We start from the raw sequence: 54,816 nt of genomic DNA, 5'->3' as shown, positions 1-54,816 counted from the left end.
GTGGATGGCGAACCGGTTCCTTACTGCCTGGCACGTATTCCGCAGGGTGGCGAAACCCGAGGTAATCTGGCAGCCGGTGGCCGCGGCGAGCCGCGCCCGCTGACCGAAAGCGATTGGGAAATTGCCCGCCGCGTTGGCCCAACGCTGAAAGCCAAAGGCCTGATCTTCGTTGGCCTGGATATCATCGGCGATCGTCTGACCGAAGTGAACGTCACCAGCCCGACCTGCATTCGTGAAATTGAAGCGGAATTCCCGATTTCGATCACCGGAATGCTGATGGACGCTATCGAAAAACGTTTACAGAAATAACCTAACAATACTATTAGTGACAGCGCCTGTGTTTGTCCCCATACTGGGCGCTGTCGCTTTTTAAACCAGGAAACAGTACCTCTGACAATGAATTTACAGCATCACTTTCTTATTGCCATGCCTGCTCTCCAGGACCCGATTTTTCGCCGTGCCGTGGTTTATATTTGTGAATACAATGAAGACGGCGCGATGGGTATTATCATCAATAAACCACTGGAAAATCTTCAGGTTGAAGGAATTCTGGACAAGCTGAAAATACCGGCTGAAGCGCGACTGCCGGAAATCCGGCTTGATAAACCGGTGATGCTGGGTGGACCTCTTGCAGAAGATCGCGGCTTTATCCTGCATACGCCGCCGGTATTCTCTTCCAGTATTCGAATTTCGGATAACACCGTCATCACGACCTCGCGCGACGTGCTTGAAACGCTGGGCACCGCAGAGCAGCCTTCTGAAGTGCTGGTGGCGCTGGGCTATTCGTCGTGGGAGAAAGGCCAGCTTGAGCAAGAGATCCTCGATAACGCCTGGCTTACGGCGCCTGCGGACATGAATATCCTGTTTAAAACCCCTATCGCCGATCGCTGGCGTGACGCGGCGAAGCTGATTGGCATTGATATCCTGACCATGCCTGGCGTAGCGGGGCACGCCTGATGAGCGGAACGCTTCTGGCCTTCGATTTTGGTACCAAAAGCATTGGCGTCGCCGTGGGTCAGCGCATCACCGGTACCGCGCGTCCGCTCACGGCCCTGAAGGCTAATGACGGCACACCAGACTGGAATCTTATCGAGCGTCTGCTCAAAGAGTGGCAGCCGGATGACGTGATTGTTGGGCTGCCGCTGAACATGGATGGTACAGAACAGCCGCTTACCGCCCGGGCGCGTAAGTTCGCTAATAAAATCCATGGCCGCTTTGGCGTCTCCGTGAAGCTTCACGACGAGCGTCTCAGCACCGTCGAAGCGCGTGCGGGCCTGTTTGAGCACGGCGGCTTCCGTGCGCTCAACAAAGGCAGCGTGGACTCCGCTTCTGCCGTGATTATCCTCGAAAGCTATTTCGACCAGGGCTTTTAACCACAGGGGCCTACAGCCGCCCCTGCGCCCGTCTCTCCGCCAGGCTCTGATCAAAGTTCTGCATTCCTGCCTGCTGACCGGTTTGAATGATCCCGGGCAGTTGCCACGTTTTCCCTTCGCGAATCAAATTCGCCGCCGCCGCAGTGTTCACCAGCAGTTCATACAACGCGACGCGCCCGCCCTGTAGATCGGGAAGCAGCCTCTGCGCCAGCACCGCCCGCAGGCTGCCGGCCAGCTGGTTACGCACCGGATCTTTCTCCTGCGCCGGGAACGTATCGACCAGCCGTTCAATCGCCTGCGATGCCCCGCGCGTATGCAGCGTCGCCAGCACCAGATGTCCGGTTTCCGCCGCCGTCAGCGCCAGGCGGATCGTTTCGCTGTCGCGCAGCTCCCCCAGCAGAATAACGTCCGGATCCTGGCGTAAGGCGCTGCGCAGCGCTTCAGCAAATGACGGGCTGTGCTGGCCTATCTCCCGCTGCTGGATCAGGCAACGTTCGCTCTGGTAGATAAACTCCACCGGATCTTCAAGCGTGAGGATATGGCCGTCAGCATGGTGGTTGAGAAAATCGACCATCGCCGCCAGCGTAGTGGATTTGCCGCTGCCGGTCGCCCCAGTCACCAGAATCAGCCCGGCGTCATTGCACAACAGTTCCGGAATCGCCCGCGGCGCGCCCAGCGAAGGGAGCTGCGGGCAGCTACGCGGCAACAGCCGCAGCGTCACAGAGATACCGCTCATCTGCTTAAAGGCACTGCCGCGCAGACGCTGGCCTCCCGTTACCGTCGCGGCAAAATCCACCTGCCCCTTTGCCCACCATGTTCCCTGCTGCTCATCGTTAAGCCATGCTTTTAATAACGCCCCAACGTCGGGAGGCGGAAAGGGAGCGGGTTCAAGCCGGCCTAATCTGCGCCAGCGCGGCGGCGAATCACTGCACAGGTGTAGATCGGAGACGTTATGCTTTACACTAAGGGCCACAATTTCTTCCACATCCATAGACTACTCCTCGGAAAATGAACGACATTGCGCATAACCTGGCACAGGTCCGGGACAAAATCTCAGCCGCCGCAGCGCGCTGCGGCCGTGCTTCAGAAGAAATTACGCTGCTTGCAGTCAGCAAAACCAAGCCTGCGAGCGCCATCGCAGAAGCTATTGATGCAGGCCAGCGGGCGTTTGGTGAAAACTACGTGCAGGAAGGCGTGGATAAAATTCGCTACTTCCTGGAACAGGGGAAGACGGATCTGCAGTGGCACTTTATTGGCCCGCTGCAGTCGAACAAAAGCCGTCTGGTGGCAGAGCACTTCGACTGGTGCCACACCATCGACCGCCTGCGTATTGCTACCCGCCTGAACGACCAGCGTCCGGCAGAGATGCCCGCGCTTAACGTGCTGATTCAGGTCAACATCAGCGACGAAAACAGCAAGTCCGGCATTGCGCTGAGCGAACTGGATGCGCTCGCCGCAGAGGTGGCTGCCCTTCCGCGCATAACCCTGCGCGGGCTGATGGCAATTCCGGCGCCTGAGTCAAGTTATGAAAGGCAGTTTGCCGTGGCACAGCAAATGGCTGTAGCATTTGAGGCGCTTAAAGCGCGCTATAACACGGTAGACACGCTTTCACTGGGCATGTCGGATGATATGGAAGCCGCCATCGCGGCAGGCAGCACTATGGTGCGCATCGGTACGGCAATTTTCGGTGCGCGCGACTACTCAAAATAATAAGGAAACCTGAGGAACGCCATGAAGACGTTGACTTTCCTGCTCTCAACAGTGCTTGAGCTGTATACGATGGCGCTTTTGCTGCGCGTCTGGATGCAGTGGGCCCGCTGTGATTTTTACAATCCGTTCTCGCAGTTTGTCGTGAAAATCACGCAACCTGTTGTTGGACCGCTGCGCCGCATTATCCCGGCGATGGGTCCCATCGACAGTTCGTCGCTGCTGGTGGCGTTTATTCTGAGCGTTATCAAAGCGATCGTGCTGTTTATGGTCATCACCTTCCAGCCGATTATCTGGATTGCCGCGGTCCTGATTCTGGTCAAAACCGTCGGCCTGCTGATTTTCTGGGTGCTGCTGGTCATGGCCATCATGAGCTGGGTAAGCCAGGGCCGTAGTCCGGTAGAATATGCGCTGATCCAACTGGCCGAGCCGCTGCTGCGCCCGATTCGCAACCTGCTGCCTTCGATGGGCGGTATTGATTTCTCGCCGATGATCCTGGTTCTGCTGCTCTATGTGGTCAACATGGGGATCGCTGAGCTGTTACAGTCCACGGGCAATATGCTGCTGCCGGGGCTGTGGATGGCGCTATGAGTGCCGTAAGCACCTGCGCTGACGGGCTGGTTTTGCGGCTGTATATTCAGCCAAAAGCCAGCCGTGACAGTATTGTTGGGCTGCATGGCGACGAGTTAAAAGTCGCCATCACCGCCCCGCCGGTTGACGGCCAGGCGAACGCGCATCTGACCAAATATCTGGCTAAACAGTTTCGCGTCGCCAAAAGCCAGGTCATCATTGAAAAAGGTGAACTTGGGCGACATAAACAGGTAAAAATCCTTAATCCGCAATCTATCCCGACGGAAGTCGCGGCTCTGAAAGAACAGGACTAAACCATGCAGAAAGTTGTTCTCGCGACCGGCAACGCCGGTAAAGTGCGCGAGCTGGCCTCGCTATTAAATGATTTTGGGCTGGACGTGGTCGCCCAGACCGATCTTGGCGTGGAGTCCGCCGAAGAGACGGGGCTGACGTTTATCGAAAACGCGATCCTGAAAGCGCGTCACGCTGCACAGATTACCGGCCTGCCCGCGATTGCCGACGACTCCGGCCTGGCCGTGGACTTCCTGGGCGGTGCACCGGGGATTTACTCTGCACGCTATTCCGGCGTGGACGCCACCGACCAGCAGAATCTGGAAAAGCTGCTTGTCGCCCTGAAAGACGTCCCGGACGAGCAGCGCACCGCGCAGTTCCACTGCGTGCTGGTCTATATGCGTCACGCGGAAGACCCTACGCCGATCGTCTGTCACGGCAGCTGGCCGGGCGTGATAACCCGTGAAGCAGCTGGCAACGGCGGCTTTGGCTACGACCCGATTTTCTTTGTCCCGACCGAGGGCAAAACCGCTGCGGAACTGACCCGCGAAGAGAAAAGCGCGATATCCCACCGTGGACGCGCGCTGAAACTGTTACTGGAAGCACTGCGTAATGGCTAATTTGCCGCCTCTGAGTCTTTATATTCACATCCCGTGGTGCGTGCAGAAATGCCCATACTGCGATTTCAACTCTCACGCGCTGAAGGGCGAAGTGCCGCACGATGACTACGTTGCGCATCTGCTGGCCGACCTGGACGCCGATGTCGCTTACGCACAGGGACGTGAAGTTAAGACCATTTTCATTGGTGGCGGTACGCCGAGCCTGCTGTCCGGCCCGGCAATGCAGACGCTGCTGGACGGCGTGCGCGCGCGCCTGAACCTGGCGGCGGATGCGGAAATTACGATGGAAGCCAACCCCGGCACCGTTGAGGCCGACCGTTTCGTCGAGTATCAGCGCGCGGGCGTGAACCGCATCTCCATCGGCGTGCAGAGCTTTAGCGAACCGAAGCTAAAACGTCTGGGGCGCATTCACGGCCCGGAAGAGGCGAAGCGCGCGGCAAACCTGGCGACCGGGCTGAGCCTTCGCAGCTTTAACCTGGATTTGATGCACGGCCTGCCGGATCAGTCGCTGGAAGAGGCGCTGGACGACCTGCGCCAGGCGATCGAACTGAACCCGCCGCACCTGTCGTGGTATCAGCTCACCATCGAGCCAAACACGCTGTTCGGTTCCCGCCCGCCGGTGCTGCCGGACGACGACGCGCTGTGGGATATCTTCGAGCAGGGTCACAGGCTTCTAACCGCTGCGGGCTATCAGCAGTATGAAACGTCCGCGTACGCGAAGCCGGGCTATCAGTGCCAGCACAACCTGAACTACTGGCGCTTTGGCGACTACCTGGGAATTGGCTGCGGCGCGCACGGCAAGGTGACCTTCCCGGACGGGCGCATTCTGCGCACCGCCAAAACCCGCCACCCGCGTGGATACATGGAAGGCCGCTACCTGGAGCGTCAGCACGACGTTGAGGCGGCGGATAAGCCGTTTGAGTTCTTTATGAACCGCTTCCGTCTGCTGGAAGCCGCGCCGCGCGCGGAATTTGCGCGTTACACCGGGCTGCCGGAGTCGGTGATTCGTCCACAGATTGACGAGGCGCTGGCGCAGGGGTATCTCACCGAGAGTGAGGAATACTGGCAGATCACCGAGCACGGCAAGCTGTTCTTAAATTCCCTTCTTGAGCTGTTCCTCGCCGAAGAATCCTGAAGGCTGATTCAGGATTTTGCATCCCGTTCTGCCTGCTGATGGAAAGGCTTGCAGAGTGTGGGGATGGAAAAATCAAAACAACTCCGCAAAGAAATGACGCCCGAAGAATTACGCCTCTGGTATTTGCTCAGAGGTCGTCGTTTCTTTGGGTATAAGTTTCGCCGTCAGATACCGATTGGGACCTATATCGTCGATTTTGCCTGCTTTAAGGCGAAACTGATCGTTGAGCTGGATGGGGGACAACATCAGGGTGAAGAGGACTATGATTCACGTCGTACCGCGTTTTTGAATACGAACGGATGGGAAGTCGTAAGGTTCTGGAATAATGAATTCAGGGCTAATGAGGAGGTGGTATTGATGGCTATTCTGCAGCGACTGCAATGCCTGATGCCCTCACCCTAACCCTCTCCCACAGGGAGAGGGAACGATTACACCCTCTCCCATGGGGAGAGGGCCGGGGTGAGGGGCCCAGCGCGCAGAGATCTTACTTAAGCGTCCCCACCAGCGCCTTCCGGCTATCTTCCAGCGACACCACGCGTTTACACACGTCCTTGCCGAACTGCTGGAAATCATCTTCCTGGTTCTTCCACTCGTTCTGAATGGATGTCTGCAAGCCGCCCAGACTGCCCAGCACGCCCTGCAGTGGGTTACCGCCGCCTTTCAGTACGGCTTTCGCCCCCATTTCGTTGATGCTGTCCTGCAGGATGCCGCCCATCGCCTGATTCACCAGCTGCTGCCCGTCAGCGCGGACCTGATCGATCGCCTTGTAGTGGAACGTCAGGCCGTCGGTGCGCGTCTCGATAATGCGGTTCATCTGCTCTTTAAGCTGCTTATCGAGCTTCGTCAGGCGGGTGCGCATGTTGCTGCTCTCACCCACTTCTTTAGTAATGATCTTATCCAGCGCGACGCGGCTTTTCTCAACGCGGGTCAGCGCGCCGTCGTTAATCCACGGCAGTGCGGTACGCAGCTCAGCCTGGTAATCCTTCGCCTGCTCGCGCTGCGCGGCAGTCAGGTTTTGCGGCTTGCCGTTAAACGTCACGTTACCATCCGGCGTAATCACCAGATTGCCGTTCTCGCCTTTGACCTGCACGGTTTGCGGGCTTAACACCACGTCATCACGCGGGGTGACGCTACATTGATAATCCGCATGGGCGGTGAATCCGGTTGCCATCAAAGCAACAGCCAGCAACGTTTTGCGCATCTTAAACACTCCCTCAGACAAAATGGGCCAGCTAATGCTGGCCCCTTACTGCTTTATTAGTCCCACCAAACGTCGAAAAGTTCGCTGACGCGGACATCTTCGAGCTTGTGGTCCTCAAGCCATTTACGTACCAGCGCCTGATGTTCTTCGGTGCATTTACCCACTTCCTGGGTGCAGATCAGACCTTCCCATGCCAGGTAGCCGCTACCGTCGAAGGCCAGCTTGTTTGGCTCAATCACGTCATTGATGAACGCATCCACGTCCCGATCGATCTGTTCTACACTGGTGCCTTCCGGGAAACGCCACGCAACGGAGAAGCCCACTTCCTGGAATTCTTCGATGTGCATCTTTTTACGCAGACGACGGCTACGATTCTTTGCCATTATTTCACCCTCTCGAACATTAAGTCCCATACACCGTGACCAAGACGATGGCCACGCTGTTCAAATTTCGTTACCGGACGCGATTCCGGACGCGGTACATAGTCGTTGCTCTCAGACTGGTTTTTATACCCGTCCAGCGACGACATCACTTCCAGCATATGTTCCGCATACGGTTCCCAGTCGGTCGCCATATGGAAGACACCGCCCAGCTTCAGCTTACTTTTCACCAGCTCGGCAAACGGTGCCTGAACGATACGGCGTTTATTATGACGTGCTTTGTGCCACGGGTCAGGGAAAAAGAGCTGAACCATGGTTAAAGAATTGTCAGGAATCATTTTATGCAGCACTTCCACCGCGTCGTGACACATCACGCGCAGGTTCTCAACGCCCTCTTCATGGGCCGTTGCCAGGCATGCCCCCACGCCCGGAGAGTGAACTTCGATACCGAGGAAGTTCTGCTCCGGTCGCGCTTTCGCCATGGTCACCAGCGAGGTGCCCATACCAAAACCGATTTCCAGCGTGACGGGTGCTTCGCGGCCAAACAGCTCGGTAAAGTCCAGAGGCTGCTCGCTGAACTCAACGCCCATCACCGGCCAGTAGTTGTCCAGCGCATGTTGCTGCCCTTTTGTCAGGCGGCCCTGACGGCGGACAAAGCTGCGAATACGGCGCAGCGGGCGACCGTTTTCATCAAATTCCGGTGAAATGACGTCGTTTTTCATAGAAGAGTTGTCTGCTTGTGAGAATGTTCGGGAAACGGGCATTATCCAAAGTTAAGGCTTCTATGCAAGCATGGGAAAGATCCGGTTTACAGCAGATTGACGCTGTGCTGCAATCTGCGTCCCTGATTATGCGAATCGATGACCATGCAAGCCTCTCAATTTTCAGCCCAGGTGCTGGACTGGTACGACAAATACGGGCGTAAAACCCTGCCCTGGCAAATTGAAAAAACGCCTTACAAAGTATGGCTCTCCGAGGTGATGTTGCAACAAACGCAGGTCGCCACGGTCATTCCTTACTTCGAGCGTTTTATGGCGCGCTTCCCGACGGTGACCGATCTGGCCAACGCCCCGCTGGACGAGGTCCTTCATCTGTGGACCGGTCTTGGCTATTACGCCCGCGCGCGTAACCTTCACAAGGCCGCACAGCAGGTCGCGACGCGCCACAACGGGAAATTCCCGGAAACCTTCGATGAGGTGGCCGATCTTCCCGGCGTAGGACGTTCAACCGCAGGCGCCATTCTCTCCCTGTCTTTAGGCAAGCATTTCCCGATCCTCGACGGCAACGTGAAGCGCGTGCTGGCACGCTGCTACGCCGTCGACGGCTGGCCGGGGAAGAAGGACGTTGAAAAACGTCTTTGGGAAATAAGTGAAGCGGTCACCCCGGCCAACGGCGTCGAGCGTTTCAACCAGGCGATGATGGATCTCGGCGCGATGGTCTGCACGCGCTCAAAACCAAAATGCGAACTCTGCCCGGTGAATAATCTCTGCGTGGCGTATGCCAACCATTCGTGGGCGCAATATCCGGGTAAGAAACCCAAACAGACGCTGCCGGAGCGCACCGGCTATATGCTGCTGATGCAGCACGGCGACGAGGTCTTCCTCGCCCAGCGTCCACCGAGCGGCCTGTGGGGTGGTCTATACTGCTTCCCACAGTTTGAAAATGAAGACTTGCTGCGTGAATGGCTTAAACAGCGCGGAATTGCTGCCGATAACCTGACGCAGCTGACCGCGTTTCGCCATACCTTCAGCCATTTCCACCTGGATATTGTCCCCATGTGGCTTCCCGTGTCGTCATTTGTCTCGTGCATGGATGAAGGCACCGCTCTCTGGTATAACTTAGCGCAACCGCCATCAGTCGGACTGGCGGCTCCCGTGGAGCGCCTGTTACAGCAATTACGTGCCGGTGCAATGGTTTAGCATCGACAAGAAAAAGAGGAATGAGTATGGCCAGAACGATTTTTTGTACTTTCCTGCAGCGTGACGCTGAAGGCCAGGATTTCCAGCTTTATCCGGGCGACCTGGGTAAACGCATCTACAATGAAATCTCCAAAGAAGCCTGGGGACAGTGGCAGAAAAAGCAGACCATGCTGATCAACGAGAAAAAACTCAGCATGATGAACCCGGAGCACCGCAAGCTGCTGGAGCAGGAGATGGTGAACTTCCTGTTCGAAGGTAAAGACGTGCACATCGAAGGCTATACGCCACCGGAAAAATAACAGCGTGCGGGGGAACCCCCGCCGTTAAAGCAAACACAACACGCACTCCCGGAATGATGAAAAAACTTTTAGCGCTAGCCCTTGTTGCGCCGTTGCTTGTCTCGTGTTCGTCAAAAAAAGGCGAAGATTACAACGAAGCCTGGATCAAGGACACCAACGGTTTTGACATTTTGATGGGGCAGTTTGCCCACAACATCGAGAATATATGGGGATTTAACGAAGTTCTTATTGCCGGACCTAAGGACTACGTTAAGTACACCGACGCCTATCAGACCCGAAGCCACATCAACTTTGATGAGGGTACGATCACGGTTGAGACCATCGCAGGAACCGACCCTGCGGCACGACTCCGTCAGGCGATCGTCAAAACCCTGCTGATGGGTGACGACCCGGGATCTATCGATCTCTACTCAGATGCCGACGATATCACGATCTCGAAAGAGCCGTTTCTGTACGGCCAGGTTGTCGATCAGACCGGTCAGCCGATCCGCTGGGAAGGTCGCGCCACGAAATTTGCCGACTACCTGCTGCAGACACGCCTGAAAAGCCGCTCTAACGGCCTGAAGATTATCTACAGCGTCACCATCAACCTCGTCCCGAACCACCTCGACAAGCGTGCGCATAAGTACATTGGGATGGTGCGTCAGGCCTCGCGCAAGTACGGCGTGGATGAGTCGCTGATCCTGGCAATTATGCAGACCGAATCCTCGTTTAACCCGTACGCGGTAAGCCGTTCCGACGCCCTGGGGCTGATGCAGGTTGTCCAGCACAGCGCCGGTAAAGACGTCTTCCGCGCGCAGGGGAAATCCGGCACGCCGAGCCGCAGCTATCTGTTCGATCCGCAGAGCAACATTGATACCGGCACGGCCTATCTGGCGATGCTGAACAATGTGTACCTGGGCGGAATTGATAACCCAACGTCGCGCCGCTATGCGGTGATCACCGCCTATAACGGCGGCGCGGGCAGCGTGCTGCGCGTCTTCTCGAATGACAAGGTGCAGGCCGCGAACATCATCAACAGCATGGCGCCGGGGGATGTCTACTCAACCCTCACCACCCGCCACCCGTCTGCGGAATCCCGTCGCTATCTGTATAAGGTGAATACGGCGCAGAAGAACTACCGTCGTCGCTAGAAAACTACCCCTCACCCTAACCCTCTCCCCAAAAGGGAGAGGGAACTTGAACACCCATACGAAAATGTTATTTGCATCACAATCCAAACTGCAAATTAATGTGGATTGCATTTTTTTGCGGGAGGTAACAAAACATATCGTTGCCAACTGATAGAATTGCATCAAATAACAACCCTGAATGTTCCCAAAACAACATATCTCCCGCTCACTTGTGAGGAAAGTAACATGAACCTTAAGCTGCAGCTTAAAATTTTGTCGTTTCTGCAGTTCTGCCTGTGGGGTAGCTGGCTGACTACACTCGGCTCCTATATGTTTGTGACGCTCAAGTTCGACGGTGCGTCAATCGGTGCCGTATACAGCTCGCTCGGTATTGCAGCTGTCTTCATGCCAACGCTGCTGGGTATCGTGGCGGATAAATGGTTGAGTGCGAAATGGCTGTACATGCTTTGCCATCTGGTGGGCGCGGGGACGCTGTTTATGGCAGCCCAGGTGACCACGCCGGGGGCGATGTTCATGGTGATCCTGCTTAACTCGCTGGCCTATATGCCAACGCTTGGCCTGATCAACACCATCTCCTACTACCGTCTGAAATCCGCGGATTTGGATATCGTGACCGATTTCCCGCCAATCCGTATCTGGGGCACCATCGGCTTTATCATGGCGATGTGGGGCGTGAGCTTCGCTGGCTTCGAACTGAGCCATATGCAGCTCTATATCGGTGCGGCGCTCTCCGTGGTGCTGGCGATCTTCACCCTGACGCTGCCAACCATTCCGGTTTCTAACCAGCAGAAAAACCAGAGCTGGAGCACCATGCTCGGCCTGGACGCGTTCGCGCTGTTTAAAAACAAACGCATGGCGATCTTCTTTATCTTCTCCATGCTGCTGGGCGCAGAGCTGCAGATCACCAACATGTTCGGCAACACCTTCCTGCACAGCTTCGATAACAACCCGCTGTTCTCCGGCAGCTTTATCGTTGAACATGCGTCGGTGATGATGTCCATCTCTCAGATCTCTGAGACGCTGTTCATTCTGACCATCCCGTTCTTCCTGAGCCGCTACGGCATCAAAAACGTCATGCTGATCAGTATCGCTGCGTGGATGCTGCGCTTCGGCCTGTTCGCCTACGGTGACCCGAGCGCGTTCGGCACCGTGCTGCTGGTGCTGTCGATGATCGTTTACGGCTGCGCCTTCGACTTCTTCAACATCTCCGGTTCGGTGTTTGTGGAAAAAGAGGTGAAGCCTGAAATCCGCGCCAGCGCGCAGGGCATGTTCCTGATGATGACCAACGGCTTCGGCTGTATTTTGGGCGGCGTAGTGAGCGGTAAAGTGGTTGAGATGTACACCACCAACGGCATCACTAACTGGCAGCCCGTGTGGCTGATCTTCGCGGCGTACTCGCTGGTGCTGTTCTTCGCGTTTATCGCGCTGTTCAAGTACAAGCACGTGCGCGAGCCGCACGGTGCGCAGCCTATTGCGCATTGATTGTTGTGCCCGGTGGCGCTGCGCTTACCGGGCCTACAAAACCAGACCGTAGGCCGGGTAAGGCGAAGCCGCCACCCGGCTATTTTATTGCAGAGAGCACCCACCCCACCGACAGCAAATCCGCGCTGCCGCCCGGGCTCAGGTTCCGTTCAATCAATGCCTTATCCATCTTAAGCAGCGCCTCGCGATCCCAGCCGTTAGCCAGTAATTCCCGCGCGTAGCCCTGAACGTAGCGCAGCCCTTCAATGCCGCCGCGCGACACAAGATTGCTGTCCTGATTGACCGCCATCAGGCGCAGCAGCAGGCCGTGAAGAGAGTGTCCGTTCCACTGCGCCAGCGCCCTACGCGCCGTCGCAAAGCCGCTTTCCGCCTCTCCGCGCGCGCCGGTTAAGCCGTACTGCTGAAACTGCCGCTCGCCCGCCGTCGCCTGTCCGCTGCGCGCGGCCAGCTCCCGCGATACCAGCCCGCTGCAGATGTTACTCACCTCACAGCAGAGGCTGTCTGCGGAGATATTTTTCACACGCCCGGCGACGAAGCAAAGTAAACCCAGGGCAAAAATCCCGCCCTTGTGGGTGTTCACTCCGTTCGTCGCGGCGTACATCGCCTGCTCGCAGGCCATCCCCATCGGGCGGATAATGCGAAGCTGTGCGTCAGCGGGTTTATCTGCATGCGCGTTACCGAGTTCGGCAAAGCGCGAAAACCACGGGGTAATCGCCGCAATGCTGCGGACGAACAGCGCGTGGTCCATATCGCGATGGGAACCGTTATTGAGCTTGTCCACCAGACCCGGCTTGGGCGTCAGCTCCAGCTCCTGCCACAGCGCCGCCTCGGCAAGCGCGGGCACGTCAGCCGGACGAGATTTAGTCGCGAGCAAACCAGTCATCGATCGTCTTCTCCACGCGGGAAACTACCGCCTCAACAGGATGCTTTCGCGAACGGGAGCAGGCGTGAGCGGGTTCGTCGCAGATCAGGCAGCGTCTGAGATTCGCCCCCAGCGACTGACGCCCGACGTGGCCATGCTGAGGGCAGATCACGTCCAGATCCCACAGCCTGCCGAGCGGGTGCGTCTGCTCCAGATCCGCACAATGCGCTTTGATTTCCGCCGCCGGATGGGCCACGCACCACAGGGCTTCTGGCCCGGTCGGGAGCCACAGCACCTGGCGGTCCAGCACCGGCCAGCGGTTTTCCCACAGCAGCTGGTCGCACATTTGCAGCGCCACGCCCATGGTATTGCGATAGCGCAGGCTGTCTTTGATTTCCCCTGGCGTGACCAGCGTGAGGGAAATCACCGGTTGTTGATAGTGCGCAAGCATGTCAGCCTGGCGCGCTGCGCGGCGCTCTTTCGCCGCCAGCAGTTCATCCAGGCTGACACCCGCCCGTACGAGTGTCGCTAAAGTCACACTTCCTCCTTCACCTGTCGTACGGTGTCGATCACGCTGCCGTCGCGGTAACGGATCACCCCGACGATTTTGTCGGTAAATTCAATCGGTTTCGGTACGCCCGTCAGGGAAATCGCCCGCTCGTAAAGCGCGCTGATATCCACAACTTTGAGCCCGGCTTCCAGCAGGCGCTCGCGGATCTCCGGGCGCGCCGGGTTGACCGCAATGCCGTGGTCGGTGACCAGCACGTCGATGCTTTCGCCCGGCGTGAGGCGCGTGGTGACGCGCTTCACTACCGTTGGAATGCGGCTGCGCAGCAGCGGCGCGACGACGATGGTCAGGTTTGCCGCGGCGGCCACGTCGCAGTGTCCGCCGGACGCCCCGCGCATCACGCCGTCGGAGCCGGTGATCACGTTGACGTTGAAATCAACGTCGATTTCCAGCGCACTGAGGATCACCACGTCGAGCTGGTCGCAGCTTGCCGCCTTGCTGCCGGGGTTGGCGTAGACGTTGGTGGAGATCTCCACGTGGTTCGGGTTGCGCGCCAGCGAGGCCGCCGCCTGGCCGTCGAAGCACTGGGTGTCGAGCAGCTTTTCGATGAGCCCCTTCTCGTGCAGATCCACCAGGCTGCCGGTGATGCCGCCAAGCGCAAAGCGCGCCTTCACGCCGCTGCGCTCCATCTTCTCTTCCATAAAGCGCGTGCAGGCGGTCGCCGCCGCGCCGGAGCCGGTCTGCATCGAGAAGCCAGGTTTGAAGTAGCCGGAGTGTTCAATGACGTCCGCCGCATAGCGGGCGATCATCAGCTCGCGCGGGTTGCTGGTGACGCGCGCCGCGCCAACGCTGATTTTCGCCGGGTCGCCCACGCTTTCAACCTGCACGATGTAGTCCACCTGGTCCTGCACCAGGCTGGCGGGCATATTCGGAAACGGCACCAGTTCCTCGGTCAGCAGCACCACCTTGCGGGCAAAGTGCGCGTCCACCATGGCGTAGCCGAGCGAGCCGCAGCACGATTTACCGTGCGTGCCGTTGGCGTTGCCAAACTCATCGCTGCACGGCACGCCGAGAAACGCCACGTCGATGTTCAGCTCGCCGTCCTGGAGCAGCTTCACGCGCCCGCCGTGGGAGTGGATTTGCACCGGCTCGTCCATCAGCCCGTGGGAGATGGCATCCGCCAGCCTGCCGCGCATGCCCGAGGTGTATATCCGGGTGATGACGCCGCTTTCGATATGCTCGATCAGCGCGTCGTTGCAGGTCATCAGCGAGCTGGAGGCTAGCGTTAAGTTTTTAAAACCCATTCGCGCCAGCAGCGCCACGACGGTGTTGATCACCCGGTCGCCTTCGCGAAACGCGTGGTGGAAGGAGATGGTCATCCCGTCCTGCAGGCCGCTTCGCATCACCGCCTCTTCAACAGAGGCGCAGAGCTTGCGGCTGTGCTTCGCGTCGCTGTCCGCCAGCCACGGCGTGGCGCTGTGGGCGGTATCAAAGGGTTTTAAGTCCCGCAGATGGGGAAAATTCACGTGAAGAAGTTCTGTCTGATTCATTATTTTATCCTTACCGACGCACGCCGGAGGCCGCCGCGCGCTCCAGCACCACCTGCGCGTGGTTAATAATCGGTGCATCCACCATTTTGCCGTTGAGCGACACCACGCCCAGGCCGTTACGCTCGCCCTCTTCTGCCGCCTCAATCACCCTTTTGGCGTGATCCACCTCATCCTGAGTCGGGGCGTAGGCGTTGTGCAGCAGGTCAATCTGGCGCGGGTTAATCAGCGATTTGCCGTTAAAGCCCATCTTGCGGATCAGATCGACCTCGCGCAGGAACCCTGCCTCGTCGTTAACGTCTGACCACACCACGTCGAAGGCGTCGATGCCCGCCGCGCGGGCGGCGTGCAGCACGGCGCAGCGGGCGTAGAACAGCTCGGTGCCGTCGCCGCGCTCGGTCTGCATGTCCATCACGTAGTCAAAGGCGGCCAGCGCAATCCCGATGAGGCGCGGAGAGCTGCGGGCAATCGCCACGGCGTTGATGACGCCAATGGCCGATTCAATCGCCGCCATCACGCGGGTGGAACCGACCTCCCGGCCGCACTCCTGCTCGATGCGCTCAAGGTGGCCTTCCAGCTCGTAGATATCGTCCGGCGTGTCGGTTTTCGGCAGGCGGATCACGTCCACGCCGGCCCGCACGGCGGCTTCCAGATCCAGCAGGCCAAACGGCGTGCTGAGCGGGTTAATGCGCACCACGGTTTCGATATCCTGATACATCGGGTGCTGCAGGGCGTGGAACACCAGCATGCGCGCGGTATCCTTCTCGCGCAGGGCGACGGCGTCCTCAAGATCAAACATGATGGAGTCGGGACGGTAGATAAAGGCGGTTGAGAGCATGGCGGCGTTGGCGCCCGGCAGGAACAGCATGCTGCGGCGGAGTTTGCTCATTTCAGCGCCCCCCAGTTGATGGCCTGTTCATCGGCGGCACGCATCAGCGCGCTTTGCAGGCGGGCGCGAATCACACAGTCCAGCGCCCCTTTGTCTTCAATAATGATTAATCCCTGATGCACGTTCATGGCGCGCAACGTGTCGTTGACCACCTGGCGAATCTGCTCGCCAAACTGCTTAATCACTTCACTGTGGATGACTATCTCCAGCTCGCCGTGAGCGGGAGCGATTTTCACCATCAGGTCGCTGGACTCCTGCGTTCCGGCCAGCGCCTCCCTTACAATTTTCATGATAAATTCCTGGTAGTTAAGCGACTTCCGCACTCGCACGGTAATGCGTTTCGAGATGCGCGAAGGTGGAGTCCGGGACAATCTCCCGGATCCGGGAAAACTGCTGTGTCTTCAGTAAGCGGCGCACTTCGGACGCTGAAATAGCGTTGCCGGTGGCCTTGATGCGCGGCATTTCCACCACCTCGATATGCGAGGCCAGCAGGTCGTGCAGCGTCTGGTTGTACTGGCGGGTGATATCGCAGAACGGCTCCGAGCCGATGAAGCGGTGCGTAATGCCCAGCGCCGGGGCAATAAAGTCCCGGAAGATCAGCACGTCGATCTCGCTCCACGCCTGCTGCACTTTGCCGGTCTCCTTCAGGAAGTAGGCCGGGAAGGTGGCGCGGGAGATGATGTACTGCGAGCCTTCATGCACTACCACGTTCGGCAGATGCGCCACGCCCGCGCGCACCATCTCGAGGCGCGCGCTGAACGGGAAGAACGAGGCGTCTTCACGCACCACGAACAGGTGCAGGGCGTCGCACCGCTGCGCCGCCTGCTCAACCAGATGGCGGTGGCCGAGGGTGAACGGATTGGCGTTCATCACTATCGCGCCAATGTTCTCCCCGCACTTGCGCTTCGCGCGCAGGGAACGGCAGTAGCGTTCGATCCCCTGCGGGGTGTTCTCCATCAGCACCGCGTTGTTCCCGCTCTGGGCAATCGGCCAGAAGCCGCTGCGGGCAAAGCGCTCCCGGTTGCACGGACGGGTGCAGAGGAAGAGATGAAAATGGCCGCACTCCAGCGCCGCATTTTCCACCTCTGCAAGCAGCCGCGCGCTGAGGTTCTCGCCGCGAAGCTGCTCGTTAACCGCCACGCATTTGATGACGTTGGCAGCAAGCCCTGCGCAACCCACCAGCTGCGAGCCGGACCAGGCTTCGACAAACAGCGTGATGTCGTTGTCCAGGCCAAGGCCGCTGTCTGCCAGCAGGTAGCGGATCTGGCTTAAGCGTTCCGGGTGTTTCGCCACGACGGTGTGGCGAAAATCAATGGGTTGCGAGTGCATGCTGCCGCCTTACTTAATGTGCTGCCGCAAGCCCGACGGCTGGCGCTTCCACGATCACGTTGCTCAGATGACCGATATGCTCGATCTCCACCTCAATGCGATCCCCTTCCTTCATAAACAGCGGCGGATTGCGCTTTTTACCCACCCCGCCCGGAGATCCGGTGATGATCACGTCGCCCGGGCTGAGGCGGGTGAAAGTGCTGATGTACTCGATCAGCTCCGCAACCTTGTGGATCATGCTGCTGGTGTTGTCTTCCTGCACCATGCGGCCGTTCAGCCAGGTGCGGATCGCAAGCTGGTGCGGATCCGGGATCTCGTCCGCCGTCGCCATCCACGGCCCAAACGCGCCGGTTTTGCGCCAGTTTTTACCGGCGGTAAACCAGGTGTGCTGCCAGTCGCGGGCGGAGCCATCCATGTAGCAGCTGTAGCCCGCCACGTGGCGCAGGGCGTCGTCGCGGCTGATGTTCTCCCCGCCTTTACCGATGATCACCGCCAGCTCGCCTTCGTAGTCGAATTCGCTAGAATGGCGCGGCTTCAGCACCGGCTCGTTGTGGCCGGTCTGTGAATCGGGGAAGCGGACAAACAGCGTCGGAGCCGGGTTATGCTGGTCAAACTCCTTGCGCTTGTCGGCGTAGTTCATGCCCACGCAGAGGATCTTTTCCGGCTGCACGATCACCGGTAAGAAGGTGATGGCGCTCAGCGGCACGTCCACGGCGTCGTTCAGGTAACGGGTGGCCTGCGCCAGCCCGTTGCCCTGCAGCAGCGCTTTGAGGTCGCTGTAGCGGTCGCCGATACGGCGGCCTAAATCAATCACGCCGTCGGCCTGGACGATGCCGTAGCTGCGTTTTCCCTGGTATAAAAAGCTTGCGAGTTTCATTGTTCTTTCCTGAAAACTTAAACGAGGAAGTTGCCCAGAATCAGCAGTGAGATAGAGACGTTAATCGCCCCGCCGATACGGGTAGCAATCTGGGCGAACGGCATCAGGCTCATGCGGTTGCCTGCGGTCAGGATCGCCACGTCGCCGGTACCGCCCTGGCCGCTCTGACAGCAGGAGACGATGGCGACGTCAATCGGGTGCATACCAATTTTTTTGCCGACGAAGAAGCCGGTCGCCACCAGTGCGGAAACGGTGCTGACAATCACCAGCAGGTTGCTGACGGTGAACGCCGCCACCAGTTCATGCCACGGGGTGATGGCCACGCCGACGGCGAAGAGGATTGGGTAGGTCACGGAGGTCTGGAAGAATTTGTACACCACCTGCGAGCCTTCCAGCAGGCGCGGAGAGGCGCCGTTGCAGAGCTTCACCAGCACCGCCATAAACAGCATGCCGACCGGAGCAGGCAGGCCAATCAGCTTGTGGCCGAGCATGCCCAGCATGTAGAGCAGCACCGCCAGCAGCGCGCCGGAGGCGATAGTGGTGACGTCCGCTTTGCCGGAAAACGCAGGCTGAGAGACGGTAGCATCGGCATTCGCGCGGTTAGGCATCAGCTGGCCTTCGCCGGTCAGGTGCGGATAGCGTTTACCGAGCTGGTTCAGGCAGCCGGAGATGATGATTGCCGTCAGACCGCCGAGCATGACCATCGGCAGCACGCGGCCGAGCGCCACGCCCTGGTCCATGTGCAGAAGGGTGGCATAGCCGATGGAAAGCGGGATTGCCCCTTCCCCGACGCCGCCCGCCATAATCGGCAGAATGATAAAGAAGAAGATCTGGAACGGCTCAAGCCCAAGCGCCATACCAACGCCCATGCCAACAATCATGCCGACGATTTCGCCGCACAGCATCGGGAAGAAGATGCGCAGGAAGCCCTGAATCAGCACCGTGCGGTTCATGCTCATGATGCTGCCGACGATAATGCAGCAGATATAGAGATAGAGAATGTTGGTGGATTTGTAGAACTTGGTGGTGGACTCGACCACCACGTCCGGCAGCAGGCCATAGTAGACCAGCGCGGAAGGGATAAAGGTGGCGCAAATCGCCGCCGCGCCGAGTTTGCCGACAATCGGCAGGCGTTTGCCAAACTCGCCGCAGGCAAAGCCGAAGAAGGCCAGCGTGGCCACCATCACCACGATATCGCTCGGCAGCTTTCCGCCCAGGCAATCAATCGCAATCAGCGCGCCCGCCAGAACGAACAGCGGCAGAGGAATAATCCCAATTTTCCAGGTATCCATAATATGCCACCAGCGCTCTTTGAGCGAAGGTCGCTGAATTTCAATCGGGTCGTGGGTAACAGAGAAAGAATCGTCAGTTGTGCTCATAATAAGCCCCTTGGTTATTTTGTGCGTTCAGCTTAGAGTCACAAAGGCTTACTTTATGTGAGGAATGGCATATTAAAAGCGAAGTTTTAATGGCAGCTATGGTTTTAATGGTTTCTTTTATTTAATGTGATTTATACCTTATTTATTGCCGTGGTTTTTATGGTTTCTTTTCCGAATTGAACAAACAAATAACATTTATTCGCGCAGCCCGAAGCACGTTAGCCTTTAGGATAACTCTTTTACAGCGCCCGCTGTGCAAGGGATCACAAGTTTTCGGCAAAGCGGGCGTCCGCGCGAAAAAAGATGATATATTGGCGATCTTTGCTGCTACCTCGCGTGATAGTTATGAAAGTCTCTTTCCAGATCAAGTTGTTTATTTCGCTGGTTGCCTTTTTCTCAGTACTTTTTGCGCTACTGGGCGGATATTATTATGCCGACGTCGGTAAACAGCTTTATCAGGAAATGAGTACGCGAGCCAAAATACAGGCTGAAGAGATTGCGCTTATTCCGACATTGCGTAATGAAGTTGAACAAAAGAATATCTCCGCCATCCATGATTTTATGCAGAAGATTTCTGCGCACAGCGACGCAAGCTTTATTGTGATTGGTGATAATAAAGGGCAGCATCTTTTTCACTCCGTCTTTGCCGACAGAGTGGGCACTACCCTGGTTGGCGGAGACAATGAAGCCGTATTGCAGGGCAAAAGCACCACCACCATCCGCAAAGGCGGGCTGGGCATTTCGCTGCGCAGTAAAGCCCCCATCTTTAACGCTGCCGGACAGGTGGTCGGCATTGTTTCGGTAGGCTATCTCACCAGCTACCTTGATACCATTACCGTCAGTAAGGTGGTCAATATCCTGATTGCCGCCGTGCTGCTGCTGATCGCTCTCTTTATCTTCTCCTGGTTCTTTACCCGCAGCATCAAGAAGCAGATCTTCTCCCTTGAGCCGCGAGAGATCGGCCTGCTGGTGCGCCAGCAGAAGGCGATGATGGAATCTATTTATGAAGGGGTGATTGCCATTGACGATCGGCGGCGGATTGAAGTCATCAACCAGGCGGCGCGCAAACTGCTGGGTCTGAGCCAGCCGGCCCGCGAGCTGCGCGGACAGCTAATAAGCCAGGTGATCGATCCGGTCCCGTTCTTCGACACGCAGACGATGCTGGCGAAAGATACCCATGACGAGATTTGCCGTTTTAACGATCTCACGGTAATTGCCAGCCGGGTGCACATCATGCTTGAGGGGTCGCTGCAGGGCTGGGTGATCACCTTCCGCGATCGCAACGAGATCGACTCGCTGAGCGCCCAGCTCAGCCAGGTAAAACGCTATGTCGATAACCTGCGCATTATGCGCCATGAGCAGTTAAACAGGATGACGACCCTCTCCGGCCTGCTGCATATGGGCCGCTATGAGGAAGCCATTGGCTACATTCAGGCGCAGTCGGAGCATGCTCAGGAGCTGCTGGACTTTATCTCTTCGCGCTTCTGCTCCCCGACCCTGTGCGGCCTGCTGCTCGGAAAAGCCGCCCGCGCGCGGGAGAAAGGCGTCGAGCTCAGTTTCGACCCGGCCTGTCGGCTGGACAGGCCGTTCCAGCCCCTTGGGGAGCAGGAGCTGATTTCAATTATTGGCAACCTGCTGGATAACGCCATCGAAGCGACGCAGCGATCGCCGCTTCCTCATGCGCCGGTAGAGGTGCTAATAAAACTCAGCGAACAGGAGCTGATTATTGAAGTGGCCGACCAGGGCGTTGGCATTGCACCGGCGATCCGTGACCGGATCTTTGAACGCGGCATCACCACCAAAACGCGCGGCGATCATGGGATTGGCCTGTATCTGATCGAAAGCTATGTCTCACAGGCTGGCGGCGCGATAGAAGTTGCCGATAATACCCCGCGCGGCGCCATTTTCTCCTTGTTTATCCCGGCCACGGGAACCGCCCGGCAACTGGAAGACACCGACTATGCAACATGAACTTATCGACGTACTGATTGTTGAAGACGAGAACGAACTGGCGCAACTGCACGCGGAGCTGATAGGCAAACATCCGCGTCTGAGGCTGGTAGGCATTGCCTCGTCGCTGGCTGCGGCCCAGGCAGAGCTTGAAAGCAAACAGCCGCAGCTGATGCTGCTGGATAACTACCTGCCGGACGGCAAAGGTATCTCGCTTATCAATAACCCCATGCTGGCCCGCGCCAACTGCTCGGTGATTTTTATTACTGCCGCCAGCGATATGGACACCTGCAGCCAGGCGATTCGCAACGGCGCGTTCGACTACATCCTCAAACCCGTCTCCTGGAAGCGGCTCAGCCAGTCGCTGGAGCGGTTCGTGCAGTTTGCAGAACAGCAGCGGGTCTGGAAGATTGTCGACCAGCAGAACGTGGATTCGCTGTATCAGCTCCAGGCGAAAAACTACCGCCTGGACAACGGCAGTAAAGGCATTGAGGAAAATACGCTGGCGCGGGTGCAGACGCTGTTCAACGACAAGGCAACGCACTGCTTTACCGTGGATGAGGTGGTGAGCGAAACGGGGTTAAGCAAAACCACCACCCGGCGCTATCTGGAACACTGCGTAGAGGCGGGTTTTCTGACGGTGGAGATGCTGTACGGCAAGATTGGGCATCCGAGGAGGATGTACAAGCGTAGTGCGGTTTGATGAAACGTTCCCTCTCCCTGTGGGAGAGGGTTAGGGTGAGGGCAACAGCCCGCACTATCTTAATACATACCCATACAGCCGCTTAATCCCGTCGGCATCCTTCTCGCTGTAAACCCCCTGCAGCTCCGGCGAGAAGCCCGGCAGCAGGTTGACGCCCTCCTCCAGCGCCAGGAAGTAACGCTGTACCGCCCCGCCCCAGACCTCACCCGGCACCACGCACAGCACGCCTGGTGGATAGGGCAGCGCCCCTTCGGCAGCAATGCGCCCTGCGGCATCCCGTATGCGAACCAGCTCCACGTCACCGCGAATATAGGCCCGGTTTGCATCCTGCGGGTTCAACACCACCTCAGGCAGGCTCTCCTTGCGGAACATCGCCTTCTGCAGATCCTTCACGTCAAAGCTGACGTAGAGATCGTGCATCTCCTGACACAGCTGGCGGAGGGTGTAATCCCGGTAGCGCACCGGGTATTTCTGGAAGATCGTCGGCAGCACGTCCGCTAGCGGCGTGTCGTCTTCAATATGCTGTTCAAACTGGCCCAGCATCGCCACCAGCTGCGCCAGCTTCTCGCTGCTTTCGGCAGGCGTCAGCAGGAACAGGATCGAGTTGAGGTCGCATTTCTCCGGCACGATGCCGTTTTCGCGCAGGTAGTGCGCCAGAATCGTCGCCGGGATCCCGAAATCCGTGTACTCCCCGGTTTCAGCATCGATACCCGGCGTGGTCAGCAGGAGCTTGCACGGGTCGACAAAGTACTGCTCGCGGGCATAGCCCTCAAACCCGTGCCATTTAGCCCCGGGCTCAAAGCTGAAGAAGCGCAGTTCGCTGGCGATGGCGTGAGTCGGATGATCCTGCCACGGCCGGCCCGCCACCACCGGTGGGATAAACGGTTTGATCATATGGCAATTCGCAATGATTGCCTTGCGCGCCTCAATCCCCAGCTCGACGCACTCCGCCCACAGCCTGCGTCCGCTTTCCCCTTCGTGGATCTTGGCATTCACATCCAGCGCGGCGAACAGCGGATAAAACGGGCTGGTGGAGGCATGCAGCATAAACGCGTTGTTCAGCCGCTTGTGCGGGCAGAAACGCGCCTGACCGCGAATGTGGTTATCCTTTTTATGGATCTGCGACGTTTGCGAGAACCCGGCCTGCTGTTTGTGCACCGACTGGGTCACGAAAATCCCCGGATCGTTCTCGTTCAATTCCAGCAAGAGCGGGGACGTTTCCGCCATCATTGGAATAAACTGCTCGTAGCCCACCCATGCGGAGTCAAAGAGGATGTAGTCGCACAGATGACCGATCTTGTCGATCACCTGGCGGGCGTTGTAGATCGTCCCGTCGTAGGTGCCAAGCTGAATGATCGCCAGGCGGAACGGACGCGCCTCGTCGGCCTTTTCCGGCGCAGTCTCGCGGATCAGCTCCCGCAGATATCCATCGTCAAAGCAGTGGTCGTCAATTCCGCCAATAAAGCCAAACGGGTTACGCGCGGCCTCAAGATAAACCGGCGTGGCGCCCGCCTGGATCAGCGCCCCGTGGTGGTTAGATTTGTGGTTATTGCGGTCGAACAGCACCAGGTCGCCGCGGGTCAGCAGCGCGTTGGTCACCACCTTGTTTGCCGCCGACGTGCCGTTCAGCACGAAGTAGGTTTTATCCGCATTGAACACTTTTGCCGCGAACTTTTGCGCGTGTTTGGCTGACCCTTCGTGGATCAGCAGATCGCCCAGCTTCACGTCGGCGTTGCACATGTCGGCGCGAAACACGTTCTCGCCGAAGAAATCATAGAACTGTCGCCCTGCCGGGTGTTTTTTGAAAAACGCCCCGTGCTGGTGGCCCGGACAGGCGAAAGTGCTGTTGCCCATCTGCACATACTGGCTCAGGGTGTCAAAAAAGGGCGGCAGCAGGTTCTCTTCGTAGCGGCTGGCAGCGCTCTCCAGTTCCAGAAACTCCTGAGCTTTACCCGAGATAACCGCGGTGGCGCCGTCGGGTACGTCCGCTGGCTCCTGCGAGAAAACAAACACCGGTAGCTGAAAGCCCGTGCGTTTCAGCAGTGCAAGAATGCCGCTGCGACTTTCAGCTGTTGTGATGACGACGGCCGCCACATCGGTAAAATCAGTGCTGTCCAGCGTCACCTTTTCGCGGTGCGTAGACACAGTGGAAAGCAGCTCGCGGCTGACGGCAATTTTCATGGTTTTCATAGGCGCAGTTACCCTCACCGGGCGGTGAGACAGGGAGGAGAAAATTCGCGCAATAATGTCACCTTTTATTTTGAGGTGCAAGAAGGAATCAGTATGCACGAAATCAACCAAAGCTAAGGCCCGCGCAGCCCTGGCGTGCCATAATAATGCAATATCAATGATTAAATAACAGGAGTTAACTTTGGTTATCGGGCCATTTATTAACGCAGGCGCCGTATTGCTGGGCGGCGTACTCGGCGCCGTGCTGAGCCAGCGGTTGCCGGAGCGTATTCGCACCTCCATGCCCTCGATATTCGGCCTGGCATCGTTAGGGATCGGTATTCTTTTAGTCATCAAATGCGCCAACCTGCCGGTGATGGTGCTGGCCACCCTGCTCGGCGCGCTGATTGGCGAGTTCTGCTATCTGGAAAAAGGCATTAACAGCGCGGTGAGTAAAGCCAAAAACCTGATTGCCCGACCGGGCGGCAAGGCGAAACACGGTACGCACGAGTCGTTTATTCAGAACTACGTCGCCATCATCATTCTGTTTTGCGCCAGCGGCACCGGAATTTTCGGTTCAATGCAGGAGGGAATGACGGGCGACCCAAGCATTTTGATTGCGAAGGCGTTTCTTGATTTCTTTACGGCCACTATTTTTGCCACCACGCTCGGCATTGCCGTTGCCGCGATTTGCATGCCGATGCTGCTAATTCAGCTGGCACTCGCCACCTGCGCCACGTTGATTCTCCCGCTCACCACGCCGGCGATGATGGCAGACTTTACCGCCGTCGGCGGCCTGCTGCTGCTGGCTACCGGGCTGCGCATCTGTGGGATTAAGATGTTTGCCGTGGTGAACATGCTGCCCGCACTGCTGCTCGCCATGCCGCTCTCCGCGCTCTGGACGCACTTTTTCGCTTAAGGATGCGGCAAAATGGTGAGGGATTGCGCAGTCTGTAACGAAAACAACATTTTTCGTTGACGGCAGGGGGCAGATCGGGTTTAATGCGCCCCGTTGCCCGGATAGCTCAGTCGGTAGAGCAGGGGATTGAAAATCCCCGTGTCCTTGGTTCGATTCCGAGTCCGGGCACCACTATTTAGAAAACCCAGCCTATGGCTGGGTTTTTGCTATATGGCTACGGCCGATTTCTGGGCGCTGATAAGCGTGGTTTTAATGCAGGCACGCTTACGCTAATAGCCCGGTAAGTTAATACAGGCGGTGGCTCTTTTTATCACTTAATTTTGCCGGATAAACTGCTGACCTGATTTGAAAGGTTGTCGTTGCTCCGCTTCATGTCATCAAGGCTTCTTTGCAATCGCTCGATCTTACTCTCCTGCTCAGAATTCTTTCTCTCAAGCTGTAAAACCTTCTGAGTTAGCTCATCGACTTTGCGGTTGTCGGACTTCATCTTACTCAGGCTATTCTGCATCTCCTGTAGATCCGACTCCCTGAAATCAGAAGGCTCGATTTCATCTGCATCAGAAATTACCGGGATATATCCTCTATTACCGCTGCTGGGTTTGATACTAACCTGAACTTTATTTTGCCCCGCAGAGTGCGCGTAACCTATTGAAGAAAAATAAAAAAAAGAAACAACACACAGACCAGACAGATATTTATTCATTTCTAACGTCCTTTTAAATTTTTCAATCACTTCCAGGAGTCTCCTTCTGGTATCACCCGCTCAGGATAAAACACATGGCTTAGCCTCTGGCAGTTCATAAACGGGGTTGAAGAGCAGAAGATACCATTCGTTTTTCATTATAATACGCGTTTCCTCTCCCCCAAAATCCAACCGCCACCCGCTCATTTTCTGCCACCTTACATCCGCCGGTAGATAGCGGTTTGTACTGCCGATCGCGGAATTTTTTTCTGAGCCGAAACTGAAACCAAAACAGCTCCGGTTCAAAATAATGGTCCATCACAAAGTTGCTGTACTCAATTCCGTACCGGATGAAAAGGTCAAGCAGCATGTCCTCAAGATCTTCAGGTATGAGATTGAAATGCTCCTGGAAGGTCCATTCTTTCTTTGCCGGAGATTTACGGTCACTGTAATTCTCAGTGAGGTAATCTAACAATTCTTGCTCATCATGTAGCATCAGAAAAATTTCCAACCAGTCTCTTCAACCATGTCCATTACATCGTCCTTTCTCTCGTTTTGAGCCAGAGTAAATCCATAGGTAAAACAAGGATGTCGTCACCGTCCAGTTTTCTTAAAACTCAGAATACCGCCCGCAAGTCAGTTCTATGCTTTTGGTTTCTCCCCAACCTAGGGATCGTTCCCACCTGCGTCCAGCAGTTTGTTTTTAAAGATAAACAAACACGCCTCGTTGAAGTTCTCCGCCCCCAGGCGTTCCGAGAGCGCCGTTCGTTTGCGATAGAGGCTTTTCACCGACGTATTCAGCTCATCGGCGATGGCTTCCATCGGCATCCCTGCCCGCAGCAACCGCAGCATGATCGCTTCGTGCGTGCTAAGACGTAAATTAAGCAGCCACTTCGTGGTCAGGCGCCGGCCTTTCATATTGAGCACCAGGTTAAATAACGACGCCATATCCGGCGCGGTCAGCGACGTGTTCATAAATAACTTCATACTGAGCAGATTCTCCTCGCGGTGTCGCATATCGAGCATAACGCAGCAGATTGTTTTTTTCGTTCTGGCCGGATGGCGTATCAGGTAATCATATAAACGGAGCGGAGAACGACTATCAATCAATACAGAATATTCATCTGCACCGTTATCAAATATGTTTCTGTCAATCGAGTCGAGCAGGATAATATCCGGGAAAAATATCCGCATCCCTCTGACAAGGTAGCGATCCTGAGTCACTAAAACAATTGAAGTTGCCACTAACCATCCCTTTTAGATTAAAGCAAGCACGATCCCTCGCAAAGAAGGCCGCCTTCGTTTTATAGCGCTGTTATATTAACGATAAATGTATTCTGGCTTTGGACATCCCTCAATACAGACATTGATGAGTAAGACTTCCTGTAGACTATCATTCAATGGCTGCCATTAATTATAAATAAAAAACAATCGCAGAAAAGTCACTTCTCTAAACATTAAGAGTTTTTGTCATGAAACTTCCCAAACATGCACCAGAAAGTACTTTAATTGAGGCAGATAAACCGCATTAAAAATATATACAAAGCTGTCACAATAAAAATAAAATACAGTAATTTCAATAAGTTAAAAATAAACACCTAATTCAATAAAAACGTCACAAAGCGCTCAATCCAGAATTATCTCAAAACGACATACCGGCTTTTCAACATATTTATCCGGCAACATATCAGGTGTACATTAGCTTTCACCCAGTCCACTAAGATAAGGATCCATAATTACCTTTAGGTAAGTACCCCGTAACATCACTGCATTCAGATTTAATGTTCTCATTTATGGCCTTTAACCCTGAGTTTAAAGGCGGCCGTGTTATGCAATGGATTCATGATAAACAAATGGCAAATAGATATGGAAAGTTCACTTCGCTTCAATACGTTATTCTTTTATCGCACCCCAACATTATTGTTTCTGTTATTCCTCTTTCCTGTTCTGGCTCAGGCGACTGAATCCGTTTATGAGCAACAGATTCAACAGGCGCGTAACGGTAATTACACGCCGTTTCTCGATTATCTTCAGCGTTATCAGCAGCAGCATGCCCTGACGCCTGCACAAGTTGCAGACTGGTTACAGGTTGCAGCCTGGGCGGGTCATGATGACGAGGTTATTCAGGTCTGGCAGCGTTACGGCATTTATATGCCGCTGCCCGCCCGCGGCGTTGCTGCCGTCGCGCAGTCCAGGCGAAATCAAAAAGCGTGGCAGCCGGCCCTGGCGCGCTGGAAAGAGGCGCGTAGCCTTGCGCCGGATAACGACGATTATCGTATCGGCTACATCAAAACCCTGGCCGATGCCCGCATGGACACGCTTGCCCTACAGGAAGCCCGACGGCTGGTGGCGGAAAATCCCTCTCAGGCGCATCTTCAGACGCTCTCGTATGTCTGGTTACGCCAGGGAAAAAGCTGGGATCGGCTGCTGGCAGACACCCGCGCGCTAAATGTCGCTCCTGAGAATAAAGCGCTCCTCAACGAGTTGATCGACGCGCTTACGGATAACCGGGTGAATACCCCCGCGCTCCAGCTTTCACAAAGCGTGACGCTGTCTCCCGCGGAGCGTCGTCGTCTTGAGCGTAATGCCGCCGCCGAACGGGTTCGCCTTGCCGATGTGCCCGGCAGAACAGAAAAGGAGCGCCTGCAGCTTGCGCAATCTGCGCTGAATCGTTACGACGCCCTGCTTGCTCGCTGGCAAAACGAGCCGCAGGCGGCGGAAGACGTCGTCCTTGCGCGTATCGACAGGCTTGGCGCGCTTTACGCCCGTGCTGATTACCCACAGGTGATTAGCGAATATCAGGATCTTACGGCAGCCCAGCATCCGGTGCCGGGCTGGGCAATCGGCTGGGTCATCTCCGCGTATCTGCAGGAGCAAAACGCGGCCGCCGCCTACGCGCTTCTGCAACGCTACCCGCAATACGCTTCCGACCCAGAGGACGAGGAGCACGCGCTTTTCTACGCCTGGCTGGATACGGGAGATTATCAATCCGCCCGCCGATATGCTGAGCGCCAGACCCGCAACGTCCCGTGGACCCGCTACGATTTCGGCTCCCCTACCCCTCAGCCGAACGATCGATGGCTTACCGGACAGTCGCTCCGCTTTAACTATTTGCTGGCGACGAATGCCCTGCCGGAAGCCGAAAAGCTGGCGCACCGTCTGGCGACGACGGCGCCGGGCAATCAGGGATTACAGATTGACTACGCCACCCTGCTTCAGGCGCGGGGCCTGCCGCGCGCGGCCGAGCAAAAGCTGAAAAAGGCGGAGGCGCTGGAGCCGTCCAACACAGAGCTAGAGCAACAGCAGGCCTACGTCGCGATGGATCTGCAGGAGTGGCGACAGATGGATTTACTGGCCGACGACGTGCTGGCTCGCGCGCCCAACGATCGCAGCGCCAGGCGTCTCGACAGGCTCAGAACGGTCCACCACATGTCCGAGCTGCGCCTCAACGCAAGCAAGGGCTTGCACTCCGATAGCCCCGTCAGCGGGACGCACGACCTGAGCTGGGACGCCACGCTCTATGGCCCACCCGTAGCGGATAGCTGGCGGCTGTTTGCAGGCACCCGCTACGCGCAGAGTAATTTCGATGAGGGCAAAGGCACCAGCCGTCACCTTTTGGGCGGCGTCGAGTGGCGGCCACGCGACCTCCAGCTCGAAGCCGAGCTTTCCAGCAACCGCTATCACGGTGAAAACAAGCCGGGCGCTCGCCTCGCAACAACGTACTTTGTGACCGACAGCTGGCAGGTCAGCGGCAGCCTGGAACGCCTGTCGCGCAGCACGCCCCTTCGGGCGTTACGCAACGGAATTAGCGCCAATCGGGGTGAAGGCGGGGTGCGCTGGTATCAAAACGAGCGGCGTGAGTACCAGTTCAGCGCCGCCCTCAGCCGCTTCTCCGATCGTAACCGCCGCCAGGAATACACCCTCACGGGCAAGGAGCGTCTCTGGCAGGCCCCCTCCCTGACGCTGGATCTCGAGCCGGGGATCGCCGCCAGCAAAAACAGCCTGCGGGACACGCTCTACTACAACCCGGCGCGGGATCTGTCCGTGACGGCGGCCCTGGCCGTTGACCATGAGATGTACCGCCATTACGACACCCTCTGGAGCCAGCAGTTCGTGGCGGGAGGCGGCAGCTACTGGCAGAAAAATCAGTCCGCAGGCGCCATCGCCCTGCTGGGTTACGGACAGCGCGTTCAGTGGAACAACGTTATTGATACCGGCGTGATGCTGAACTGGGATAAACGCCCTTACGACGGCAAACGCGAGAGCAACCTCTCCGTCACGTTTGACGCGACTTTACGCTTTTAAGGATGAATATGCTGAACACACGTTTTTCCGTGAGCCTGATACTCCTCGGCTGGCTCTGCCTCAGCGCGAGCGTCTGCGCGCAGGCGATCTCGTTCATTGCGCCCAAAGATCGGCCGCAGCTGGAGGCGAGTAAACCCTGGCCGGAGAACCAGTTTCTGGTCCTGGCCTACCACGACGTCGAAGACGATGCCGCCGATCAGCGCTATCTCTCCGTTCGCACCAGCGCGTTAAACGAGCAGATAAGCTGGCTTCTGCACAACGGCTACCACGCCATCAGCGTACAGGACATTCTTGACGCGCATGACGGGAAAAAAACGCTGCCGCCAAAAGCCGTTCTGCTCAGCTTTGACGACGGCTACAGCAGCTTTTACACCCGCGTCTGGCCGCTGCTTCAGGCATGGAACGTTCCTGCGCTGTGGGCGCCGGTGGGCAGTTGGGTGGATACGCCGGCAAATCAAAAAGTTAACTTCGGCGGTCTGATGACGCCCCGGGATCGCTTCGCAACGTGGGACATGGTGCGCGAGCTTAGCCAGTCCCCGCTGATTGAGATCGGATCGCATACCTGGGCCTCGCATTACGGCATTCCGGCCAACCCGCAGGGCAGCCGGGAACCGGCGATCGCTAATCGCTTTTATGACAAAGCGACGGGTAGCTATGAAACCGACCAGCAGTTCAGCCAGCGGATCGGCGATGACGTTCGCAAAGTGACTGAAAAAATCACGCAGGTGACGGGCAAAGCGCCGCGCGCCTGGGTCTGGCCCTACGGCGCCGCCAGCGGTACGTCGCTCGCTATCGCCAGACAGCAGGGTTACCGGCTGGCCTTTACCCTTGAGGACGGGCTGGGGAACGTGCAGGATCTGGGCAACATCCCCCGCCTGCTGATCGCCGGGAATCCCTCGCTCAAGGCGTTTGCCAGCACGGTAAGCCAGGTTCAGGAGCGCGATCCGGTGCGCGTCATGCACGTCGATCTCGACTACGTTTACGATCCCGATCCTGCCCAGCAGACCCAAAACATCAACAGGCTGATCCAGCGGGTCTACGACATGAAGATCAGCCACGTTTTCCTGCAGGCGTTTGCCGACCCACAGGGCGACGGCAGGATCAAGGCGCTCTATTTCCCCAACCGTCGGCTGCCGGTTCGGGCCGATCTCTTTAATTTTGTCGCCTGGCAGCTGCAAACCCGCGCCGGGGTAAAAGTCTTCGCGTGGATGCCGGTGCTCTCGTTCGATCTCGATCCTTCCCTGCCGCGCGTGCAGCGCCGGGATCGTCAAACTGGCCAGCTGCAAGAAGCCACCGAGCCCTATATTCGGCTTTCCCCGTGGGACCCGCAGGTGCGCCAGCAGGTGACGGACATCTATGAAGACCTGGCCCGCTATGCCAGCTTCAACGGGATTTTGTTCCATGACGATGCGGCGCTGACGGACGTGGACGATGCCGGTCAGAACACCACGCGTCAGAAAAGCCAGACGCTTATCGGGTTTACCCACGCCCTGAGCCTGGCGGTGAAGCATATCCGAGGCCCGCAGATAAAAACCGCGCGCAATATGTTCGCCTTACCCATTCTGCAGCCCGAAAGCGAAGCGTGGTTCGCACAGAATCTTGATGATTTTCTGGCGGAGTATGACTGGACGGTGCCGATGGCCATGCCGCTGATGGAGTCCGTTCCGGCAGACGAGAGCGATGCCTGGCTCACGCGTCTGGTTAAAGTGGTCGCCGCGCGCCCCGGCGCGCTTGATAAAACTATTTTCGAGCTGCAGGCCAGGGACTGGGATCGGAAACCGCAGCGCGCCGTGTCCGATAGCCAGCTTGCGCAGTGGATGCGCGTGCTCCAGCTGAACGGCATTAAAAACTACGGTTACTACCCCGACGACTTTCTCAACAATCAACCTGATATCTCACGCATCAGGCCTGAATTTTCTTCGTACTGGTATCCTGACAATGACTGATCGCATTATCGCCTTCTCTATTTTATGTCTGGTATTCGGGTTGCCGTTAGGCGTGGCCGCCCTCTTTACCGGCGAACTGATTCTGGATTTTGTGTTCTTCTGGCCGCTGTTCATGTCGGTGCTTTGGATAACCGGCGGCCTCTATTTCTGGTTTCAGCTTGAACGCCACTGGTCTTGGGATAAAGACACGCCCGCCCCGACGCTCGCCGGTGAGCCGCTCATATCCATTCTTATCCCCTGCTTCAACGAGGGAAGGAATGCCCGGGAGACCATCAGCGCCGCGCTGGATCAGCGGTATGAAAATATAGAAGTTATTGCCATCAACGACGGATCTTCTGACAACACCGCGCAGGTGCTGCAGGAGCTGGCGCAGGAACAGCCGCGCCTGCGGGTGATTAACCTCGCGGAGAACCAGGGGAAAGCGCTGGCGCTCAAAGCCGGAGCCGCGGCGGCGCGGGGCGATCTGCTGGTCTGCATTGACGGCGACGCCCTGCTCGATCGCGATACCGCCGCTTATCTGGTGGCCCCGCTGATTCAGTACCCCCACGTCGGGGCGGTTACCGGCAATCCGCGTATTCGCACGCGCTCCACGCTGATTGGCCGCATTCAGGTGGGTGAGTTCTCTTCCATTATTGGGCTCATCAAGCGGACGCAGCGGATCTATGGCCGGGTCTTTACCGTCTCCGGCGTCATCGCCGCGTTTCGCCGACAGGCGCTGGCGGACGTCGGGTACTGGAGCCCGGACATGATCACCGAAGACATCGACATCAGCTGGAAGCTTCAGCTGCGCCACTGGGATATCTTTTTTGAGCCGCGGGCGCTGTGCTGGATCCTGATGCCAGAGACGCTGAGGGGCCTGTGGAAACAGCGTCTGCGCTGGGCACAGGGGGGCGCGGAAGTGTTTCTGGTCAACCTCCGCAGGATTGTGCGCTGGGAGCATCACCGCATGTGGCCGCTGTTTCTGGAGTACGCGCTGTCAACGCTGTGGGCCTTCGCGTATGCGATGACGGTGCTGCTGTTTCTCCTCAGCCATGTCGCGCCTGTTCCCGCCAGGCTGACCGTGGAGAGCCTTTTTCCACCGGAGTTTACCGGGCTGCTGCTGGGCGTGATGTGCCTGCTGCAGTTCCTGGTCAGCTTGTACATCGAGCGGCGCTATGAACGAAAAGTGGCCAGCTCGCTTTTCTGGGTGATCTGGTTCCCGATGGTGTACTGGATGATTGGCCTGTTCACCACCCTCGTCGCATTTCCAAAAGTCATGCTTAAACGCCAGCGCGCCCGCGCGCGCTGGATCAGTCCGGATCGGGGAAAAGGGAGCATTTAATGAACGAAAATACCTTAATTTTGACCGAGCATCGGCTCTTGCCGCGTCTTTTCGATGCCGCGTTAACGCTGGCGGCGTGGGGAGGATTTCTGTTTTTCCTGTATGCCAGGCTGTGGATGCAGCTAACCGATGAGAGCGACCACCGCTGGAGCGTGATTATCGCGTCCTTTAATACGGTGTTGATCTATTTGCTGTTCGCCGCGCTCAACGGCTGGCTGCTGATTTTGTGGTATCAGTACAACCGCCGCCGCGCCCACGTGAGGCGGCGTCAGCCTGGCTATTTTCACCAGGAGGAGCTGGCCCGCAGCTTTAATGTTTCACCGCAGATCATCTCCGAGATGAGCCAGTACAACCTGCTGACGGTGTACCACGATCAGATTGGCCGCATCATCGATCTGAAGATCAACGAGCAGCAGGAAGAGGAAGAACAGTAACGAAAAGCCCCCGCAGAATACCCTGCGGGGGCTTTTTTATGGCGGGTGTGAACTACTTATCTTTAACCACAATCAGCGGCTCGATATCGCTCTCTTTTTTCACCACCAGCGAGTCATCGCCGCGCAGACAGGTTCCGCCGTAGTTTCCGCCCACGGTGAAGGTGCAGACCTGTATGTACTTGCCGTCGACCTTCGGCAGGCACCACAGCTGCTGGTAGATATTCTTGCGGTCGACAAACTTGCCGCTGGATTTATCCAGCAGTTCGTCCTGGGCGCTGATGAGATCGATATTGCTGCCGCAGCGGCCGGCAATCGGCTTGACGGCATAGCCGGTCTGCTTCAGCAGTTCGTTAACCTCAAAATCGGTGTCGAGCAGGTAGCGGTGGTTCGGGAACAGCTGCCACAGGACCGGAAGAATCGCCTTGTTGCCGGGAATCACGGTCCACAGCGGTTCGAAGACCAGCACCTCCGGGCGCAGCAGGACGTCAATCAGTCGCACCTCGCCCTCGGGATGTCCGGTGCGGATCGGCACGGCGGCGTATTCGGTTTCGCTGACCTCGCGGATCTGCTCTATCGCCGTTTCCCACGCCCATGTTTTCCACACGCAGTTGACGTGGCGACCTTCGTCGTCAATCAGCTGTCCGGCGGCATCCCAGCTGAGCGCCTCCAGCCCGTGCAGGATTTTGGTCTCGAACCCGGCCTGCATCAGCGAACGCTGAATAAAGAGCGCGTGATAGTCCTCTTCGACATCGTTGTCCTGCATGATGTGCACAAACGGCCGCGCGTGGCTGTGCTTCCAGGCGCCGGTCAGCTCTTCCAGCAGCCCTTCCGCCGGGTTATGCCCGTTGCCGCGATAGCCGTTTTTCACCCACTCTTCGAGAATCAGCCCGCCCTCGGTATGGCAGGACGCGGAGTCGGCGTTGTACTCGTAGACCTTAATGCCGCGCTCATCCATGCAGAAATCCATACGACCGGTGATCATATGGTGGCGACGCCACTGCCAGGAGAGGCGCAGGCGCGGCCAGAGGATTTTCGGGATGTCGAAAAGCGCCAGCAGGCTGTCGTCTTTCAGCACCTTGTCCGTCGCGTGCAGGTACATCAGATGCAGTTCGTTGGTGGCCTTGATCAGCTCCTGCTCGGCGCTTTCGGTAATGGTGAAGTACTGGCAGGGATCTTTGTTGATCACATGGCCGTTGGCGCGGATATACGCCTGCTGCAGCGCGTCATTTTCGTTAAGCCATTTTCCGTCGAACTGACGCTTGTTTTTCAGCCGCTCGCCGCTGATTTTCAGCAGTTCGCCGTCGATTTCCGGCTGGGGAATGCTGTGTTCCGCGTCGTCGGTCTGGATCATCCAGCCGAGGATCTCCGTGTCGTCGAAGGTGTCATGGATCGTGTAACACCCGTTCTCCACGCTCAGACGCAGCTCGCGCGTCCACTGCTGGCCGAGCGGCAGCGGGGAGTGAATCACGTTCTGCTCCGCAATACGCACCTTATCGTCCAGAAGCTGGGTGATCACCGCCACGTGGCCGGTCTCGTGAAACTCGCCGCCCTTTTGCCAGATCAACAGCGCTCCGGCGCGCGGCGCGCGTTTCGAACCGTTGGCAAAGGCCTGAAGGGGCAGAATGTTATCGTTCACCACCTGACGCAAAAAGCGCAGGGAGAAGATTTCCCACGCCATGCCGACGTCGGTAAACACAAAGCCATAGTTGAGAAACAGGAAACGGCGGGCAAACTCAACGCACTGCCACTTGTGGCCCATGTATTCGTTGCCGATATAGCTGCGGAAATCCGCGTCTTCCGGGTAGCTGCGCGGGTCCAGACTGCCGTAATTTGAAGAGTAAATCGCCACGCCACCGGGCGCATAGCCTAACAATGTCCCGAATGGCGCATCACTGCTTAACTTTCCTTTACGCATGTATCCAACCTAAAACAGGCAGGCGGCAATTTTTTTAAGGGTTGTCGTCGTCTGCACGTTGTAATTAACCTGACAGAGGGACATTTATCATACACCTGCGCAGCGCATTAACTACATGTTAAACAACCAGCACGCCGCGAAATGCCCTGGCGCAATCTCCTGCATGGCTGGCTCCTGCGTCTGGCAAACCGGCAATGCGTGCGGGCAGCGGCTGCAGAACTTACAGCCCGGCAGCGCGGACGTGGGGCCAGGAATGTCGCCGCGCAGGGTGGCGTCTTCGAGATTGCGGATGCGCGGATCGGGCTGGGGAACCGCCGCCAGCAGCGCGCGGGTGTAAGGATGCGCCGGACGCTGATACAGTTCATTCGCCGGGGCTACCTCCACCAGTTTACCGAGATACATCACCCCAATGCGGCTGGAGATATGCCGCACCATGGAGAGATCGTGGGCGATGAACAGATAGGTTAGCCCCAGCTCCTGCTGCAGATCCTGCAGAATATTCACCACCTGCGCCTGCACCGAGACGTCCAGCGCCGAGAGCGGCTCATCGCACAGCACAAATTCAGGATGCACGGACAACGCGCGGGCAATACTGATGCGCTGACGCTGGCCGCCGCTGAACTCATGCGGGAACCGTTCAAGGTGTTCGTGCTTGAGCCCCACTTTGTAGAGCAGCGTTTCCGTACGTTCCCGCTGTTCTTCGCGGCTGTAGCCGTGGATCTGCATCGGTTCGGCCACCAGCTGTCGCACCGTCATTCCGGGGTTGAGCGAGGAGTAAGGATCCTGAAAAATCGCCTGCATCCGCTTACGCAGCGGCTTGAGCTCTTTTTCACGGGCGTGGGCAATCGCCTGCCCGGCAAAGTGGATCTCGCCAGAGGTAATATCGAAAAGGCGCAGGATGGCGCGCCCAAGGGTGGATTTTCCGCAGCCGGACTCCCCCACCAGGCCAAACGTTTCGCCGGGCTGAATATCAAAGCTCACGCCGTCAACCGCTTTCACGGCCACGCCTTTACGCAGCAAACCGCCGTTGAGCGGATAGTGCTTGCGCAGATCGCGCACGCTCACTAATGGCGCCTGTTGTTCACTCATGCCTGAATCTCCTTGTCGGCCCATAGCCAGCAGGCGGCGCGATGGCCCTCTCCGGCGGCGTAAAATGCGGGCTGCCGTTCACACTGGGACATGCGCTTCGGGCAGCGTTCCGCGAACGGACATCCCGGCGGCGGGTTAAGCAGGCCGGGCGGCGAACCTTCAATGGGCGATAAACGCTGATTCACCTCATCCGGGCGCGGCAGCGAGGCCAGCAGACCCTGGGTGTAAGGATGCGCAGGGCGATAAAAAATGTCCTCCACGCTGCCTTCCTCCATCACCAGCCCGCCGTACATCACCACCACGCGGCTGCAGACCTGCGCCACCACGCCGAGATCGTGGGTGATCAGCAAAATCGCGGTCCGGGTTTGCTGCTGCAGACTTTTCAGCAGGCGCAGGATCTGCGCCTGAATGGTCACGTCCAGCGCGGTGGTCGGCTCATCGGCAATCAGCAGCTTCGGGTTGCAGGAGAGCGCAATCGCGATCATCACCCGCTGGCGCATCCCGCCGCTGAACTCGTGGGGATACTGGTCGTATCGGCGTTCCGCCTCGGCAATGCCCACCTGTTCCAGCATGGCGATGGCCGCCGCTTTGGCCGCTTTTTTGCTGAGTCCTTTATTGCGCATCAGGATCTCAGCCATCTGCTTGCCGATGGTCAGCACCGGGTTCAGGGCGGTCATCGGATCCTGAAAAATCATCGCGATCTCGTTGCCGCGAATGGCGCGCATCTGTGCGGGCGTTTTCTGCGCCAGGTCCTCATTCTGGAAGCGAATGCTGCCGCCGGTTATCCGTCCGTTGCTCCCCAGAAGCTGGATAATCGACTTACAGGTGACGCTTTTCCCGCAGCCCGACTCGCCGACGATGCCGACAAGTTCCCCCGGCTGAACCTGAAAGCTCACGCCGCGCACCGCGTGAACCTCGCCCTCGCGAGTGCGGAACGTGGTTTGCAGGTTCTCAAGCGCTAATAAGTTACTCATCGCGATTCGCTCCTGGCTCAAAGGCGGTACGGAACACATCGCCCAGCACGTTAAAGCTGAACACCGTCAGCAGGATCAGAATGCCGGGGAACATCGCCAGCCACGACGCTTCGCCAATATAAGACTGGGCGTTGTTAAGCATGCTTCCCCACGACGCCGCGGGTGCCTGCACGCCCAGCCCTAAAAAGCTCAGGGTTGACTCCATCAGAATGGCCGAGGCGATATTGAGCGTGGCCGCCACGATAATGGTCGGCAGCACGCCGGGAATGATGTGGCGCGCGATAATGCGCAGCGGATGCTCTCCCGACGCGCGGGCATAAAGCACGTACTCGCGCTCTTTCACCGACAGGGTTTCAGCACGCACCAGACGCGACATGTTCATCCACGTCAGCAGGCTGATAATCAGAATGATGTTATCCACGCCCGGCTTGAGGTAAGCATTCACTACCAGCAGCAGGAAGAAGGCCGGAATGGCCATCAGGATATCCACGGCGCGCATCATCAGGTTATCCAGCCAGCCGCCAAAATAGCCGCTCACCGTTCCCACCACCGTGCCGATAAGCGTGGAAAAAAGCATGGCGAGAAAACCGACCATCAGGGAGATCTGGCCGCCATACAGCGCGCGGGTGAAGTAGTCGCGGCCGTATTCGTCGGTGCCGAACCAGTGCGCGGCATCCGGCGGCAACGTGCGCGCGCCGAGCGCCATCCGATCCGGATCGTACGGGCTTAAGCCCGCACAGAGCGCGGCGACAACGAAAATAAAAAGCACAAACAGAGAGAACTGCGCCGGACGGTTGCGGCGCAGCTGGTGACGAACCTGCTGCCAGCGTCTGCTCATCCGGGCTACCTCAGCGTACGAATGCGGGGATCGGCGAAGCGATAAAGCACGTCGGCGATCAGGTTACCGACGATCAGCATCATCGACGAGAGCATGATGATCGCCATAATTAGCGGGTAGTCCAGCGAGGCGATCGACTGGATCCCGAGCAGCCCCATCCCCGGCCAGGAGAAGACGCTTTCCGTCACATAGGCCCCCACAATCAGCTCTCCGAACGACAGGCCGAACAGGGTAATCACCGGCAGCAAGACGTTTTTCAGCACGTGGCGGAACAGAATACTGGAACGCGTGGCGCCGTAGGCAAGCTGGGTCTGCACGTAGTCGGCCGAGAGCTGCGAGATGGTGTTGGAGCGGATGTAGCGCACGTAGCTGGAGAGGTTGTAGAACGTGAGGGCAATACACGGCAGCACGCCGTGACGCAGCAGATCCAGCCCGTTGTCCTCCATGCCGATGGTGCGCATCCCCATGCTGGGGAACCAGTTAAGCTGCACGGCAAAAACGGTGATGAGCAGGATGCCGAACCAGAAAATCGGAACAGAAATGCCGATATAGGCGAATAAATTGAGCAGATGATCCAGCCAGCGGTGCTTAAATGCCCCCGCCAGCAGCCCCAGCGGGATCGCCAGCACGATCGCCATCAGCAGCGACGCCCCCATCAGCCCCAGCGTGGCCGGAATGCGTTCGCCGATCATCTCCAGCACCGGACGGTGGTAGATCAGCGAATAGCCGAGATCGCCCCGCAGGACGTTTTTCAGCCACAGGACGTACTGTGTGACCAGCGGCTTATCCAGCCCCAGGCTCTGGCGAATACGCTCGATGTCTTCCGGGGCCATGCGCGGCGTAATGTACGCCGCCACCGGATCCCCAGGCGCGAGCTTGACCAGCAGAAACGCCACCAGTGAAATAAAGAACAGCATCGGCAGCAGCTGCAGCAGCCGACGCGTGAGGAGTGTGTTCACGACGTGCCCTTACCAAGGCCCCGACCTGACGGCCGGGGCAATTACTTATTTCTGATAGATTTTTGACAGATCCTGGAACAGATAGACCGGTTTCGGCTCCGCTTCCTGGGTGCCGCCGAAGCGCTTGTCCACCGCGACGGTCGCATTGGTGTAGGCGATCGGGTAGTAGGTCATATCGTTCGCCACGGTCTGCTGAATTTGCTTATAGATATCGGCACGTTTCGCGGCGTCGGTTTCCACTGCGCCTTTATCCCACAGGGCATCAAACTGCGGATTTTTGTAGTGCGCGTAGTTATAGGCTTCGTTGCTCATGAACAGCGATTTGTAACCGTCCGGCTCGGAGCCCATGATGTAGCCGCCCAGGTTCAGCTCCCACGCGGTATTGTTCATATCGAGGCTGCGCTGAGACATGGCGTTGGAGTCCAGCGGCATCAGCTCCACGTTCACCCCAATGCCCTTCAGCGCCTGCTGAATATAGAGCGCCATGCTCTCCTGGGTTTTGTTGGTGTTCACATACGCCAGTCGCAGCTTGAGGTTGTCCGGCGCGCCGGACGTCTTCAGCAGCTCTTTGGCTTTTTGCAGATCGAATTTGTACTGTTCAACGTCATCCGTCTTGTAAAGCGTATCTGGCGTCAGGAACGACGTTGCCGGTTTAGCGTAGTCCAGCGAGGTAAACGCGGTCTGGGTGAGCTCGTCTTTGTTGATGGCATACGCGATGGCCTGGCGCAGCGCTTTGCTCTTCATCACCGGCACGTTTTGGTTGAACGTCATATAGGCCAGACGGCCTTCCGGATAGACCACGAAGTCAAACTTACCGGTATTTTTCAGACGGTTCACATCCTGCGGGTCAACCATCTTGAGGTTGATTTCCCCGTTTTGCAGCGCAAGGTTGGCGGCGTTGCTGTCTTTGGCGAAACGGTAGGTGACCGAATCAAGCTTCGCTTTGCCGTTCCAGTAATCGTCAAAACGGGTCAGGGCGTAATACTGCCCGGCGCGGTACTCTTTAAATTTGAACGGCCCGGAGCCGACCGGCGCATCGTTTTTGGTGCTCTTTTCCAGGTCGCCTTCACTGGCGAACACGTGCTGCGGAATCGGGTAGATCTGTACCAGCGTTCCGGTAAAGGCCGCGCTGACCTGCGGCAATGTGAACTTAACGGTGCGCTCATCCACCTTGCTCACCTGTACCGGCTTGTCGCCGTAGGTGAACATGCTGCGGAAGAAGCTGTGCTGTTTGGCATCCAGCAGCTTGTTGAAGGTGAAGACCACGTCGTCCGCCGTCAGCGGCTGGCCATCCTGCCATTTCAGGTTGGGTTTTAACGTCAGGGTATAGCTCAGGTTGTCGGCGGAAGGCGTCAGGCTTTCCGCCAGGCCCCACTCAATGTTGCCGTTATTAAAGCTGTACAGCGGGGCATAGAGCGCCTGCATGATCGTTAAGGTTGTGCGGTCACTGGCATAGAGCGGATTAACGGCTAACGGGTCGCCGGAGGTAATTCCAATAATTAGCGAACCGCCCTCTTTTGGCGCATCGTTTTTTGCCGCAGCCGCACTGTTTGTCTCTTTATTTTTCGCATCATCACAGCCAGCCAGGCCTAACGCGAGCGAAACCACCACTGCCGATAACAGAAGCTTGCGCATCTCACTAACTCCTTGCCTTATAAAGTTTTTATTACTGCATCTTTTATTTATGTTGAAGCATCATATTCAGCTTTATCGGTTTACGCATTAATTATGAAAATGCGATTTTCGATTAAGCTTATGCCAGATTTGTTATATATAAGCGCCAGAAGGAATAGCGGTTAATTGATTGCGCTCGCAACGTTAAACGCTTCACAAATCTCCTGCTACACTGCCTCAACACATCACTCAAAAGGCAGGCCAACATGTCAGACAACACGTATCAGCCACCAAAAGTGTGGGAATGGAAAAAGAACGGCGGCGGCGCGTTCGCCAATATTAACCGCCCTATTTCCGGCGCGACCCATGAGAAAGATCTGCCCGTGGGCTCCCACCCGCTGCAGCTTTACTCTCTCGGGACACCGAACGGCCAGAAAGTAACGATCATGCTCGAAGAGCTGCTGGCGCTGGGCGTGACGGGCGCGGAATACGACGCATGGTTGATCCGCATCGGCGAGGGCGATCAGTTCTCCAGCGGGTTTGTAGACGTGAACCCAAACTCGAAAATACCGGCGCTGCGTGACCACTCCACGACCCCGCCAACGCGCGTCTTTGAATCCGGCAATATCCTGCTCTATCTGGCAGAGAAATTCGGTCACTTCCTGCCAAAAGATCCGGCGGGACGCACCGAGACCCTGAACTGGCTGTTCTGGCTGCAGGGCGCGGCGCCGTTCCTCGGCGGCGGTTTTGGCCACTTCTACAACTATGCCCCGGTAAAAATTGAGTACGCAATTGACCGCTTCACCATGGAAGCCAAACGCCTGTTCGACGTGCTGGATAAACAGCTGGCGCGCGGCCGCTACGTGGCGGGTGAGGAGTACACCATCGCGGATATCGCCATCTGGCCGTGGTTCGGCTGCGTGGCGCTGGGCAGCGTCTATAACGCCGCCGAATTCCTGGATGCAGAGAAGTACACTAACGTCCAGCGCTGGGCGAAAGACGTGGCGAATCGCCATGCCGTTAAGCGCGGCCGCATCGTTAACCGAACCAGCGGCGAGCTGAACGAGCAGCTCCACGAGCGCCACGCGGCGAGCGACTTCGATACCAATACGGAAGATAAGCGTCAGGCGTAATGTTCCGCCGGGCGGATCCCCGCCCGGCAACTGAGATCCCTGCCCAGGGCATCATTAGCTTAAAGGTTGAGCCCCTATTGCTGGCACTATCTGGACGTTTTTCTCGCGTCTGAGAGTGAGAAATGACGTCTCAACCGACAGCAGTCACAAAGGATCTGTTATGAAACTTATTAAAACAACGCTGGTTATCAGCGCCCTCATTTTTTCCACCTCGGGAATGGCCATCGACAAAACTGCCGCTGGCGCCGTAGCAGGCGCGGCCATTGGTGCGGCCACGGGCAAAGATCTGAAATCAACCGTTGGCGGCGCCGTCGTGGGCGCAGGCACCGGTGCCATGTTCAAAAACGGCGGCAAAGGTAAAGCCGCGCGTAAGGGCGGCGCGGTAGGTGCTGCCGTGGGCGCAGGTGCCGCAGCGGTTACCGGCAAGAGCGTGCTGAAAGGTGCAGCCGTTGGTGCGGGCACGGGCGCGCTGATTGGTGAAGCGACGCACTAAGGTGGTGTGCCACCTTGTGAACAGGCATGAATAATAAACCCAGCGATCGCGCTGGGTTTTTTAAGTTTTTGAATCAGATACAAGCCCGTTCGAACAACCGACGCGCGGCTGGCGTTATCCCTGACATATGAATGCAGGCATGCACCATTCCCGGCAACCGTTCACAGCGTACTGGCACCCCCGCCTCCTCAAGCCGCAGCGCATACTCTTCAGCCTCATCGCGCAGGGGATCATATTCACAACTCAGGATGGTTGCTGGCGGTAACCCCGTCAGCGAGGCCATATGCAGCGGCTCGGCATAAGGATGACGACATTCTCCCAGATAGTTTTCCCAGCAAAACGCCATCGCATCACGCGTTAAATAATAACCTTCAGCAAATTCACAATAGCTTTGGGACGACATTTCGCGACTTAACGCCGGGTAGAGCAGCAACTGATGCTCAATGTGAGGTCCGCCGCGATCCCGGGCCAGCAGAGCTGTCGCGGCAGCAAGATTGCCACCAGCACTGTCGCCGCCCACCGCAAGACGGGTCGCATCTATTCCCAAAAGCGCGGCCTGTTCACTGGCCCAGCACAGTGCCTGATAAACATCTTCTAACGGCCTTGGGAAGGGGAACTCCGGTGCCAGACGGTAATCAACGGAGAGTATTTTCCGGCCAGTGGCATTAGCCAATGCCTGACAGGGTCGATCGTACAGCGACAGCGAGCCCAGACACCATCCGCCGCCGTGAGCAAACAGCATTGCAGGCTGCGCAATTTCAGCGTCTGAGGCAGCAGGCGTATACGCGCGAAGACCGATAGCGTAACCATCATCAGCGATAACAACGTAATGTTGAATGCCGCCACCTGTTTCCTCCTCACCCTGTAGCCGCAGCAAATCCACTTCGGTGGCGGCACGCAGGTCGGCTAACGACGCCGGTTGCGGCGCTCCCGATGATGCAGCCAGAAAGTCAGCAATGTGTTTATCAAGCGGCACGATCGGTGTCCTCTGAGAGAAAGGGTACGATTAGCCCAATAAACGCCTCATGACACTCTTCGGTAATAAAATGCCCGCAGTCCGCCACCGTCTCGCCACGCAAATCAAGGGCATTGCCCTGTAGGGTTATCAACGGCGCATCGCGCGTCGCATGTTCGGCCCCCACTGTTAACACCGGCATGGTTAAAGGCGTTTGCGCACGGCGCTGGTTCTGCCGGATGGTTTCCGGGATAGCGCGATAATAGTCGAAGCCCGCACGCAGCCCGCCGGGTGTTGAATAGGCGGCGATATACACCTCTGCGGCAACCCGTTCACGTCGATGAGACCAGCGATCGAAAATATAGCTGAGATACTGTGATTCGCGCCCACTGGTCAGGGTTTCGGGTAGATCCGCCAGTTGATTGAACATGAAGTGCCAGAGAAAGATGTTCTCTTCCGGTGCGACAAAAATCGGCGGTGGTGGGGCCAGTCCAGGGATAACCGCTTCTGTCAGCACAAGTCGTTCTATCGCCTGAGGAAAATCGCTCGCCATGGCGTATCCAACCCACATGCCAATATCGTGGCCTACTATGCTATAACGCGCATGACCCAACTGCGCCATCATGGTATGCAGCATGGCACCGACACGTCCGGTGTCATAGCCGTCGCGCGGTTTATCTGACTCACCAATGCCCGGAGGGTCGACCGCTATCGCCTGAAAACCCGCCGCCGCCAGCGCCTGAAGGACATAGCGCCAGGTATACCAGGTCTGCGGCCAGCCCGGTAACAGCAATACCGGTTGTCCTTTTCCCGCCACGACGCAGTGGATGCGCTGTCCGTTCACTTTCGTATAGACGTGTTCTGCCCTGAGATCCGCGTGCGCGATCTCACCGTATTGTTGTTCCATGGGGACTCCCTGTGATGTCGTGGCTTAGCGAATGCCGAGTAATGCGTTGATTTGCTGAGGGTTAACTGGCGCACCGGCGAAATCATCGAAGACTTTATCGGTGATGTGAATAATGTGGTCGCGGATGAACGCGGCCCCTTCTCTGGCACCATCCAGCGGGTTTTTCAGACAGCACTCCCACTCCAGGGTTGCCCAGCCGGCATAATCGTATTGGGTCAGCTTCGAGAAAATAGCCCTGAAATCAACCTGGCCGTCACCCAATGAGCGAAAACGCCCTGCACGATCGACCCAGGACTGATAGCCACCATAAATACCCTGACGCCCGGTCGGATTAAATTCAGCGTCTTTGACGTGGAACATGTTGATCATGTCCTTATAAATATCAATAAAATCCAGATAGTTAAGCTGCTGTAATACCATGTGGCTGGGGTCGAAAAGTATCCGGCAGCGGGGATGCTCTTTCACCCTTTGATAAAACATTTCAAAGGTCACCCCATCATGCAGATCTTCGCTCGGATGGATCTCATAGCAGAGGTTAATCCCCTGCTCGTCACAGGCGTTGAGCACCGGCATCCAGCGCCTGGCCAGCTCGTCAAAGGCAGCTTCAATTAATCCTTCCGGGCGCTGCGGAAACGGGAACAGATAGGGCCACGCCAGCGAGCCAGAGAAGGTACCCAGATCGCTGAGTCCAAGCCTGGCAGAGGCCTTGACCGCCATCAGCAGCTGTTGCTGTGCCCATTCGCCGCGGGCCTGTGGGTTGCCGTGGACTTCCGGCGGCGCAAAGCTGTCGCATAAGCTGTCGTAAGCAGGATGTACCGCCATCAGTTGGCCGAAGATGTGGCTGGTCAGCTCACTCACCACCAGGCCATGCTCCGCCAGCATACCGGTCAGATCGTCGCAGTAGGTCTGGCTTTCAGCCGCCGTCGCCACGTCGAAGAGACGGCGATCCCATACCGGGATTTGCAGAGCGCTAAACCCCGTTTCCGCCGCCCACCGGGCTATCGCAGGCAAATTATTGAATGGGGCCGCATCATCGCTGAACTGAGCCAGATGGAGAGAGGGACCTTTGAGGGTTTTCATCGTATACTCCTATTGTTTGTCGATTGACAAACAATAGGAGTAAAGCCGGATAACCGCAAGCGAAAAATATAAATTCATTGGTAATCCAGATGATTTAGGCGATCCTGTTTCACTGAATTCAGGACCAACCGGAGCAACAAAATGGCAGGCAGACCGCGCCAGTTCGATCGTGACCAGGCGCTTATCAAAGCGCGCAACCTGTTCTGGCGACAGGGTTATGAAGGAACCTCAATGTCGGATCTGGTGGCAGAGCTGGGGATTGCATCGGCACGGATTTACAAGGCGTTCGGTTCAAAAGAGCAGCTCTTTCGGGAAGCTATCGCCGATTACGAAAAACAGGAAGGCGGTTTTGCGGATCGGGCCTTCTCCGCAGGGGGCAACGTGCGGGATACCATCCAGACGCTGTTAATGGATGCGGTTCACCTGTACTGTCATCCGGATTTGCCGCAAGGATGTATGGTAGTGGCCTCTGCAGCCAGCGTCAGTGCGGAAAATGAAACGCTCAAAACCTGGCTGGCACAGCATCGCCTGCAGCGTACGCAGCAGATCATCGACCGTCTCCGTCAGGCAGTGCATAACGGTGAACTACCTGATACGACCGATGCAGAGAGTCTTGGAGACTATTTTGCCGTCTTTTTACATGGTTTGTCGGTGCAGGCCAGGGACGGTGTTCCGGAATCTCGTTTGCAGGCGGCGGTTAAGCAAGCGCTTAGCCTGCTGCCGCATTGCTGAGTGTGAAGCATCAATGATGATCGTCGTACTGATGCTCAATCACCATCCCTTCAGCCACGCTCGCCACATGGCGCGCACGCGGGTGATAAACCGGAGCAGGCGCTGGCGCGGCATAGACAGTTTGTGACGGTGCTGGCGCAACGGTCACCGCCTGCGGAACCGTGGTGGATGACGGGACAATAACTACTTTATAACCGCTCGGGACATCCACGGTGACGCTTTGCGCCATTGCTGAATTGACCATAGCAAGGCCTGCCATGGCGGCCAATACAATATAGAGCTTTTTCATAGACTGTATTATTTCCGGTAAAATAAGAAAATTAATAATGTCGGGAGGAGCTTAAGGCTATATTAATGCCCCTCGCCTTTACGGTGCAGAAAATGCCAAATATATTGTTACATTAACACATGAAAATAATAACCCAGGCCGGGCAAGGCGCAGCCGCCGCCCGGCAACATAAAACAATCTTAATTAATCGCGATATGACCTTCCGGTGTATTTATCCAGCGCGGCGCTTTCAGCGTATCGGCGTAATATCCCACCAGCTCACACAGCAAATCCTCTATCACGCGCGCCATCTCCTGTGGCAGGGCGCGGCTAATCAGCAACTGGGTTAAAACCTGGCAGTATTGACCGAGTTGGTCGCTCTCCGGTTCGAAAGCAGGCAGCCGTGCGGGAAGATCGTTCACGACAAAATGCGGGATCAAATGCTCCGGAACAGGTTCATGGAGCGTGGATTGCAGCAGCGCCAGGCAGGTGGAGAGACGCCCGCATAACGCCAGCTTCTCGGTGATGTCGTCACACTCCACCAGAGAATAAGCGTAGTGCTCGCAGTTGTCCGCCAGCTCGGTGAAATCGGTGGTATGAGAAAACGGCGTGGTAAATAACGCGTGTGTCTGGGTTGGGGTTGTAGCCATAATGGCAGCCTCCGATAAATGGTTTAAAACCCACCGTCAGAGGTTCCAATCTCATGGCGGTGGACTGTGCGAGGTTGGAACTACCGGCTTTATCGGATACCGGCGCATCTTACGATGCCCCCGCCAGCCCACCATTGAGGTGCAGCAAAGCGTACGACATAAAGCTTCTCATGTCGCCGATAAAGTCACTCAGGGTTCCAATCCCGACGCCTGATTTTGCAGGCGCGGCAAGAAGATACTGCGATTAGCGCGAGGCGACAAGGGGCATTCCCGGAAGCCGTCTCGCAAATCTGATTAATACTTAATGTCCCGCGCTTTTTGTCTTCCGGACTGTTTCATCTGACGCTTGTCCTGACGGCAGTCGTGATTGCTCTGGTTATTGTTCGCCACGCAGGCCTGCTTCACCTGCCGTGACGCGTCGCGGGTTTCCTGCCTGACATCACGTGCCACGCGCCGCTCCTGCGCCTGCTGGGTCGCACTGGCAGAAACCGAGAACAGCATCAGAAGAATGAAAGAAAGGACAGGAATGACAGATAACGATCTGTTCATAGCAACACCTCGAAGAAGAGAGCCCAGAACGTCAGGGGGGTTAGCAAAAGAATAGCAGTTTCAGAAGGGGCTGAATGGGGAAGGCGTTAATAATATAAGGCCGCACAAAGCGGCCTTATACGTTGCGTTATGCCGTCAGGCGGAACTTCTGCACCGAGCGCTGAAGATCTTCGGTCTGGCGCTCCAGCGCGGCCGCCGCGGCAGAAACCTCTTCAACCAGCGAGGCGTTTTGCTGGGTAACGCCGTCCATCTGGGTAATGGCAATCCCGACCTGCGAAATGCCCTTGCTTTGCTCCTCAGAGGCGGAAGCGATTTGCTTCATGATGGTCGTCACTTCCGTCACGTCGCGCAAAATCGCATCCATGGTGGTGCCGGTGTCGCTCACCAGCTGCGCCCCCTGCTCTACGCGGGAAACGGAGTCGGTAATCAGCCCCTCAATCTCTTTGGCCGCGTTGGCGCTGCGGCTTGCCAGGTTGCGAACTTCGCCTGCCACCACCGCGAAACCACGCCCCTGCTCACCCGCGCGCGCCGCTTCAACCGCCGCATTGAGTGCCAGGATATTGGTCTGGAAGGCAATGCTGTTGATCACGTTGGTGATTTCAGCAATTTTCTTCGAGCTTTCCGAAATCCCGCTCATGGTGGTCACCACCTCTTCCACCAGCGAGCCGCCGCGGCTGGCGGTAGTTGAGGCCACATCGGCCAGCTGGCTTGCCTGACGCGCGCTTTCCGCGTTCAGTTTCACCGTGGCGGTCAGCTGTTCCATGCTGGCTGCCGTCTCTTCCAGCGCAGCCGCCTGCTCTTCGGTACGGGAAGAGAGATCGTTGTTACCGCTGGAGATTTCCGTCGCGCCGCGCCAGATATTCTCACTGCCGGAGCGAATCGTGCTGACCGCTTCGCGCAGGCTGTCCTGCATAGCGCTCAGCAGCGGCACCAGCTGCCCCACGCAGTTACGACCGAACGGCTCAATGGGCTGGCTGAGATCGCCCTGGGCAATCTGGCGGAACTGCTGGCGAATGCGAGCCAGCGGTTTGACCAGCATCGCCACCAGGTAACGGTCGGTGAAGAGCAGGATCAGCAGGCCGATAATCGTGGCGACGATAATCACCGTGCGGGTCATGCTTGTCAGGCCGTCCACCACCACGCGGGTGCTGTCGAGCGACTTCGCGGCGGCATTGTTGAACTCCTCGGCGGCCGCGCCGAACGCACGGCTCAGCGGCGGCGTGACGTTGTTGGCCTGCTGGCGATACCCCTCCAGAGCCCCCTGCTTCGCCTGCTGCATTTGCGGCGTTACGCCCTGTTCGAGCAGCGCCTGCCAGGAGCCGATCACCCGGGAAGAGATCTGCTCATCCATCGGGCCTGGGGAGATCGCTTTCATCTCGGCCAGTTTCTTGCCCATGTTATCCAGCGCCTGTTGGGCGGAGGCCAAATCCGGCGTGCCGCCTGCGGCTTTAACTTCCATTGCGCGGCTCAGACGGGTCACAAAGCGGAAATATTGATCGTTTCCCTGGCTGAGTACCGTCATCTGTTTAACCAGTTGGCGGTCGACTTCATTGCCATCTGAAACGCGAGAAAGGGACCAGGTGCTGTACAACCCAACGCCCGCCCACATTAAACAAAAGATCCCGAGAATCGTCAGCATGACGAAACGGATCGTGAAATTACGGAGCATATTCATAAGTCTTCCTTGCCGTGAGGGTGAGTTCGCCCAGAGGCGAGTACTACTCTCGTTATCGGCAGGAAAGAGGGAAATTATAACGTTTTGTGATCATTTTTAATTAGCGTGGCTTCACTGGTCGCACAGCTGTCGTTAACCATTAAGCCCGCGCTTAGTGATGTAATTTGTGATGTGGTAAGTTCAGAATGAAAACGTTGTTTCGAAAAATTCATCAATAAGAAAGGAGACATCATGTCCTGGCACCCTTACCACGGCCGCTATGAGAGTATGCAATATCGTTATTGCGGTAAAAGTGGCCTGCGCCTGCCCGCGCTGTCGCTGGGACTGTGGCATAGCTTCGGCCACGTCCAGCCTCTTGACGCCCAGCGCGCGCTGCTACGAAAAGCCTTCGACCTCGGCATCACCCATTTCGATCTCGCCAATAACTACGGACCGCCGCCGGGCAGCGCGGAAGAGAATTTCGGCCGCCTGCTGCGTGAGGATTTTGCCGCGTACCGCGACGAGCTGATTATCTCCACCAAGGCGGGTTACGACATGTGGCCAGGGCCGTACGGTTCGGGCGGTTCACGCAAATACCTGCTCGCCAGCCTCGACCAGAGCCTGAAGCGTCTGGGCGTCGAGTACGTGGATATTTTCTATTCCCACCGCGTGGATGAAAACACGCCGATGGAAGAGACGGCCTCTGCGCTGGCCCACGCCGTGCAGAGTGGGAAAGCGCTGTATGTCGGCATTTCCTCCTACTCAACCGAGCGCACGCAAAAAATGACCGAGCTGCTGCGCGAGTGGAAGATCCCGCTGCTGATCCACCAGCCGTCCTATAACCTGCTTAACCGCTGGGTCGATAAGACCGGCTTGCTGGATGCGCTGGAAGCAAACGGTACGGGGTGTATTGCCTTCACCCCGCTGGCGCAGGGGCTGCTGACCGGAAAATACCTGAACGGTATTCCTGAAGGTTCACGCATGCAGCGCGAAGGGAATAAAGCGCGCGGCCTGACGCAGAAGATGCTGACCGACGCCAACCTGAGCAGCCTTCGCCTGCTGAATGAGATGGCGCAGGCGCGCGGACAAACCATGGCGCAGATGGCGCTAAGCTGGCTACTGAAGGATGCGCGCGTGACGTCCGTGCTGATTGGCGCAAGCCGCCCGGAACAGCTGGAAGAGAATGTTCAGGCGCTGGAAAACCTGCGCTTTACGGAGGACGAACTCAAGCGGATTGACCAGCATGTTGCGGATGGGGAGTTGAATCTGTGGCAGGCGTCGTCGGATAAATAGTGCGGTCTGATGCCCTCACCCGGCCCTCTCCCACAGGGAGAGGGCCGGGTGAGGGGAAATTACTTCTTACTGATCTTATCCAGATACCCCATCACAAACGCAGACAGCACAAACGTCAGGTGGATGATGACGTACCACATCAGTTTGTTATCCGGCACGTTCTTCGCGTCCATAAACACGCGAAGCAGGTGGATAGAGGAGATCGCCACAATCGACGCGGCCACTTTATTCTTCAGCGACGAAGCATCCATTTTGCCCAGCCAGCTGAGCTTCTCTTTACGCTCGTCGATATCGAGCTGGGAGACAAAATTCTCGTAGCCGGAGAACATCACCATCACCAGCAGCCCGCCCACCAGGGTCATATCCACCAGCGACAGCAGAACCAGAATCAGATCCGCTTCGGCAATAGAAAAAATGTTCGGCAGAACATGCCAGATTTCCTGAAAGAACTTAATCGTCAGCGCGATAAGTGCCAGCGAGAGGCCAAAATAGACGGGGGCCAGTATCCAGCGAGAGGCGTACATGGCATTTTCAAAAAAGCGTTCCATAAAGTCCTGTTTGCAAAAGAAACCAGCGCCCAGTATATCTCAACGGCGCTGGCTGTTTGCAATAACTCAACGGTACGTCACTCAGACGTTGTCTGGGTTAACCTCGGGACGTGCGTACTCCGGCCAGACAAGCCCCACCAGTTCAGGATAGGCTTCCAGACTGAACTCGCGAAAACACTGACGCAAATTTAATACGTCCAGATCGGAATAAGAGACCTTCTCGCCGTTAAGGCAGCGCTTTTTAATATTGTCATAATATTTATAGACTGCTGAATTCAGATCGCTACAGCGACGCTGCGCCTCAAACAGTCCGGGCGTGTCATTAATTTCCGACATTTTCATGCGCTTAATTGTCGCGTGTAAAAAGTCGATATATTCGTGGTTCACCCGCCAGTACCAGACAGGCGTAACGGAGTTCATCAATACAGAGAAATGGTCTTCCCCTTCCTCTTTTGTCATCAGTTCAGGTTGCGGGGGTTCACTGGTGTCTTTCGACACTTTTGTTTTATTGAACTCCTGCATCAATAAAAGCACACCAGCGGTCAGTAATAGTAATGTGATGACCGTAAAAAAGATGCTGTTCATGGGTAGGCTCCATTTTTTTTGATTTTAAATTTGCCTCATGATATTGTCAACGAATCTCACGCCTTTACCAACCCCACCCTGTTGAAAATAAAGGAAATTAAAAATGCTGCCCGACTATCTCGTCCCGGCTAAGTACCACATTACGCCTGTGGAACAGCAACCGACGGAAGCAGAAAAAGAGGCCAGTTTCACTCAGGGGAAAAGAAAGCTCTCTGATTTCGAGCCCGATATATTAATTGGTGTTTCCCGAACTGGCAAATCCCGAAATATGTTGCTGGAAGAGCACGATCGCCATATAAAAGACCGCTTATTTCGCGCCATAAAAATTGAAGCCTTTGTCCACCTGCTGAATGACCTCCAGGCCGAGGGTGAAATAGATGCCCAGAAACTAAGTCAAATAATGGCCGAGAAAACCGAAGAAATTAATGAAGCGGGCAATGAAATTTGGCTTAATTTAATTACGCGCGAAAAAAACAACCCAATTTTTTATAGCCTGGGGGAAGATTAACGTGAAAGAAGTTAAAAACAACGACGTTTATTTGACTTTAGATGATAAAAAAAGTGATGAATTTATCTTAAAGCAAAATCTCGACGCGCTGAGAAACACAAAAAATGACGAGATGACGCGTATTACACAAGACCTGGTATCGATCCCGGCGACGCTGGTTCGTCTGAAATGGCAGAATCGCCGTGAAATTTATCCGCTACAGGTCAAAGAAGAGATTTACGGTGCCGTGATGAACGCCATCATAGAACAGCGGCCTGAGCTGAAAGAGAAGCTTCTCGGACGTCTTGAGGCCAATTATCAGTATCTGCTTGCCAGAGAAATCGCCACCCTGCGTCTGACGCGCAAGCTGTCCGACAGTGAGTATCGTACCTCAAACGTCACCTGCGTGGCGCTGGATGAGGACGCGCTGGCAACTCCCTCTACCGCACCGACGGATAGCAAAAACGCATAAACCGACAGGCATAAAAAAAGCCGGCTTTCGCCAGCTTCTTTATCACTTCGAGGCCGCTTTCTCTTCGCCGACCAGTCCAATCTTCAGGTAACCCGCCTGATGCAGCGTGTCCATTACCTTCATCATGGTTTCATAATCAACGGTTTTATCCGCACGGAAGAAGACCGTTGTGTCTTTCTTACCGCCCGTAAGCTGCTCCAGCGCCGGGATGACCGAGTCGGCCGTCACCGGGTCGTTCCCGAGGAACATGGATTTATCCGCCTTCACCGACAGGTAGATAGGCTTCTCCGGGCGCGGCTGGGGCTGGCTGGAAGAGGCAGGCAGATTGACCTTCACATCAACCGTCGCCAGCGGCGCGGCTACCATGAAGATAATCAACAGAACCAGCATAACGTCGATAAACGGCGTCACGTTGATTTCATGCATTTCGCCGTTATCGTCCAGATTTTCGTTTAGACGCATCGCCATACTCTTAACCTGCGCGCAGTTTAGACGCCGCGTGCACCGGCTTAACCGAGCTGGCGTTCAGGTCGAGATCGCGGCTTTGCAGCAGCAGAACCTGCGCGGCAACGTCACCCAGCGTGGCTTTGTAGCTGCCAATCATACGCGCGAAGATGTTGTAGATAACCACCGCCGGGATAGCGGCAACCAGACCGATTGCCGTCGCCAGCAGCGCTTCTGCGATACCCGGCGCCACGACCGCCAGGTTGGTGGTTTGGGTCTGCGCGATACCGATAAAGCTGTTCATGATGCCCCAGACCGTACCGAAAAGACCGATGAACGGTGAGATCGCGCCGATGGTTGCCAGATAACCATTGCCGCGTCCCATGTGTCGGCCAACGGCCGCAACGCGACGCTCCAGGCGGAAACCGGTACGCTCTTTGATACCTTCGTTATCTTCACTGCCAGCGGAGAGTTCCAGCTCGTTCTGTGCTTCATTCACTAACAGGGTGGTAAGGCTTTTCGCGTGGAAGGATGAGGTCATGTCTGCAGCCTGATCCAGAGAGCGGGCTTCTGCCAGCTGCTGCTGTTCCCGCTTAAGGCGGCGCTTCTGCGAAAGCAGCTCGGCGCTCTTGCTGAAGAAGATAGCCCAGGTGACAACGGACGCCAGAATCAGGCCGATCATCACAATCTTAACCACGATGTCAGCATGCTGATACATGCCCCAAACGGAGAGATCCGTCTGCATCAAATTATTACCCACTCTGTATCTCCAGGACGCAAATCACAAAATCTGAGCGTAATAATATCAAAACGTCGTCGAATTGATAGTAGTTCTCATTAGTATTTGCATGGTGCCGTAATTTTCGCTCACTTTCCTTGCGCTTACGCAGTAAAAATTTCTTATGCGAATTTTTGCTAATATTTTCTGTTTATTCGATAAGCCGCGGGGTGCAGTTTTTTCCAATCGTGGTAGTCTGGACGTCCAGACGTATAAAAACAGGGTTAGCGAACATGACAAAGAAGCATCTTGATACCACGCTGGTACAGGCAGGACGCAGCAAAAAATATACGCAGGGATCGGTCAACAGCGTGATTCAACGAGCCTCCTCGCTGGTGTTTGATACCGTTGAGGAGAAAAAAATTGCCACGCGCAACCGCGCGAAAGGCGGGCTGTTTTATGGCCGTCGCGGCACGCTAACCCATTTTTCGCTGCAGGAGGCGATGTGCGAGCTGGAAGGCGGCGCGGG

The 54,816-nt window shown here is 56.8% G+C and carries 60 protein-coding genes and 1 tRNA gene (2 of these 61 cut by a window edge); 28 read left to right on the top strand and 33 right to left on the bottom strand.

Annotated features, from left to right (window positions below; translation table 11 throughout):
* From gshB to ruvX, 3 genes are all read left to right on the top strand, one after another.
* On the top strand, positions 1–309 hold the 3' end of the coding sequence (gshB, locus tag DFO52_RS13115; RefSeq protein WP_029739222.1) for a glutathione synthase. Its footprint begins 639 nt before the window's first position; 309 of the gene's 948 nt are visible here — the last part of the coding sequence; its start codon lies beyond the left edge, outside the window; the stop codon is at positions 307–309.
* A gap of 87 nt (positions 310–396) precedes the next feature.
* Complete coding sequence (locus DFO52_RS13110; protein ID WP_008499752.1) at positions 397–957, top strand: YqgE/AlgH family protein; 561 nt, start codon at positions 397–399, stop codon at positions 955–957.
* Positions 957–1,373: a Holliday junction resolvase RuvX gene (gene ruvX, locus DFO52_RS13105; RefSeq protein ID WP_029739223.1), complete on the top strand. Its 417-nt coding sequence runs from the start codon at positions 957–959 to the stop codon at positions 1,371–1,373. The genes DFO52_RS13110 and ruvX overlap by 1 nt, the downstream gene beginning before the upstream one ends.
* A gap of 10 nt (positions 1,374–1,383) precedes the next feature.
* On the opposite strand, the gene DFO52_RS13100 is transcribed toward ruvX, so the two are convergent.
* Entirely contained in the window at positions 1,384–2,364 is a 981-nt protein-coding gene (locus DFO52_RS13100) for a type IV pilus twitching motility protein PilT (RefSeq protein WP_133550528.1), read from the bottom strand.
* 17 nt (positions 2,365–2,381) lie between these two features.
* On the opposite strand from DFO52_RS13100, the gene DFO52_RS13095 reads away from it, so the two are divergent.
* The 6 genes from DFO52_RS13095 (at position 2,382) to DFO52_RS13070 (ending at position 6,098) form a co-directional block, all read left to right on the top strand.
* Entirely contained in the window at positions 2,382–3,083 is a 702-nt protein-coding gene (locus DFO52_RS13095) for a YggS family pyridoxal phosphate-dependent enzyme (protein WP_133550527.1), read from the top strand.
* A gap of 21 nt (positions 3,084–3,104) precedes the next feature.
* Positions 3,105–3,671, top strand: a complete 567-nt coding sequence (locus tag DFO52_RS13090; RefSeq protein WP_010435467.1) for a YggT family protein — start codon at positions 3,105–3,107, stop codon at positions 3,669–3,671.
* Positions 3,668–3,964 (top strand): DUF167 family protein YggU, encoded by a 297-nt coding sequence (gene yggU, locus DFO52_RS13085; protein WP_023333349.1) that lies wholly within the window; start codon positions 3,668–3,670, stop codon positions 3,962–3,964. Before DFO52_RS13090 ends, yggU begins: the two co-directional genes overlap by 4 nt.
* Before the next feature lie 3 nt (positions 3,965–3,967).
* On the top strand, positions 3,968–4,561 hold the full coding sequence (locus DFO52_RS13080; protein WP_048979374.1) for an XTP/dITP diphosphatase: 594 nt from the start codon (positions 3,968–3,970) through the stop codon (positions 4,559–4,561).
* Positions 4,554–5,696, top strand: a complete 1,143-nt coding sequence (gene hemW, locus DFO52_RS13075) for a radical SAM family heme chaperone HemW (protein ID WP_133550526.1) — start codon at positions 4,554–4,556, stop codon at positions 5,694–5,696. Before DFO52_RS13080 ends, hemW begins: the two co-directional genes overlap by 8 nt.
* 63 nt (positions 5,697–5,759) lie before the next feature.
* Positions 5,760–6,098 carry an endonuclease domain-containing protein gene (locus tag DFO52_RS13070; RefSeq protein WP_133550525.1) on the top strand — a complete coding sequence of 113 codons (339 nt, stop codon included), beginning with the start codon at positions 5,760–5,762 and terminating at the stop codon, positions 6,096–6,098.
* 82 nt (positions 6,099–6,180) lie between these two features.
* On the opposite strand, the gene DFO52_RS13065 is transcribed toward DFO52_RS13070, so the two are convergent.
* Genes DFO52_RS13065 through trmB form a run of 3 tightly spaced genes read right to left on the bottom strand, consistent with a single transcriptional unit; the run spans position 6,181 to position 7,999 of the window.
* The gene (locus DFO52_RS13065) at positions 6,181–6,897 is read right to left on the bottom strand and encodes a DUF2884 domain-containing protein (protein WP_023309135.1); all 717 of its coding nucleotides are present in this window, start codon (positions 6,895–6,897) and stop codon (positions 6,181–6,183) included.
* 56 nt (positions 6,898–6,953) lie between these two features.
* Entirely contained in the window at positions 6,954–7,280 is a 327-nt protein-coding gene (locus tag DFO52_RS13060) for a YggL family protein (protein WP_023333354.1), read from the bottom strand.
* Positions 7,280–7,999, bottom strand: coding sequence for a tRNA (guanosine(46)-N7)-methyltransferase TrmB (gene trmB, locus DFO52_RS13055; RefSeq protein WP_029739764.1), 720 nt, complete (start codon positions 7,997–7,999; stop codon positions 7,280–7,282). The genes DFO52_RS13060 and trmB overlap by 1 nt, the downstream gene beginning before the upstream one ends.
* Before the next feature lie 144 nt (positions 8,000–8,143).
* Between trmB and mutY the strand changes: the two genes are divergently transcribed.
* From mutY to DFO52_RS13035, 4 genes are all read left to right on the top strand, one after another.
* Positions 8,144–9,196: an A/G-specific adenine glycosylase gene (mutY, locus tag DFO52_RS13050; RefSeq protein WP_183128635.1), complete on the top strand. Its 1,053-nt coding sequence runs from the start codon at positions 8,144–8,146 to the stop codon at positions 9,194–9,196.
* Between the two features lie 26 nt (positions 9,197–9,222).
* The gene (locus tag DFO52_RS13045) at positions 9,223–9,495 is read left to right on the top strand and encodes an oxidative damage protection protein (RefSeq protein WP_003862425.1); all 273 of its coding nucleotides are present in this window, start codon (positions 9,223–9,225) and stop codon (positions 9,493–9,495) included.
* Positions 9,496–9,551: 56 nt separating this feature from the next.
* Complete coding sequence (gene mltC, locus DFO52_RS13040; protein ID WP_045355622.1) at positions 9,552–10,628, top strand: membrane-bound lytic murein transglycosylase MltC; 1,077 nt, start codon at positions 9,552–9,554, stop codon at positions 10,626–10,628.
* Positions 10,629–10,853: 225 nt separating this feature from the next.
* Positions 10,854–12,110: a nucleoside permease gene (locus DFO52_RS13035; RefSeq protein ID WP_029740744.1), complete on the top strand. Its 1,257-nt coding sequence runs from the start codon at positions 10,854–10,856 to the stop codon at positions 12,108–12,110.
* A 79-nt stretch (positions 12,111–12,189) separates the two neighbouring features.
* Here DFO52_RS13035 and citG read toward each other — a convergent pair whose 3' ends face one another.
* Genes citG through DFO52_RS12995 form a run of 8 tightly spaced genes read right to left on the bottom strand, consistent with a single transcriptional unit; the run spans position 12,190 to position 19,501 of the window.
* The gene (gene citG / locus DFO52_RS13030) at positions 12,190–12,993 is read right to left on the bottom strand and encodes a triphosphoribosyl-dephospho-CoA synthase CitG (RefSeq protein ID WP_133550524.1); all 804 of its coding nucleotides are present in this window, start codon (positions 12,991–12,993) and stop codon (positions 12,190–12,192) included.
* Complete coding sequence (gene citX, locus DFO52_RS13025) at positions 12,971–13,510, bottom strand: citrate lyase holo-[acyl-carrier protein] synthase (protein WP_133550523.1); 540 nt, start codon at positions 13,508–13,510, stop codon at positions 12,971–12,973. The genes citG and citX overlap by 23 nt, the downstream gene beginning before the upstream one ends.
* Positions 13,507–15,030 (bottom strand): citrate lyase subunit alpha, encoded by a 1,524-nt coding sequence (gene citF, locus DFO52_RS13020; protein WP_023309142.1) that lies wholly within the window; start codon positions 15,028–15,030, stop codon positions 13,507–13,509. Before citF ends, citX begins: the two co-directional genes overlap by 4 nt.
* Positions 15,031–15,040: 10 nt before the next feature.
* A complete protein-coding gene (citE, locus tag DFO52_RS13015) occupies positions 15,041–15,916 on the bottom strand; it encodes a citrate (pro-3S)-lyase subunit beta (RefSeq protein WP_047646329.1) in 876 nt (291 codons plus the stop codon).
* Positions 15,913–16,206 (bottom strand): citrate lyase acyl carrier protein, encoded by a 294-nt coding sequence (gene citD / locus DFO52_RS13010; RefSeq protein ID WP_008499773.1) that lies wholly within the window; start codon positions 16,204–16,206, stop codon positions 15,913–15,915. Before citD ends, citE begins: the two co-directional genes overlap by 4 nt.
* 16 nt (positions 16,207–16,222) lie before the next feature.
* Positions 16,223–17,245, bottom strand: coding sequence for a [citrate (pro-3S)-lyase] ligase (gene citC / locus DFO52_RS13005; RefSeq protein ID WP_059347684.1), 1,023 nt, complete (start codon positions 17,243–17,245; stop codon positions 16,223–16,225).
* A 13-nt stretch (positions 17,246–17,258) separates the two neighbouring features.
* Positions 17,259–18,122 (bottom strand): fumarylacetoacetate hydrolase family protein, encoded by an 864-nt coding sequence (locus DFO52_RS13000; RefSeq protein ID WP_133550522.1) that lies wholly within the window; start codon positions 18,120–18,122, stop codon positions 17,259–17,261.
* Positions 18,123–18,139: 17 nt separating this feature from the next.
* Positions 18,140–19,501 carry a 2-hydroxycarboxylate transporter family protein gene (locus DFO52_RS12995; protein ID WP_133550521.1) on the bottom strand — a complete coding sequence of 454 codons (1,362 nt, stop codon included), beginning with the start codon at positions 19,499–19,501 and terminating at the stop codon, positions 18,140–18,142.
* A gap of 345 nt (positions 19,502–19,846) precedes the next feature.
* Between DFO52_RS12995 and DFO52_RS12990 the strand changes: the two genes are divergently transcribed.
* On the top strand, positions 19,847–21,472 hold the full coding sequence (locus DFO52_RS12990) for a sensor histidine kinase (RefSeq protein ID WP_166642363.1): 1,626 nt from the start codon (positions 19,847–19,849) through the stop codon (positions 21,470–21,472).
* Positions 21,462–22,154 (top strand): response regulator, encoded by a 693-nt coding sequence (locus DFO52_RS12985; protein ID WP_023309148.1) that lies wholly within the window; start codon positions 21,462–21,464, stop codon positions 22,152–22,154. Before DFO52_RS12990 ends, DFO52_RS12985 begins: the two co-directional genes overlap by 11 nt.
* Positions 22,155–22,208: 54 nt before the next feature.
* On the opposite strand, the gene DFO52_RS12980 is transcribed toward DFO52_RS12985, so the two are convergent.
* The gene (locus tag DFO52_RS12980) at positions 22,209–24,344 is read right to left on the bottom strand and encodes an ornithine decarboxylase (protein WP_133550520.1); all 2,136 of its coding nucleotides are present in this window, start codon (positions 24,342–24,344) and stop codon (positions 22,209–22,211) included.
* A gap of 181 nt (positions 24,345–24,525) precedes the next feature.
* On the opposite strand from DFO52_RS12980, the gene DFO52_RS12975 reads away from it, so the two are divergent.
* Positions 24,526–25,242: a DUF554 domain-containing protein gene (locus DFO52_RS12975; RefSeq protein WP_133550519.1), complete on the top strand. Its 717-nt coding sequence runs from the start codon at positions 24,526–24,528 to the stop codon at positions 25,240–25,242.
* A 95-nt stretch (positions 25,243–25,337) separates the two neighbouring features.
* Positions 25,338–25,413: transfer RNA gene (locus DFO52_RS12970), tRNA-Phe, on the top strand.
* A 139-nt stretch (positions 25,414–25,552) separates the two neighbouring features.
* Here DFO52_RS12970 and DFO52_RS12965 read toward each other — a convergent pair.
* The 3 genes from DFO52_RS12965 to DFO52_RS12955 all read right to left on the bottom strand — a co-directional run bounded on the left by DFO52_RS12965 (position 25,553) and on the right by DFO52_RS12955 (position 27,118).
* Positions 25,553–25,975: a hypothetical protein gene (locus DFO52_RS12965; protein ID WP_230478707.1), complete on the bottom strand. Its 423-nt coding sequence runs from the start codon at positions 25,973–25,975 to the stop codon at positions 25,553–25,555.
* A 64-nt stretch (positions 25,976–26,039) separates the two neighbouring features.
* On the bottom strand, positions 26,040–26,435 hold the full coding sequence (locus DFO52_RS12960) for a DUF1493 family protein (protein WP_230478706.1): 396 nt from the start codon (positions 26,433–26,435) through the stop codon (positions 26,040–26,042).
* A gap of 155 nt (positions 26,436–26,590) precedes the next feature.
* Entirely contained in the window at positions 26,591–27,118 is a 528-nt protein-coding gene (locus tag DFO52_RS12955; protein WP_045403948.1) for a helix-turn-helix domain-containing protein, read from the bottom strand.
* A gap of 672 nt (positions 27,119–27,790) precedes the next feature.
* On the opposite strand from DFO52_RS12955, the gene pgaA reads away from it, so the two are divergent.
* The 4 genes from pgaA to pgaD are packed head-to-tail and all read left to right on the top strand — an operon-like array spanning position 27,791 to position 33,930.
* Positions 27,791–30,229 carry a poly-beta-1,6 N-acetyl-D-glucosamine export porin PgaA gene (gene pgaA, locus DFO52_RS12950; RefSeq protein ID WP_133550518.1) on the top strand — a complete coding sequence of 813 codons (2,439 nt, stop codon included), beginning with the start codon at positions 27,791–27,793 and terminating at the stop codon, positions 30,227–30,229.
* Between the two features lie 8 nt (positions 30,230–30,237).
* Entirely contained in the window at positions 30,238–32,175 is a 1,938-nt protein-coding gene (pgaB, locus tag DFO52_RS12945; protein ID WP_133550517.1) for a poly-beta-1,6-N-acetyl-D-glucosamine N-deacetylase PgaB, read from the top strand.
* Positions 32,168–33,496 (top strand): poly-beta-1,6-N-acetyl-D-glucosamine synthase, encoded by a 1,329-nt coding sequence (gene pgaC, locus DFO52_RS12940; protein WP_121932197.1) that lies wholly within the window; start codon positions 32,168–32,170, stop codon positions 33,494–33,496. The genes pgaB and pgaC overlap by 8 nt, the downstream gene beginning before the upstream one ends.
* Positions 33,496–33,930, top strand: coding sequence for a poly-beta-1,6-N-acetyl-D-glucosamine biosynthesis protein PgaD (gene pgaD / locus DFO52_RS12935; RefSeq protein WP_047646337.1), 435 nt, complete (start codon positions 33,496–33,498; stop codon positions 33,928–33,930). Before pgaC ends, pgaD begins: the two co-directional genes overlap by 1 nt.
* Positions 33,931–33,982: 52 nt before the next feature.
* Here pgaD and gss read toward each other — a convergent pair whose 3' ends face one another.
* From gss to DFO52_RS12905, 6 genes are all read right to left on the bottom strand, one after another.
* A complete protein-coding gene (gene gss, locus DFO52_RS12930) occupies positions 33,983–35,845 on the bottom strand; it encodes a bifunctional glutathionylspermidine amidase/synthase (protein ID WP_133550516.1) in 1,863 nt (620 codons plus the stop codon).
* 111 nt (positions 35,846–35,956) lie between these two features.
* On the bottom strand, positions 35,957–36,934 hold the full coding sequence (locus DFO52_RS12925; protein WP_133550515.1) for an ABC transporter ATP-binding protein: 978 nt from the start codon (positions 36,932–36,934) through the stop codon (positions 35,957–35,959).
* A complete protein-coding gene (locus tag DFO52_RS12920) occupies positions 36,931–37,908 on the bottom strand; it encodes an ABC transporter ATP-binding protein (RefSeq protein WP_133550514.1) in 978 nt (325 codons plus the stop codon). Before DFO52_RS12920 ends, DFO52_RS12925 begins: the two co-directional genes overlap by 4 nt.
* Positions 37,901–38,746 (bottom strand): ABC transporter permease, encoded by an 846-nt coding sequence (locus DFO52_RS12915; protein WP_029740724.1) that lies wholly within the window; start codon positions 38,744–38,746, stop codon positions 37,901–37,903. The genes DFO52_RS12920 and DFO52_RS12915 overlap by 8 nt, the downstream gene beginning before the upstream one ends.
* A gap of 5 nt (positions 38,747–38,751) precedes the next feature.
* On the bottom strand, positions 38,752–39,705 hold the full coding sequence (locus DFO52_RS12910; protein WP_047646342.1) for an ABC transporter permease: 954 nt from the start codon (positions 39,703–39,705) through the stop codon (positions 38,752–38,754).
* Positions 39,706–39,750: 45 nt separating this feature from the next.
* On the bottom strand, positions 39,751–41,340 hold the full coding sequence (locus DFO52_RS12905) for an ABC transporter substrate-binding protein (RefSeq protein WP_133550513.1): 1,590 nt from the start codon (positions 41,338–41,340) through the stop codon (positions 39,751–39,753).
* Between the two features lie 245 nt (positions 41,341–41,585).
* On the opposite strand from DFO52_RS12905, the gene yghU reads away from it, so the two are divergent.
* Together yghU and DFO52_RS12895 are read left to right on the top strand one after the other, a co-directional pair.
* A complete protein-coding gene (gene yghU / locus DFO52_RS12900; RefSeq protein ID WP_047646344.1) occupies positions 41,586–42,452 on the top strand; it encodes a glutathione-dependent disulfide-bond oxidoreductase in 867 nt (288 codons plus the stop codon).
* Between the two features lie 160 nt (positions 42,453–42,612).
* On the top strand, positions 42,613–42,945 hold the full coding sequence (locus tag DFO52_RS12895; RefSeq protein ID WP_029740720.1) for a hypothetical protein: 333 nt from the start codon (positions 42,613–42,615) through the stop codon (positions 42,943–42,945).
* Positions 42,946–43,018: 73 nt separating this feature from the next.
* Here the strand turns inward: DFO52_RS12895 and DFO52_RS12890 are convergent, their stop codons facing one another.
* The 3 genes from DFO52_RS12890 to DFO52_RS12880 are packed head-to-tail and all read right to left on the bottom strand — an operon-like array spanning position 43,019 to position 45,887.
* Entirely contained in the window at positions 43,019–43,921 is a 903-nt protein-coding gene (locus tag DFO52_RS12890) for an alpha/beta hydrolase (protein ID WP_047646345.1), read from the bottom strand.
* A complete protein-coding gene (locus DFO52_RS12885; RefSeq protein WP_052194012.1) occupies positions 43,911–44,807 on the bottom strand; it encodes an alpha/beta hydrolase in 897 nt (298 codons plus the stop codon). The genes DFO52_RS12890 and DFO52_RS12885 overlap by 11 nt, the downstream gene beginning before the upstream one ends.
* Positions 44,808–44,831: 24 nt before the next feature.
* Positions 44,832–45,887: a sugar phosphate isomerase/epimerase family protein gene (locus DFO52_RS12880; protein WP_133550512.1), complete on the bottom strand. Its 1,056-nt coding sequence runs from the start codon at positions 45,885–45,887 to the stop codon at positions 44,832–44,834.
* Positions 45,888–46,028: 141 nt separating this feature from the next.
* Between DFO52_RS12880 and DFO52_RS12875 the strand changes: the two genes are divergently transcribed.
* Entirely contained in the window at positions 46,029–46,619 is a 591-nt protein-coding gene (locus DFO52_RS12875; protein ID WP_047646347.1) for a TetR/AcrR family transcriptional regulator, read from the top strand.
* A gap of 10 nt (positions 46,620–46,629) precedes the next feature.
* On the opposite strand, the gene DFO52_RS12870 is transcribed toward DFO52_RS12875, so the two are convergent.
* From DFO52_RS12870 to DFO52_RS12855, 4 genes are all read right to left on the bottom strand, one after another.
* Complete coding sequence (locus DFO52_RS12870; protein ID WP_133550511.1) at positions 46,630–46,908, bottom strand: hypothetical protein; 279 nt, start codon at positions 46,906–46,908, stop codon at positions 46,630–46,632.
* A 179-nt stretch (positions 46,909–47,087) separates the two neighbouring features.
* Positions 47,088–47,537: a hypothetical protein gene (locus tag DFO52_RS12865; protein WP_047646349.1), complete on the bottom strand. Its 450-nt coding sequence runs from the start codon at positions 47,535–47,537 to the stop codon at positions 47,088–47,090.
* Positions 47,538–47,831: 294 nt separating this feature from the next.
* Positions 47,832–48,086, bottom strand: a complete 255-nt coding sequence (locus tag DFO52_RS12860) for a hypothetical protein (RefSeq protein WP_133550510.1) — start codon at positions 48,084–48,086, stop codon at positions 47,832–47,834.
* Positions 48,087–48,213: 127 nt separating this feature from the next.
* Positions 48,214–49,761 carry a methyl-accepting chemotaxis protein gene (locus DFO52_RS12855; RefSeq protein WP_059347672.1) on the bottom strand — a complete coding sequence of 516 codons (1,548 nt, stop codon included), beginning with the start codon at positions 49,759–49,761 and terminating at the stop codon, positions 48,214–48,216.
* Positions 49,762–49,992: 231 nt separating this feature from the next.
* On the opposite strand from DFO52_RS12855, the gene DFO52_RS12850 reads away from it, so the two are divergent.
* Positions 49,993–51,033, top strand: a complete 1,041-nt coding sequence (locus tag DFO52_RS12850) for an aldo/keto reductase (RefSeq protein ID WP_133550509.1) — start codon at positions 49,993–49,995, stop codon at positions 51,031–51,033.
* A gap of 59 nt (positions 51,034–51,092) precedes the next feature.
* Here DFO52_RS12850 and DFO52_RS12845 read toward each other — a convergent pair whose 3' ends face one another.
* Positions 51,093–51,581: a TIGR00645 family protein gene (locus DFO52_RS12845; RefSeq protein ID WP_023309169.1), complete on the bottom strand. Its 489-nt coding sequence runs from the start codon at positions 51,579–51,581 to the stop codon at positions 51,093–51,095.
* A gap of 81 nt (positions 51,582–51,662) precedes the next feature.
* The gene (locus DFO52_RS12840) at positions 51,663–52,166 is read right to left on the bottom strand and encodes a hypothetical protein (RefSeq protein WP_047646351.1); all 504 of its coding nucleotides are present in this window, start codon (positions 52,164–52,166) and stop codon (positions 51,663–51,665) included.
* 103 nt (positions 52,167–52,269) lie between these two features.
* On the opposite strand from DFO52_RS12840, the gene DFO52_RS12835 reads away from it, so the two are divergent.
* Positions 52,270–52,674: a hypothetical protein gene (locus DFO52_RS12835; RefSeq protein ID WP_023309171.1), complete on the top strand. Its 405-nt coding sequence runs from the start codon at positions 52,270–52,272 to the stop codon at positions 52,672–52,674.
* 1 nt (position 52,675) lies between these two features.
* A complete protein-coding gene (locus DFO52_RS12830) occupies positions 52,676–53,125 on the top strand; it encodes a cytoplasmic protein (protein WP_133550508.1) in 450 nt (149 codons plus the stop codon).
* A gap of 42 nt (positions 53,126–53,167) precedes the next feature.
* On the opposite strand, the gene exbD is transcribed toward DFO52_RS12830, so the two are convergent.
* Together exbD and exbB are read right to left on the bottom strand one after the other, a co-directional pair.
* Positions 53,168–53,593: a TonB system transport protein ExbD gene (exbD, locus tag DFO52_RS12825; protein ID WP_023309173.1), complete on the bottom strand. Its 426-nt coding sequence runs from the start codon at positions 53,591–53,593 to the stop codon at positions 53,168–53,170.
* A gap of 4 nt (positions 53,594–53,597) precedes the next feature.
* Entirely contained in the window at positions 53,598–54,329 is a 732-nt protein-coding gene (gene exbB, locus DFO52_RS12820) for a tol-pal system-associated acyl-CoA thioesterase (protein ID WP_023309174.1), read from the bottom strand.
* 251 nt (positions 54,330–54,580) lie between these two features.
* Between exbB and metC the strand changes: the two genes are divergently transcribed.
* Positions 54,581–54,816 carry the start of a cystathionine beta-lyase gene (gene metC, locus DFO52_RS12815; protein WP_047646352.1) on the top strand. 952 nt of this gene lie beyond the right edge of the window, so 236 of the gene's 1,188 nt are visible here — the first part of the coding sequence; its start codon is at positions 54,581–54,583; its stop codon lies beyond the right edge, outside the window.

The organism is Enterobacter sp. AG326 (assembly GCF_004362415.1).
GTDB lineage: Bacteria > Pseudomonadota > Gammaproteobacteria > Enterobacterales > Enterobacteriaceae > Enterobacter > Enterobacter asburiae.
The sequence above is the reverse complement of the archived record's forward strand: the minus strand, read 5'-3'. Positions and strand labels throughout refer to the sequence as shown.

Bases quoted from the DNA above. Each gene is read 5' to 3' on its own strand.
- DFO52_RS13110 (WP_008499752.1), top strand. From the start codon at position 397: ATGAATTTACAGCATCACTTTCTTATTGCCATGCCTGCTCTCCAGGAC.
- ruvX (WP_029739223.1), top strand. From the start codon at position 957: ATGAGCGGAACGCTTCTGGCCTTCGATTTTGGTACCAAAAGCATTGGC.
- DFO52_RS13100 (WP_133550528.1), bottom strand. From the start codon at position 2,364: ATGGATGTGGAAGAAATTGTGGCCCTTAGTGTAAAGCATAACGTCTCC.
- DFO52_RS13095 (WP_133550527.1), top strand. From the start codon at position 2,382: ATGAACGACATTGCGCATAACCTGGCACAGGTCCGGGACAAAATCTCA.
- DFO52_RS13090 (WP_010435467.1), top strand. From the start codon at position 3,105: ATGAAGACGTTGACTTTCCTGCTCTCAACAGTGCTTGAGCTGTATACG.
- yggU (WP_023333349.1), top strand. From the start codon at position 3,668: ATGAGTGCCGTAAGCACCTGCGCTGACGGGCTGGTTTTGCGGCTGTAT.
- DFO52_RS13080 (WP_048979374.1), top strand. From the start codon at position 3,968: ATGCAGAAAGTTGTTCTCGCGACCGGCAACGCCGGTAAAGTGCGCGAG.
- hemW (WP_133550526.1), top strand. From the start codon at position 4,554: ATGGCTAATTTGCCGCCTCTGAGTCTTTATATTCACATCCCGTGGTGC.
- DFO52_RS13070 (WP_133550525.1), top strand. From the start codon at position 5,760: ATGGAAAAATCAAAACAACTCCGCAAAGAAATGACGCCCGAAGAATTA.
- DFO52_RS13065 (WP_023309135.1), bottom strand. From the start codon at position 6,897: ATGCGCAAAACGTTGCTGGCTGTTGCTTTGATGGCAACCGGATTCACC.
- DFO52_RS13060 (WP_023333354.1), bottom strand. From the start codon at position 7,280: ATGGCAAAGAATCGTAGCCGTCGTCTGCGTAAAAAGATGCACATCGAA.
- trmB (WP_029739764.1), bottom strand. From the start codon at position 7,999: ATGAAAAACGACGTCATTTCACCGGAATTTGATGAAAACGGTCGCCCG.
- mutY (WP_183128635.1), top strand. From the start codon at position 8,144: ATGCAAGCCTCTCAATTTTCAGCCCAGGTGCTGGACTGGTACGACAAA.
- DFO52_RS13045 (WP_003862425.1), top strand. From the start codon at position 9,223: ATGGCCAGAACGATTTTTTGTACTTTCCTGCAGCGTGACGCTGAAGGC.
- mltC (WP_045355622.1), top strand. From the start codon at position 9,552: ATGAAAAAACTTTTAGCGCTAGCCCTTGTTGCGCCGTTGCTTGTCTCG.
- DFO52_RS13035 (WP_029740744.1), top strand. From the start codon at position 10,854: ATGAACCTTAAGCTGCAGCTTAAAATTTTGTCGTTTCTGCAGTTCTGC.
- citG (WP_133550524.1), bottom strand. From the start codon at position 12,993: ATGACTGGTTTGCTCGCGACTAAATCTCGTCCGGCTGACGTGCCCGCG.
- citF (WP_023309142.1), bottom strand. From the start codon at position 15,030: ATGAATCAGACAGAACTTCTTCACGTGAATTTTCCCCATCTGCGGGAC.
- citE (WP_047646329.1), bottom strand. From the start codon at position 15,916: ATGAGCAAACTCCGCCGCAGCATGCTGTTCCTGCCGGGCGCCAACGCC.
- citD (WP_008499773.1), bottom strand. From the start codon at position 16,206: ATGAAAATTGTAAGGGAGGCGCTGGCCGGAACGCAGGAGTCCAGCGAC.
- citC (WP_059347684.1), bottom strand. From the start codon at position 17,245: ATGCACTCGCAACCCATTGATTTTCGCCACACCGTCGTGGCGAAACAC.
- DFO52_RS13000 (WP_133550522.1), bottom strand. From the start codon at position 18,122: ATGAAACTCGCAAGCTTTTTATACCAGGGAAAACGCAGCTACGGCATC.
- DFO52_RS12995 (WP_133550521.1), bottom strand. From the start codon at position 19,501: ATGAGCACAACTGACGATTCTTTCTCTGTTACCCACGACCCGATTGAA.
- DFO52_RS12990 (WP_166642363.1), top strand. From the start codon at position 19,847: ATGAAAGTCTCTTTCCAGATCAAGTTGTTTATTTCGCTGGTTGCCTTT.
- DFO52_RS12985 (WP_023309148.1), top strand. From the start codon at position 21,462: ATGCAACATGAACTTATCGACGTACTGATTGTTGAAGACGAGAACGAA.
- DFO52_RS12980 (WP_133550520.1), bottom strand. From the start codon at position 24,344: ATGAAAACCATGAAAATTGCCGTCAGCCGCGAGCTGCTTTCCACTGTG.
- DFO52_RS12955 (WP_045403948.1), bottom strand. From the start codon at position 27,118: ATGCGGATATTTTTCCCGGATATTATCCTGCTCGACTCGATTGACAGA.
- pgaA (WP_133550518.1), top strand. From the start codon at position 27,791: ATGGAAAGTTCACTTCGCTTCAATACGTTATTCTTTTATCGCACCCCA.
- pgaB (WP_133550517.1), top strand. From the start codon at position 30,238: ATGCTGAACACACGTTTTTCCGTGAGCCTGATACTCCTCGGCTGGCTC.
- pgaC (WP_121932197.1), top strand. From the start codon at position 32,168: ATGACTGATCGCATTATCGCCTTCTCTATTTTATGTCTGGTATTCGGG.
- pgaD (WP_047646337.1), top strand. From the start codon at position 33,496: ATGAACGAAAATACCTTAATTTTGACCGAGCATCGGCTCTTGCCGCGT.
- gss (WP_133550516.1), bottom strand. From the start codon at position 35,845: ATGCGTAAAGGAAAGTTAAGCAGTGATGCGCCATTCGGGACATTGTTA.
- DFO52_RS12925 (WP_133550515.1), bottom strand. From the start codon at position 36,934: ATGAGTGAACAACAGGCGCCATTAGTGAGCGTGCGCGATCTGCGCAAG.
- DFO52_RS12920 (WP_133550514.1), bottom strand. From the start codon at position 37,908: ATGAGTAACTTATTAGCGCTTGAGAACCTGCAAACCACGTTCCGCACT.
- DFO52_RS12915 (WP_029740724.1), bottom strand. From the start codon at position 38,746: ATGAGCAGACGCTGGCAGCAGGTTCGTCACCAGCTGCGCCGCAACCGT.
- DFO52_RS12905 (WP_133550513.1), bottom strand. From the start codon at position 41,340: ATGCGCAAGCTTCTGTTATCGGCAGTGGTGGTTTCGCTCGCGTTAGGC.
- yghU (WP_047646344.1), top strand. From the start codon at position 41,586: ATGTCAGACAACACGTATCAGCCACCAAAAGTGTGGGAATGGAAAAAG.
- DFO52_RS12895 (WP_029740720.1), top strand. From the start codon at position 42,613: ATGAAACTTATTAAAACAACGCTGGTTATCAGCGCCCTCATTTTTTCC.
- DFO52_RS12885 (WP_052194012.1), bottom strand. From the start codon at position 44,807: ATGGAACAACAATACGGTGAGATCGCGCACGCGGATCTCAGGGCAGAA.
- DFO52_RS12880 (WP_133550512.1), bottom strand. From the start codon at position 45,887: ATGAAAACCCTCAAAGGTCCCTCTCTCCATCTGGCTCAGTTCAGCGAT.
- DFO52_RS12875 (WP_047646347.1), top strand. From the start codon at position 46,029: ATGGCAGGCAGACCGCGCCAGTTCGATCGTGACCAGGCGCTTATCAAA.
- DFO52_RS12870 (WP_133550511.1), bottom strand. From the start codon at position 46,908: ATGAAAAAGCTCTATATTGTATTGGCCGCCATGGCAGGCCTTGCTATG.
- DFO52_RS12865 (WP_047646349.1), bottom strand. From the start codon at position 47,537: ATGGCTACAACCCCAACCCAGACACACGCGTTATTTACCACGCCGTTT.
- DFO52_RS12860 (WP_133550510.1), bottom strand. From the start codon at position 48,086: ATGAACAGATCGTTATCTGTCATTCCTGTCCTTTCTTTCATTCTTCTG.
- DFO52_RS12855 (WP_059347672.1), bottom strand. From the start codon at position 49,761: ATGAATATGCTCCGTAATTTCACGATCCGTTTCGTCATGCTGACGATT.
- DFO52_RS12850 (WP_133550509.1), top strand. From the start codon at position 49,993: ATGTCCTGGCACCCTTACCACGGCCGCTATGAGAGTATGCAATATCGT.
- DFO52_RS12845 (WP_023309169.1), bottom strand. From the start codon at position 51,581: ATGGAACGCTTTTTTGAAAATGCCATGTACGCCTCTCGCTGGATACTG.
- DFO52_RS12840 (WP_047646351.1), bottom strand. From the start codon at position 52,166: ATGAACAGCATCTTTTTTACGGTCATCACATTACTATTACTGACCGCT.
- DFO52_RS12835 (WP_023309171.1), top strand. From the start codon at position 52,270: ATGCTGCCCGACTATCTCGTCCCGGCTAAGTACCACATTACGCCTGTG.
- exbD (WP_023309173.1), bottom strand. From the start codon at position 53,593: ATGGCGATGCGTCTAAACGAAAATCTGGACGATAACGGCGAAATGCAT.